55 protein-coding genes and 3 tRNA genes (1 of these 58 cut by a window edge) are annotated in these 56,065 nt (G+C 70.7%); 20 read left to right on the forward strand and 38 right to left on the reverse strand.

Going from position 1 to position 56,065, the window contains the following annotated elements; all coding sequences use genetic code 11:
- Positions 1-474: 474 nt before the first annotated feature.
- The gene (locus ACZ6TB_RS46435; protein ID WP_465567509.1) at positions 475-1,503 is read left to right on the forward strand and encodes a serine hydrolase domain-containing protein; all 1,029 of its coding nucleotides are present in this window, start codon (positions 475-477) and stop codon (positions 1,501-1,503) included.
- Between the two features lie 658 nt (positions 1,504-2,161).
- On the opposite strand, the gene ACZ6TB_RS46440 is transcribed toward ACZ6TB_RS46435, so the two are convergent.
- The 7 genes from ACZ6TB_RS46440 to ACZ6TB_RS46470 form a co-directional block, all read right to left on the reverse strand.
- Positions 2,162-2,238: transfer RNA gene (locus tag ACZ6TB_RS46440), tRNA-Phe, on the reverse strand.
- Between the two features lie 14 nt (positions 2,239-2,252).
- Positions 2,253-2,326 (reverse strand) — tRNA-Asp (locus tag ACZ6TB_RS46445).
- A 53-nt stretch (positions 2,327-2,379) separates the two neighbouring features.
- Positions 2,380-2,452 (reverse strand) — tRNA-Glu (locus tag ACZ6TB_RS46450).
- 138 nt (positions 2,453-2,590) lie between these two features.
- Positions 2,591-3,601, reverse strand: coding sequence for a MerR family transcriptional regulator (locus ACZ6TB_RS46455; RefSeq protein ID WP_465567512.1), 1,011 nt, complete (start codon positions 3,599-3,601; stop codon positions 2,591-2,593).
- Positions 3,591-4,196 carry an isopentenyl-diphosphate Delta-isomerase gene (idi, locus tag ACZ6TB_RS46460; RefSeq protein WP_465567515.1) on the reverse strand — a complete coding sequence of 202 codons (606 nt, stop codon included), beginning with the start codon at positions 4,194-4,196 and terminating at the stop codon, positions 3,591-3,593. The genes ACZ6TB_RS46455 and idi overlap by 11 nt, the downstream gene beginning before the upstream one ends.
- Positions 4,193-5,671 carry a phytoene desaturase family protein gene (gene crtI, locus ACZ6TB_RS46465; protein WP_465567517.1) on the reverse strand — a complete coding sequence of 493 codons (1,479 nt, stop codon included), beginning with the start codon at positions 5,669-5,671 and terminating at the stop codon, positions 4,193-4,195. Before crtI ends, idi begins: the two co-directional genes overlap by 4 nt.
- Positions 5,672-5,679: 8 nt before the next feature.
- A complete protein-coding gene (locus ACZ6TB_RS46470) occupies positions 5,680-6,795 on the reverse strand; it encodes a polyprenyl synthetase family protein (protein WP_465567520.1) in 1,116 nt (371 codons plus the stop codon).
- A gap of 64 nt (positions 6,796-6,859) precedes the next feature.
- Between ACZ6TB_RS46470 and ACZ6TB_RS46475 the strand changes: the two genes are divergently transcribed.
- On the forward strand, positions 6,860-7,738 hold the full coding sequence (locus ACZ6TB_RS46475) for a phytoene/squalene synthase family protein (RefSeq protein ID WP_465567522.1): 879 nt from the start codon (positions 6,860-6,862) through the stop codon (positions 7,736-7,738).
- The gene (locus ACZ6TB_RS46480; protein WP_465567525.1) at positions 7,735-9,057 is read left to right on the forward strand and encodes a cryptochrome/photolyase family protein; all 1,323 of its coding nucleotides are present in this window, start codon (positions 7,735-7,737) and stop codon (positions 9,055-9,057) included. The genes ACZ6TB_RS46475 and ACZ6TB_RS46480 overlap by 4 nt, the downstream gene beginning before the upstream one ends.
- A 94-nt stretch (positions 9,058-9,151) precedes the next feature.
- Here the strand turns inward: ACZ6TB_RS46480 and ACZ6TB_RS46485 are convergent, their stop codons facing one another.
- On the reverse strand, positions 9,152-9,586 hold the full coding sequence (locus tag ACZ6TB_RS46485) for a hypothetical protein (protein ID WP_465567528.1): 435 nt from the start codon (positions 9,584-9,586) through the stop codon (positions 9,152-9,154).
- 145 nt (positions 9,587-9,731) lie between these two features.
- Positions 9,732-10,382, reverse strand: a complete 651-nt coding sequence (locus ACZ6TB_RS46490; protein ID WP_465567531.1) for an HAD family hydrolase — start codon at positions 10,380-10,382, stop codon at positions 9,732-9,734.
- A gap of 64 nt (positions 10,383-10,446) precedes the next feature.
- Between ACZ6TB_RS46490 and ACZ6TB_RS46495 the strand changes: the two genes are divergently transcribed.
- Positions 10,447-10,755, forward strand: coding sequence for a hypothetical protein (locus ACZ6TB_RS46495; protein WP_465567534.1), 309 nt, complete (start codon positions 10,447-10,449; stop codon positions 10,753-10,755).
- A 329-nt stretch (positions 10,756-11,084) separates the two neighbouring features.
- Positions 11,085-12,251 carry a vanadium-dependent haloperoxidase gene (locus ACZ6TB_RS46500; RefSeq protein WP_465567537.1) on the forward strand — a complete coding sequence of 389 codons (1,167 nt, stop codon included), beginning with the start codon at positions 11,085-11,087 and terminating at the stop codon, positions 12,249-12,251.
- A gap of 123 nt (positions 12,252-12,374) precedes the next feature.
- On the opposite strand, the gene ACZ6TB_RS46505 is transcribed toward ACZ6TB_RS46500, so the two are convergent.
- Both ACZ6TB_RS46505 and ACZ6TB_RS46510 read right to left on the reverse strand, forming a co-directional pair.
- Positions 12,375-12,764 (reverse strand): hypothetical protein, encoded by a 390-nt coding sequence (locus tag ACZ6TB_RS46505; RefSeq protein ID WP_465567540.1) that lies wholly within the window; start codon positions 12,762-12,764, stop codon positions 12,375-12,377.
- Between the two features lie 62 nt (positions 12,765-12,826).
- A complete protein-coding gene (locus ACZ6TB_RS46510) occupies positions 12,827-13,246 on the reverse strand; it encodes a PaaI family thioesterase (protein ID WP_465567543.1) in 420 nt (139 codons plus the stop codon).
- A gap of 122 nt (positions 13,247-13,368) precedes the next feature.
- Between ACZ6TB_RS46510 and ACZ6TB_RS46515 the strand changes: the two genes are divergently transcribed.
- Positions 13,369-13,617 carry a hypothetical protein gene (locus ACZ6TB_RS46515; RefSeq protein ID WP_465567546.1) on the forward strand — a complete coding sequence of 83 codons (249 nt, stop codon included), beginning with the start codon at positions 13,369-13,371 and terminating at the stop codon, positions 13,615-13,617.
- Positions 13,618-13,620: 3 nt separating this feature from the next.
- Here ACZ6TB_RS46515 and ACZ6TB_RS46520 read toward each other — a convergent pair whose 3' ends face one another.
- From ACZ6TB_RS46520 to ACZ6TB_RS46545, 6 genes are all read right to left on the reverse strand, one after another.
- Positions 13,621-14,913, reverse strand: a complete 1,293-nt coding sequence (locus tag ACZ6TB_RS46520; protein WP_465567549.1) for a PrsW family intramembrane metalloprotease — start codon at positions 14,911-14,913, stop codon at positions 13,621-13,623.
- On the reverse strand, positions 14,910-15,476 hold the full coding sequence (locus ACZ6TB_RS46525) for a hypothetical protein (RefSeq protein ID WP_465567552.1): 567 nt from the start codon (positions 15,474-15,476) through the stop codon (positions 14,910-14,912). Before ACZ6TB_RS46525 ends, ACZ6TB_RS46520 begins: the two co-directional genes overlap by 4 nt.
- A 74-nt stretch (positions 15,477-15,550) precedes the next feature.
- On the reverse strand, positions 15,551-16,117 hold the full coding sequence (locus tag ACZ6TB_RS46530) for an RNA 2'-phosphotransferase (protein WP_465567555.1): 567 nt from the start codon (positions 16,115-16,117) through the stop codon (positions 15,551-15,553).
- Positions 16,114-16,893 (reverse strand): class I SAM-dependent methyltransferase, encoded by a 780-nt coding sequence (locus tag ACZ6TB_RS46535; protein WP_465567558.1) that lies wholly within the window; start codon positions 16,891-16,893, stop codon positions 16,114-16,116. The genes ACZ6TB_RS46530 and ACZ6TB_RS46535 overlap by 4 nt, the downstream gene beginning before the upstream one ends.
- A 93-nt stretch (positions 16,894-16,986) precedes the next feature.
- Entirely contained in the window at positions 16,987-17,196 is a 210-nt protein-coding gene (locus ACZ6TB_RS46540; protein WP_014687221.1) for a BldC family transcriptional regulator, read from the reverse strand.
- A 281-nt stretch (positions 17,197-17,477) separates the two neighbouring features.
- Positions 17,478-18,317, reverse strand: coding sequence for a DUF8083 family protein (locus ACZ6TB_RS46545; RefSeq protein ID WP_465567561.1), 840 nt, complete (start codon positions 18,315-18,317; stop codon positions 17,478-17,480).
- Positions 18,318-18,468: 151 nt separating this feature from the next.
- Here ACZ6TB_RS46545 and ACZ6TB_RS46550 point away from each other — a divergent pair, with 151 nt between their 5' ends.
- Positions 18,469-19,548, forward strand: coding sequence for a Glu/Leu/Phe/Val family dehydrogenase (locus ACZ6TB_RS46550; RefSeq protein WP_465567564.1), 1,080 nt, complete (start codon positions 18,469-18,471; stop codon positions 19,546-19,548).
- A gap of 228 nt (positions 19,549-19,776) precedes the next feature.
- Positions 19,777-19,992 carry a DUF3073 domain-containing protein gene (locus tag ACZ6TB_RS46555; protein ID WP_465567567.1) on the forward strand — a complete coding sequence of 72 codons (216 nt, stop codon included), beginning with the start codon at positions 19,777-19,779 and terminating at the stop codon, positions 19,990-19,992.
- Positions 19,993-20,352: 360 nt separating this feature from the next.
- On the opposite strand, the gene amcA is transcribed toward ACZ6TB_RS46555, so the two are convergent.
- From amcA to ACZ6TB_RS46580, 5 genes are all read right to left on the reverse strand, one after another.
- Positions 20,353-20,595: a multiple cyclophane-containing RiPP AmcA gene (amcA, locus tag ACZ6TB_RS46560; RefSeq protein WP_465567569.1), complete on the reverse strand. Its 243-nt coding sequence runs from the start codon at positions 20,593-20,595 to the stop codon at positions 20,353-20,355.
- Positions 20,564-21,667, reverse strand: a complete 1,104-nt coding sequence (gene amcB / locus ACZ6TB_RS46565; RefSeq protein WP_465567676.1) for a cyclophane-forming radical SAM peptide maturase AmcB — start codon at positions 21,665-21,667, stop codon at positions 20,564-20,566. The genes amcA and amcB overlap by 32 nt, the downstream gene beginning before the upstream one ends.
- Positions 21,668-21,798: 131 nt before the next feature.
- Positions 21,799-22,941 carry a phosphoribosylformylglycinamidine cyclo-ligase gene (gene purM / locus ACZ6TB_RS46570; protein ID WP_465567571.1) on the reverse strand — a complete coding sequence of 381 codons (1,143 nt, stop codon included), beginning with the start codon at positions 22,939-22,941 and terminating at the stop codon, positions 21,799-21,801.
- A 28-nt stretch (positions 22,942-22,969) separates the two neighbouring features.
- Positions 22,970-24,571 (reverse strand): amidophosphoribosyltransferase, encoded by a 1,602-nt coding sequence (gene purF, locus ACZ6TB_RS46575; RefSeq protein WP_465567574.1) that lies wholly within the window; start codon positions 24,569-24,571, stop codon positions 22,970-22,972.
- 90 nt (positions 24,572-24,661) lie between these two features.
- Positions 24,662-25,036 carry a sterol carrier family protein gene (locus tag ACZ6TB_RS46580; RefSeq protein WP_465567577.1) on the reverse strand — a complete coding sequence of 125 codons (375 nt, stop codon included), beginning with the start codon at positions 25,034-25,036 and terminating at the stop codon, positions 24,662-24,664.
- Positions 25,037-25,248: 212 nt separating this feature from the next.
- On the opposite strand from ACZ6TB_RS46580, the gene ACZ6TB_RS46585 reads away from it, so the two are divergent.
- Positions 25,249-27,081, forward strand: a complete 1,833-nt coding sequence (locus ACZ6TB_RS46585; protein WP_465567580.1) for a carboxypeptidase regulatory-like domain-containing protein — start codon at positions 25,249-25,251, stop codon at positions 27,079-27,081.
- Between the two features lie 61 nt (positions 27,082-27,142).
- Here ACZ6TB_RS46585 and purL read toward each other — a convergent pair whose 3' ends face one another.
- The 6 genes from purL to ACZ6TB_RS46615 form a co-directional block, all read right to left on the reverse strand.
- Positions 27,143-29,791, reverse strand: coding sequence for a phosphoribosylformylglycinamidine synthase subunit PurL (gene purL / locus ACZ6TB_RS46590; RefSeq protein WP_465567583.1), 2,649 nt, complete (start codon positions 29,789-29,791; stop codon positions 27,143-27,145).
- On the reverse strand, positions 29,792-30,499 hold the full coding sequence (gene purQ / locus ACZ6TB_RS46595) for a phosphoribosylformylglycinamidine synthase subunit PurQ (RefSeq protein WP_465567679.1): 708 nt from the start codon (positions 30,497-30,499) through the stop codon (positions 29,792-29,794).
- Positions 30,496-30,750, reverse strand: coding sequence for a phosphoribosylformylglycinamidine synthase subunit PurS (gene purS / locus ACZ6TB_RS46600; protein WP_465567682.1), 255 nt, complete (start codon positions 30,748-30,750; stop codon positions 30,496-30,498). The genes purQ and purS overlap by 4 nt, the downstream gene beginning before the upstream one ends.
- A 325-nt stretch (positions 30,751-31,075) precedes the next feature.
- Positions 31,076-32,497: an adenylosuccinate lyase gene (gene purB, locus ACZ6TB_RS46605; protein ID WP_465567586.1), complete on the reverse strand. Its 1,422-nt coding sequence runs from the start codon at positions 32,495-32,497 to the stop codon at positions 31,076-31,078.
- Positions 32,494-33,810 (reverse strand): MFS transporter, encoded by a 1,317-nt coding sequence (locus ACZ6TB_RS46610; RefSeq protein ID WP_465567588.1) that lies wholly within the window; start codon positions 33,808-33,810, stop codon positions 32,494-32,496. Before ACZ6TB_RS46610 ends, purB begins: the two co-directional genes overlap by 4 nt.
- Positions 33,807-34,376 (reverse strand): ArsR/SmtB family transcription factor, encoded by a 570-nt coding sequence (locus tag ACZ6TB_RS46615; RefSeq protein WP_465567591.1) that lies wholly within the window; start codon positions 34,374-34,376, stop codon positions 33,807-33,809. Before ACZ6TB_RS46615 ends, ACZ6TB_RS46610 begins: the two co-directional genes overlap by 4 nt.
- A gap of 131 nt (positions 34,377-34,507) precedes the next feature.
- Between ACZ6TB_RS46615 and ACZ6TB_RS46620 the strand changes: the two genes are divergently transcribed.
- Positions 34,508-34,960, forward strand: coding sequence for an SCP2 sterol-binding domain-containing protein (locus tag ACZ6TB_RS46620; RefSeq protein ID WP_465567594.1), 453 nt, complete (start codon positions 34,508-34,510; stop codon positions 34,958-34,960).
- Between the two features lie 60 nt (positions 34,961-35,020).
- Here ACZ6TB_RS46620 and purD read toward each other — a convergent pair whose 3' ends face one another.
- Positions 35,021-36,262, reverse strand: coding sequence for a phosphoribosylamine--glycine ligase (gene purD / locus ACZ6TB_RS46625; RefSeq protein WP_465567597.1), 1,242 nt, complete (start codon positions 36,260-36,262; stop codon positions 35,021-35,023).
- 117 nt (positions 36,263-36,379) lie between these two features.
- Here purD and ACZ6TB_RS46630 point away from each other — a divergent pair, with 117 nt between their 5' ends.
- From ACZ6TB_RS46630 to ACZ6TB_RS46645, 4 genes are all read left to right on the forward strand, one after another.
- Positions 36,380-37,672, forward strand: coding sequence for an adenylosuccinate synthase (locus ACZ6TB_RS46630; RefSeq protein WP_465567599.1), 1,293 nt, complete (start codon positions 36,380-36,382; stop codon positions 37,670-37,672).
- On the forward strand, positions 37,672-38,646 hold the full coding sequence (locus tag ACZ6TB_RS46635) for a diacylglycerol kinase family protein (RefSeq protein WP_465567602.1): 975 nt from the start codon (positions 37,672-37,674) through the stop codon (positions 38,644-38,646). The genes ACZ6TB_RS46630 and ACZ6TB_RS46635 overlap by 1 nt, the downstream gene beginning before the upstream one ends.
- A 60-nt stretch (positions 38,647-38,706) precedes the next feature.
- Positions 38,707-40,668, forward strand: a complete 1,962-nt coding sequence (locus ACZ6TB_RS46640) for a MinD/ParA family ATP-binding protein (protein WP_465567604.1) — start codon at positions 38,707-38,709, stop codon at positions 40,666-40,668.
- A 136-nt stretch (positions 40,669-40,804) separates the two neighbouring features.
- Positions 40,805-41,182 carry a helix-turn-helix domain-containing protein gene (locus tag ACZ6TB_RS46645; protein WP_465567607.1) on the forward strand — a complete coding sequence of 126 codons (378 nt, stop codon included), beginning with the start codon at positions 40,805-40,807 and terminating at the stop codon, positions 41,180-41,182.
- 461 nt (positions 41,183-41,643) lie between these two features.
- Here the strand turns inward: ACZ6TB_RS46645 and ACZ6TB_RS46650 are convergent, their stop codons facing one another.
- Together ACZ6TB_RS46650 and ACZ6TB_RS46655 are read right to left on the reverse strand one after the other, a co-directional pair.
- The gene (locus tag ACZ6TB_RS46650; RefSeq protein WP_465567610.1) at positions 41,644-42,066 is read right to left on the reverse strand and encodes a DUF3151 domain-containing protein; all 423 of its coding nucleotides are present in this window, start codon (positions 42,064-42,066) and stop codon (positions 41,644-41,646) included.
- A gap of 45 nt (positions 42,067-42,111) precedes the next feature.
- Positions 42,112-43,104, reverse strand: a complete 993-nt coding sequence (locus ACZ6TB_RS46655) for an ADP-ribosylglycohydrolase family protein (RefSeq protein ID WP_465567613.1) — start codon at positions 43,102-43,104, stop codon at positions 42,112-42,114.
- 18 nt (positions 43,105-43,122) lie between these two features.
- On the opposite strand from ACZ6TB_RS46655, the gene ACZ6TB_RS46660 reads away from it, so the two are divergent.
- Entirely contained in the window at positions 43,123-44,322 is a 1,200-nt protein-coding gene (locus tag ACZ6TB_RS46660; protein ID WP_465567616.1) for an LOG family protein, read from the forward strand.
- A gap of 67 nt (positions 44,323-44,389) precedes the next feature.
- On the opposite strand, the gene ACZ6TB_RS46665 is transcribed toward ACZ6TB_RS46660, so the two are convergent.
- From ACZ6TB_RS46665 to fbaA, 4 genes are all read right to left on the reverse strand, one after another.
- Entirely contained in the window at positions 44,390-44,869 is a 480-nt protein-coding gene (locus ACZ6TB_RS46665) for an IS3 family transposase (protein WP_465567619.1), read from the reverse strand.
- Positions 44,870-44,924: 55 nt separating this feature from the next.
- Positions 44,925-45,098 carry a transposase gene (locus ACZ6TB_RS46670; protein ID WP_465567622.1) on the reverse strand — a complete coding sequence of 58 codons (174 nt, stop codon included), beginning with the start codon at positions 45,096-45,098 and terminating at the stop codon, positions 44,925-44,927.
- Positions 45,099-45,467: 369 nt separating this feature from the next.
- A complete protein-coding gene (locus ACZ6TB_RS46675) occupies positions 45,468-45,989 on the reverse strand; it encodes a methyltransferase domain-containing protein (protein WP_465567625.1) in 522 nt (173 codons plus the stop codon).
- A 103-nt stretch (positions 45,990-46,092) separates the two neighbouring features.
- The gene (gene fbaA, locus ACZ6TB_RS46680; protein ID WP_465567627.1) at positions 46,093-47,118 is read right to left on the reverse strand and encodes a class II fructose-bisphosphate aldolase; all 1,026 of its coding nucleotides are present in this window, start codon (positions 47,116-47,118) and stop codon (positions 46,093-46,095) included.
- A 173-nt stretch (positions 47,119-47,291) separates the two neighbouring features.
- Between fbaA and ACZ6TB_RS46685 the strand changes: the two genes are divergently transcribed.
- From ACZ6TB_RS46685 to ACZ6TB_RS46705, 5 genes are all read left to right on the forward strand, one after another.
- Complete coding sequence (locus ACZ6TB_RS46685) at positions 47,292-48,923, forward strand: hypothetical protein (RefSeq protein WP_465567629.1); 1,632 nt, start codon at positions 47,292-47,294, stop codon at positions 48,921-48,923.
- Positions 48,920-49,102 (forward strand): hypothetical protein, encoded by a 183-nt coding sequence (locus ACZ6TB_RS46690; protein WP_465567632.1) that lies wholly within the window; start codon positions 48,920-48,922, stop codon positions 49,100-49,102. The genes ACZ6TB_RS46685 and ACZ6TB_RS46690 overlap by 4 nt, the downstream gene beginning before the upstream one ends.
- A 44-nt stretch (positions 49,103-49,146) precedes the next feature.
- Positions 49,147-50,508, forward strand: coding sequence for a 3' terminal RNA ribose 2'-O-methyltransferase Hen1 (locus ACZ6TB_RS46695; RefSeq protein WP_465567635.1), 1,362 nt, complete (start codon positions 49,147-49,149; stop codon positions 50,506-50,508).
- The gene (locus ACZ6TB_RS46700; protein ID WP_465567638.1) at positions 50,505-53,036 is read left to right on the forward strand and encodes a polynucleotide kinase-phosphatase; all 2,532 of its coding nucleotides are present in this window, start codon (positions 50,505-50,507) and stop codon (positions 53,034-53,036) included. The genes ACZ6TB_RS46695 and ACZ6TB_RS46700 overlap by 4 nt, the downstream gene beginning before the upstream one ends.
- A 61-nt stretch (positions 53,037-53,097) precedes the next feature.
- Positions 53,098-53,916, forward strand: coding sequence for a DedA family protein (locus ACZ6TB_RS46705; RefSeq protein WP_465567641.1), 819 nt, complete (start codon positions 53,098-53,100; stop codon positions 53,914-53,916).
- Positions 53,917-54,017: 101 nt separating this feature from the next.
- Here ACZ6TB_RS46705 and ACZ6TB_RS46710 read toward each other — a convergent pair whose 3' ends face one another.
- From ACZ6TB_RS46710 to ACZ6TB_RS46720, 3 genes are all read right to left on the reverse strand, one after another.
- Entirely contained in the window at positions 54,018-54,692 is a 675-nt protein-coding gene (locus ACZ6TB_RS46710) for a class II aldolase/adducin family protein (RefSeq protein ID WP_465567644.1), read from the reverse strand.
- Between the two features lie 117 nt (positions 54,693-54,809).
- Positions 54,810-55,187, reverse strand: a complete 378-nt coding sequence (locus ACZ6TB_RS46715; protein ID WP_014440216.1) for an ArsR/SmtB family transcription factor — start codon at positions 55,185-55,187, stop codon at positions 54,810-54,812.
- 841 nt (positions 55,188-56,028) lie between these two features.
- Positions 56,029-56,065, reverse strand: partial view of a hypothetical protein gene (locus ACZ6TB_RS46720; protein ID WP_465567647.1) — the 3' end only. It continues 2,204 nt past the right edge of the window; only the last 37 of its 2,241 coding nucleotides appear in the window; its start codon lies off the right edge, out of view; the stop codon is at positions 56,029-56,031.

Consider the following 56,065-nt stretch of genomic DNA (forward strand, 5'->3'; position numbering starts at 1 on the left):
GGATCAAACTCTCCAACAAAATCTGTGGAAAAAATGTCCCGACAACAAAAAGTTGCCAAAGGAATCCAAGCCGGATCAAACCGGCCAGGGAAAAACATAATTGGCACTGGCTTTACAAGCACCCTGTTGAGTTCTCAAAGAACAACCACACCCGAAGCAAACCCGCCCTCGGGGCACTCGTTCAACCTTACTCGGCCTTCCGGAGTTCGTCAACCGGTTTCTCCCGGTTCAAACCCATCTGCCCTAGTAAGTCCCCCGCACCAGGCGCGCAGCATCACTGCGATCCGTAGTTCGAAGGATTTGGCAGGACGGCCGCTGCGGATCTCTCCGCTTGCTCGTCCGCATCCCTGCCGGCCCGGAAAACATTACAGCGTCGTTCCCCGGGCTCCAAATCGGGTCCCAGTGTTCCGCATCTGCCCAGGTCAGCGCAGGGTAATCGGCGAACTCGGGCCGCCGGCGACTACCGTGCGCCACATGGACGGCGTGATCGCACCAGGTTTCGAGGCGGTGGGCGAGGCGTTCGCGGCGGATCCGCGCGGCGGTTCGGCACTCACCGTATTGCGTAATGGCCAGACCGTGGTGGACGTTCGCGAGGGCTGGCGTGACGCAGGTCACACCGTTCCCTGGGACGCGGACACTCTGGTCAACATCTACTCGGTCGGCAAACCGATCATGGCGGCCGCGGTGCTGATCCTCGAGCAACGCGGCCTGATCGCACTGCCGGCGACGACGGCGACCTACTGGCCGTCTTTCACGGCGCAGGCCTCCGTACGGGATCTGCTTGCTCATCTTGCGGGTCTGCCGGCCTTTCCCCGAGCCCGTACGGTCGAGGCGTGGTCCGATTGGGACCTTCTCTGTGGTGATCTGGCCGAGGCCGAGCCGGAATGGGCGCCCGGAACAGTGGCGGCCGAGCATGCGCTGACCTACGGACACCTGCTGGGCGAGCTCGTCCGTCGCGTGGATGGCCGGGAGCCCGCCCGCTTCGTGGCCGAGGAGATTGCCGGCCCGCTCGGTCTGGACCTCGGCTTCGCACTGTCCGATGCGGACGTCGCGCGCTGCGCCGAGCTCGAGTTCGACGCACCCGACTGGCCGGAACGCATGATCGGCGAGCCCGGCTCGGTGCACGCCCGGGCCGTCACGAACCCACCCGGCACCCGTGACCTGGCCGTGGTCAACAGCCCGCTCTGGCGCAAGGCCGCCGTCCCCGCCGTCAACGTGCACGCCACGTCGATGGCCATCGCCCGCTTCTACGCCGCCGTTCTCGACGGCCGCCTGCCCGCTCTCGCGATACCGCAGTTCACCGGGACCGACCTGTTCATCGAGCAGGAGGTGACCTGGGGTCTCGGCGTCCAGATCGAGCCCGACGGCACGTGGGGACAGGGCGGGCTGGGCGGCAACGCCGGCTGGGCCGATCCGGCGCGGGGGCTTTCCATCGCGTACGTGACCAGGCGTCTCGGAGATTTCGCCGCCGTCGACCGCATCGAGGCCGCCCTGCCGGTGTGATCGCCTTGAAGGTCCGTCGCGAAAACCTCATGTGCTCGGCCCGGCCGCCGATTCTCACCGTCGCGGAAGAGGGATCAAAGAGGCGTTCGTGAGGGGGCGATGGCGGACCCGGGCTGGTGTCCGCCATCCTCACGATCGCCACGACGGCGCCGCCCACGGTCAAGGCCGCGGGCGGCGCCGGTCTTTGTGGCGGTCCACTTCGGAGCCGGGATCAAGCGCCGTGCGGACCGGCCGCGCGAGGACCCACCGCGCGAGATCGAGCGCCATGCGGAGCAAGTCACCCCACCGCGCGGGACCAACCGCATGCCAGCCGACTGCGGGGCGTAGCGACGCAAGCGTTGCGCGCGGTGAGCGACCTGCCGGCTGGCCGCCGGGGTGTAGCGAGGCCGGCGTTGCGCGGGGTGAGCGACCTGCGCAGCCGGCCGCGGAAAAGGCCAGGCGAAGGAAGCGCGCCGGCCCAGAAAGGCGGAGCGGCGGCCCGGAAAGGCGGAGCGGCTCGGGAGTGCAGAGCGGCCCGGGGAGTGCAGAGCAGCCCTGGAGTGCAGAGCGGCCCCGGAAACGCGACCCGGCCCGAAAGGCGCGCCGGCCCGGAAGGGCGAAGCGGCCCGGGAAAGCGAAAGCGCCGACCAGCATTAAGCCGTCGGCGCTTGCTTCGCTTTGGTGGCCAGGGGCGGGGTCGAACCGCCGACCTTCCGATTTTCAGTCGGACGCTCGTACCAACTGAGCTACCTGGCCAGGGGTGTTACTTGCGGTCCTGACGGGACTTGAACCCGCGACCTCCGCCTTGACAGGGCGGCGAGCACTCCGACTGCTCCACAGGACCTTGCTCTGTACTTCTGACTGGCTCATCAGCAGCTTACGCTGCCAACCTACCAGTGCCCCCAACGGGATTCGAACCCGTGCTACCGCCTTGAAAGGGCGGCGTCCTGGGCCACTAGACGATGAGGGCAACTCCGCCAGTATTGCATGTCTGCAACCCTGTGCGGCGTAGACCCCAACCGGGCCCCGCTTGAGGCTTGGAAAGCATACGTGATCGACCGCCCCGCCTCCAAACCGGTATCCCCAACGGCTCTGACCAGGGGAAACGTCATGCCAGCGCGGCTTTGACGACGTCTACGGCGGAAAACAGCGAGGTGAGCTGGGCCACGCCGGGAGGTAGATCGTGGGGCCAACCGGGGCCGGCGGCGGCGATCACGGGGACGCCGGCGATGCGGGTCAGCTGGTCGGGATCGCCGGTGGTGGACATCTGGGACCAGAGCACCAGCACGTCGGGGCCGGTGCGGGCGATGGCGTCGGCCAGCGCGAACGGGGGAACGCGCCCGCCCAGTAAGCGGGACGGGATGCCGGCGTCGGCCAGCGCGGCGTCGAGGGCCTCGAGCGGGAGGGTGTGCTGCTCCTCGTCGGCGGCGGCGAGCAGCACCCGCGGGGCCGTGCGGGTGCGGGGGCGGGGCACCGCGCCGAGGACCTCGCTGACGCAGCGCGAGATCAGGTGCTCGACCTCGACGAACTTCTTGGTGGCCGCGTAGCGCTCACCGATGCCGACCAGCACCGGCAGGGCCACCTCCTCCCAGGCGCCGATCACCCCGCGGTCGGCCACGGCCTCCTGGATGATCTCGCGCATGGCGGGGGCGTCGAGGCGCATGGCGGCGCGGGCCAGGCCGCGGGCGGCCGGGACGACCGAGCCGAGCGGGATGGCCTGCCCACCACCATCACGGCCGTGAGAGGAGCCGTCACGGCCGGGAAAGTCGCGGCCGAGAGAATCGCCGCCGAGAGAATCGCCGCCGGGAGCGTCGGGGATGGAAGCGTCGCCAGCGGAAGCCGAGCCCTCGCGGGCGCGAAAAGAAAAATCCGGGCGCAAAGGCGAAGCAGCGGGCGTACGCCGAGCCCAGGCCGCCGCCTCGGCCGGCGCCACGCCCTGGGTCGTCAGCCGCAGCATCACCTCGAGCCGGCTCAGGTCCTGCGCCGTGTAGCGCCGGTGCTGGCCGGGGACGTGCCGGCTCGGTCCGAGCCCGTATCTCTGATGCCAGGTGCGCAGCGTGGTGACCGCCACCCCGAGGCGGCGGGCAACGGCACCGGCGCTCAGCGCCTCATCGGCCACCCGACCGCTCCGGTGCATCGTCGAGGAGAGCGGCAGGCCGGGGAGTCGGCGGCCGAACGAGGTGGTCGGCGAGACAGGTGGTGACGCCGGACAGCCATGGCGCGTACGGCGAGGGATCCGCCGTGAGATCGTCCAGCAGCTCGGACACGGAGACCCACCGCAGATCGGCGACCTCCGACGGATCCGGCGACGGGCGCGCGCCCACCGGCAGATCGCCGAGCAGGACATGGTCGTACTCGTGCTCGACCCGCCCGGTCTCCGGATCGGCCGCCCGATAGGTGTAGACGCCGACCGGGGTCAGCGACACCCCGTCGATGCCCAGCTCCTCGCCGAGTCGCCGGGCCGCGCCGGCCTCGACGTCCTCGCCCGGCGACGGGTGCCCGCAGCACGTGTTCGCCCAGCGCAGCGGGAACCTGGTCTTGATCGCCGCCCGCTGCTGCAACAACACTCGCCCGTCGGCGGGATCGCGCAGGAACACCGAGAACGCCCGGTGCAGCGTGCCGGGCGCCCGGTGGGCCTCCTCGACCGTCGCCACGCCGATCGACCGGCCGGATGCGTCGACGAGGTCGACGTCGTGCGCCTCGCGCAGGGTCATGAGAGCGCACCCGTGATCCGGCCGGCCGCGAGCTTTCCGGAGATCAGGACCATCGGCACGCCGACGCCGGGTTGCGTCCCGGAGCCGGTGAACACCACGTTCGGGAAGACGGGATGCAGGTTGGACGGGCGGAACGGCCCGGTCTGGCCGAACGTGTGCGCGGCCGCGAACGGTGTCCCCGCCGCCATGCCCTGCTCCTCCCAGTCGGCCGGCGTCACGACCCGCATGACCTCGATGCCGTCGCCGAACCCGACGTATCCCCGCCGCTCCAGCGTCCGGACGAGCGAGTCCGCATAACGGTCGCCCATCGCTCGCCAGTTCATCGGCCCCACCGAAAGGTTCGGGGTCGGGGCGAGCACGTAATACGTCTGCCGTCCCTCGGGCGCGGCCGACGGATCGGTGCCGGTCGGGTTCGTCACCAGCAACGACGGGTCACTCATGAGCAGCCCGTCGCGGATCACCTCGTCGAACGTGCGCTTCCAATGCGTACCGAAATGAATGTTGTGATGGGCAATTTTCCCGTACGTCTGCGTGGAGCCCACATGCAGGACCACGCACGAGGGTGAGAAGCGCAGCGCGCGCTGCCGCCGGGGAGGCAGGAGATCGCGATCGGCGATCGGAAGATCGGGGTTGAGCACCACGACGTCGGCCGGGATCCGGTCGCCCTCGGCCGTGATCACCCCGGTCGCGCGCCCGCCGGACGTCTCCACCCGGGTGACCGTCGTGTCGTAGCGGAAGACCACCCCGTGCTTCTCGGCCGCCGCGGCCAGCGCGCGCGGCACCGCATGCATGCCGCCCTTGGGGTAGTAGACGCCCGCCACCGAGTCCAGGTACGCGATCACCGCGTAGATCGCCAGCGCGTCGTGCGGGGCGAGACCCGCGTACATCGCCTGGAACGAGAAGATCCGCTGAGTGCGCGGATCGTGGAGGAACGACGCCACCTTGCCGTGCAACCGCCGGAAGCCGCCCATCCCGAGCAGCTTCAGCAGGTTGAGGTTGACCAGGTCGAGCGGGGTGTCGAGGTTGCGGCCGATGAAGTGGTCGCGCTCGAGCAGCCACAGCTTGCGGGCGAAGTCGACGAAGCGCAGGTAGCCGTCGGCCTCGCGGGGACCGCACACCCGGGAGATCTCGGCCGCCATCCGCACCGTGTCGGTGCGCACGTCGAGCGTGGAACCGTCCGGGTAGTAGGCCCGATAGGCCGGGTCGAGCGGCTCCAGCTCGAGCCAGTCGGAGAGCCGCTCCCCGACGGCGGCGAGGGGCTCCTCGATCAGCGACGGCATGGTCAGCACGGTCGGGCCGGTGTCGAACTCGTACCCCTGGAGGCTGAGCCGCCCGGCCCGGCCGCCCGGCACCGGCTCGCGCTCGACCACGGTGACCTGCCGGCCGGCCGCGGCCAGGTGCAGCGCGCAGGCCAGGCCGCCCAGGCCGGCGCCGACCACGACGACCCGATCGGTGGGGCCGGTTACGACTCGCATGCGTGCCATCATGCCGGGCGCTGCGTCGCGCGGACGGCCAGCTCGGTCAGCGCGGCGCGGGCGTCGGCCCCGATCGGGGCGTCGGCCAGCACGGCGACCGCCGAGGCGACGCGCTCGGAGATCATCGTCTCGACCCGGGCGGGTGCGCCGGAATCGGCGATGAGCCGGGTGAGCCGCTCGATCTGGGCGGGGTTGAACCCGCCGGAGCCGTCGGCGGGGTTGATGGCTCCGGCGGGCGTAACGAGCGCGCCCAACTGGCGCGCCAGCAAAACAAGGGTGGTCGGCTTTCCCGTACGCAGGTCGTCGCCCGCGGGCTTGCCGGTGACGGCCGGGTCGCCGAACACCCCGAGCAGGTCGTCGCGCAGCTGGAACGCCTCGCCGACCAGCTCGCCGTACCGCGCGTAGGCGTCGTCGAGCGCCGGGTCGGCCGGGCCGGCCAGCGCCAGCCCGAACTGCAACGGCCGCTGCACGGTGTAGCTCGCGGTCTTGAGCCGGGCGACGAGCAGCGCCCGGTCGACGTCGAAGGACGCCGGGTCGGTCTCGCCGAGGACGTCGAGGTACTGCCCGGCGACGGCCTCGACCCGCATCCGGTCGTACCGCGCCCGCGCCGCGAAGAGCGTGGCGGTCGGCAGCGGCGTGCGGGCGAGCAGCTGGTCGGCCCAGACCAGGCACAGGTCACCGACCAGGATCGCGGCGCTGGCGCCGAAGCGCTCCGGGTCGTCGGCCCGGGCATGCTGACCGGCGAAGATGCGCTGGGCGGTGGGCCGGCCGCGACGGGTGGCCGAGTCGTCCATCACATCGTCGTGCACCAGCGCGAAGGTGTGCATGAGCTCGAGCGCGGCGAGCGCCGGCAGCAGCGGCTCGACCGGCTCGCCGGCGACGGCGGCCCCACGCCAGCCCCAGTAGGCGAACGTGGGGCGCAGCCGCTTCCCGCCGGCCAGCACCAGGTCCCGCGTGGTGCGGGCGAGACCGCCGAGCGCCGGATCGACCGTATCGAGCGCGGCGATCTGAGCGGCGAGGAAGTCGGCAAGGGTGCCCTCGACCGCGTCGAGCAGGGTGGTGGAACGGCCGGCCTGGCGGGGTATCCCGCGGTGCCGGTTTCCCTCGAGCGTGTCATTGGCCACGAGATGCACCGTACCCTAGGTTGGTGGTTGCGTCGATTCGTGCGTCGATTCTAAGGACGGAAATGTGGAAGCGGATCTAGCGAGCGCCTACGAGCGCTGCAAAACCCTGCACAAGCAGCACGGCCGCACCTACTACCTGGCGACCCGCCTGCTGCCCGCCTGGAAGCGTCGCCATGTGCACGCGCTCTACGGATTCACCCGGTACGCCGATGAGATCGTCGATCAAACCGAGGCGCTGCCCCCTCGGGAGCGGGCGGCTCGGCTCGGCGAGTGGTCGGATCGGTTCGTGGCGGGTCTGCGGGGCGAGCCCGTCGACGATCCGTTGCTGCCGGCGGTGCTGCACACGATCGCCGTCTTCGACCTCGACGTGGAGGACTTCGCGACGTTCCTGCGCTGCATGGCGATGGACCTGACGATCACGACCTATCGCACGTACGACGATCTGCTCGACTACATGGAGGGCTCGGCCGCGGTGATCGGCACGATGATGCTGCCGATCCTCGGGTCGAGTGATCCGGTCGCGGCGCGCGAGCCCGCCCGTCAGCTCGGCCTCGCGTTCCAGCTCACCAACTTCATCCGGGACGTCGCCGAGGACCTCGAGCGCGGCCGCGTCTACCTCCCCCTCGACGATCTCGCCCGCTTCGAGCTCACGCCGGAGGACCTGCGCCCCGGCAACCCCAAGGTCAAGGGCCTGATCGCGTACGAGGTGAGCCGCGCCCGCCGCCACTACGGTTTCGCGGCGCCGGGCATCCCCCTTCTCGAGCCCGCGTCCCAGGCCTGCATGCGCACCGCGTTCCAGCTCTACGGCGGCATCCTCGACGAGGTGGAGGCGGCCGACTACGACGTCTTCGCCCGGCGGGCCACGGTGCCCAACTCGCGACGCGCCTCGGTTGCGGTGCGCAGCCTGCTGACCCGGCCCGGCACCCCGATGGAGGCCCGGTGAGGACGGCCGTCGTCCTGCTCACCCGGGACCTGCGTCTGCACGACAACCCGGCGCTCGCGGCGGCCTGCGCCAACGCCGACCGGGTCGTGCCGCTGTTCGTGCTCGACCCGAAACTCGGCGACATCTCGCCCAACCGGTCGCGCTTCCTGCACCAGGCGCTCGCCGACCTGCGCTCGTCCCTGCGCGACCGCGGCGGCGACCTCGTGCTGCGCAGCGGTGACCCGGTCGCCGAGACGATCAAGCTGGCCGGCGAGACCGGGGCCACCATGCTCGGGATGGCGGCGGACGTCAGCGCGTACGCCCGCCGGAGGGAACGCCGCCTGCGGGCGGAATGCGACCGGCACCGGATCTCGCTGCGGCTGTTCCCGGGCGTGACGATCGTGGATCCGGGAACGCTGCGACCGAGCGGCGGCGGCGACTCCTACCGGGTCTTCACGCCCTACTTCCGCACCTGGTCGTCGGCCAAATGGCGGGACGAGGTGGCCACTCCTCGGAAGATCACGCTGCCCGAGGTCGCGGCCGGGCGGCTCCCGGCGTTGCCGGCCGGCGAGTCGCCCGATGCGGCCGAGGGCGGGGAGAGCGAGGGACGGCGGCGGCTCACCGCGTGGCTGAAGCAGATCGACGCGTACGACGACATGCACGACGACATGCCCGGTGATGGCACGAGCCGGCTCAGCCCGTACCTCCGCTTCGGTTGTCTCTCGCCGCTCGCCGTCGCCGAGGCCGCCCGGCAGCGGAAGGCCGACGCCTTCGTCCGTCAGCTCTGCTGGCGCGACTTCTACTACCAGGTGACCAACGACTTCCCGCGGATCTCCACCGCCGCCTACCGCAAGAACGCCGACGACGGCTGGCGGGACGACCCGGAGGCCCTGAAGCACTGGCAGGACGGGCTCACCGGGGTGCCGGTGGTCGACGCGGGGATGCGGCAGCTGCGCGCCGAGGGCTGGATGCACAACCGGGCCCGGCTCATCACCGCGGCGTTCCTGACCAAGCATCTCGGCATCGACTGGCGGCTCGGCGTGCAGTGGTTCTTCCGCTGGCTGCTCGACGGGGACGTTCCCAACAATTCCGGCAATTGGCAGTGGGTGGCCGGCACCGGCAACGACAGCCGGCCTTACCGCCGGTTCAATCCGATCCGCCAGGCCGGCCGTTTCGACCCCGAAGGCGTGTACGTTCGGCGCTACATACCCGAACTCGAGGCGATCGACGGTCCGGCCGTCCATCAGCCGTGGCGCCTCCCCGAGGAGACGCGCCGCCGGCTGGATTACCCGGGCCCGCTGGAGTCACACCGGGACGAGGCGGTGTGGCTGCGGCCATGACCCCCCGCCCGGTACGCCTGGGCGGGTCCCAGTGGGGTCCGCCGGGCAGTTGCGTCCGTCTACACGCGAAACCCGGCGGGCCCCGCGCCCGTGGTCAGACCGGCTGCCAGCGGTTCTCGTCGTTGTCCGGGGTCGCCTCGCAGATCATCAGCTTGCCGTTGGTGGTGCGGCCCTTCGAGCCGGTCGGCGCGCACGCCGCGTTCTGCTTGACGTCGCGCACGACCGGGGCGACCGGCTTGCGCGGCAGCGCCGACATCGCCCGATCGCGGTCGGCCGAGCTCGCCGGGCTGGGCACGGGCGGCTCGTGGCTGATCGAGTCGGCCTCGTCCAGCACCGGCGAGGGCGGGGTCGGCACCCGCGAGGCGATCGGGTGGACCGGTGCGGTCGTCGCGGCGTTCTTCGCGCGGCTCGGCTTGGGCGAGTCGGCGACGGCGGCCGTGTTGGACAGGACATCCTGCTGGGACATGCCGGACATGGCGAGGACGCCGAAGAAGGTCGCACCGCCGAGCAGGGCCAGCATTGCCATCATTGGAGCGAGGTACGCGCTCCGGCGGGATGTCCGCGATGAGGTCACGACTACACCCTGTCGCGCCGTTCGTGCGCCGTCGATGGTCCCTTTGTCCATGGCGGCGCGGAATTCAGGCCGCGCTTTTGCCCTTCCAGTCCCCCGGTGATCAACCACCTTGGTTCGCGGTGATCACCATGCGGAGGGCGGCCGCTCCGGTGGCGCCCGTGACGTCCGGCCGAAATGCCAGGTCCGCGGGCCAGTCGCGGTTCAGGGCGACCCATGCCGTACGCAGCCCGGCCGCCGCGCCGCCGCCCACGTCGGCCTGCGCGTTGTCCCCCACCATCCAGCCCGCCGCCGAGCCCGCCGCGCCCAGCGGAACGCCGGCCGCGGCCGCCGCGATCTCGAAGATCCGCCGATCCGGCTTGCGCACGCCGGCGCCCTCGGAGATCGTCCAGCCCGCGACCAGGCGATCCAGGCCGGTACGCCGGAGTTTGGCCTCCTGCTGCGCGACCGTCCCATTTGTCACGACAAAGGGGACGAGCCCCGCGGCGGCCGCCGCGACCAGCGCCGCGTCGATCTCGGGGTCGGGCGCCAGCTGCGCGACCATGCCGGCGCGTAGCTCGACGAGCACCTCGCGCTCGTCGCCGCCGTACCGGGCCGCGATCCGGGCCGCGAGCACCTCGCGCTTCTCGTAGCCGTCTTTGTCCGCCTCGACGAGCCACGGCGTCTCGGATTCACCGAACCGGGACTTCGCCCAGCTCTTGTAGGCCGCGCGGCGGTCGATGAGAGTGTTATCCAGATCAATGAGCAACAGCACCGAACGATTCTGTCCGACAGGCGCTTTCGAGTCTGTCCGACAGGCGCTTTCGAGGAGGAGCGGCGTGCTGACATTCACGAACGCGGCGGAACAGGCGGCGTGGACCTTGGCGGAGGCGCTGAGCGACAAGGCCTTCGCCGCGATGAAACAGGCCGAGGAGGCCGCCGAGGCGTTCCAGGCCGGCAAGATGGCGATGCGTCGCCAGTTCAAGGCTCGGGGCATGTCCCAGGTGGACGCCGACATCCGCTGGTCGGGCACGAGCCAGTCACGGAAGGCGCTCTCCGACAACGGGTGGTACATGGCGCAGGCGTCGATGTACAACGAGGCCGCGGCCACGCAGTACGCGAAGGCCCTCTACCTCAAGAAGTCTTGAACCCCTCGAAAAGACAGACCATGTACGTGCCTTGACCCCGCCGAAAGCCCCGGCGTATCAAGGGATTTTGCGGCGACCGCGCTCACCGTGAATACGATCTCTCGGCGGGGCGGCGCCCGGAGGGGACATTCATGTATTCCACGTTCCGAAGATGGACGGTGACCTTATCCACGACCCTTCTCGTCGTTACCGCCGGCGGCGCGGCCGGGGCTCATCCGCCCACGCAATCCTCAGACGGATCGGCCGTTATCGCGTGGAACGAGACGGCCGCGACGGCCGCGCTCGGCTCCTGCCTGGCTCCGACGAATAATCCACTTCACGAATCCCGCATGTACGCGATGACCCATCTCGCGATTCACGACGCATTGAATGCGATCGACCGACGGTCCCGCCCCTACGCCTATCACGGCAGCGCGCACGGTGCGTCGCCCCGGGCCGCGGTCGCCGCGGCGGCGCGGAACGTGCTCGTGCCCCTGCTGCGTGAGCTGCCACCGCCGTTCGCGGACTGCGTAGTCGGCGCGAAGGTCGTCGAGGGCGTCGACGCGAGCTACGCGGCGGCCCTCGGTGGCATTCCCGACGGTTCGGCCAAGACGCGGGGAATCGCGACGGGTCGCGCCGCCGCGGCCGCGATCCTGGCCGCCCGTACCGGTGACGGGTCGGACACGCCGCTGTTCGACACGGCGTACCCGCAGGGCACGCGGCCGGGTGAGTACCGGTTCACCCCCGGCTCCGACTTCGCGTTCGCTCCCGGCTGGGGCGGCGTGACACCGTTCGCGCTGCGGAGCGCCGTCCAGTTCCGGCCGGGTCCGCCGTACGCGGTGACCTCGCAGCGCTACGCCCGGGATCTGGCCGAGGTCAAGCGGCTAGGCGGGGACGGTGTCACCACCCCGAGCGCACGCACCGCCGACCAGACCGAGTTCGCCCAATTCTGGGTGGAGAGCTCGCCGCTGCTGTGGAACCGGGTGGCCCGGTCCGTCGCGGCGGGCAGGCACCTGGATCTGTGGGAGAGCGCGCGTCTGTTCGGCCTTCTGGACGTGGCACTCGCCGACGGCTACATAGCCACCTTCGACACCAAATACCGGGCGTACAACTTCTGGCGCCCGGTGACCGCGATCCGCAACGCGGCCGGCGATGGCAATCCCGGAACCATTGCCGACCCGACCTGGACGCCATTGGTGCAGACACCGCCGATTCCCGATTACGACTCCGGACACAGTGTGGAGGGCGGCGCGGCGGCGGAAGTGCTGAAACGCTTCTTCGGCACCGACCGGATCAGTTTTGCGACGTGCAGCTACACGCTGCCGGCCGGGCAGACCTGCGCCGACCCGGCACCCGTGATGCGGCACTACCGCTCGTTCAGTCAGGCGTCGGCCGAGAATGGCCTGTCGCGCATCATGGTCGGATTCCATTTCCGGAAAGCCGTCGACGAGGGCATCGCGCACGGCGTCCGGGTCGGCGACTGGACCGTTAACAACACCCTGCGGCGCGTGCGCTGAGTCCGGCACACCGACCGCTCACCGGCGCCCGTGGTGGGATCACGCCACCGCGGGCGCGCGGGGGTCCAGGTCTAGGCGGCGCGGTGGCCGAGCGTGTCTAGGCGGCGCGGTGGCGGAGCGTGTCTAGGCGGCGCGGTGGCGGAGCGTGGCCACGGTCGAGCCGGCCAGCGCGAGCAGGCAGTCGGGCAGCTGGCCGTCGGCGATCGCGGCGCCGAAGAGGGCCTCGCCGGTCGGGATGTCGCCGTTCATGTAGGCGCTGACGAACCGGGCCACCCAGCGCTTGTCGTATCGCGCGTCATCGATGCCCGGGAAGTCGAGGGTCCACGCGCCGCCGGACGGCACCTGGCCGACCATCGTGGCGGCGAGGCACCAGGCGACGTCATACGCCCCGACGACGCCCGAGCGGTCGACGACCGCGTCGAAGGTGCCGACCACGGCGTCGCTGTCGCCGCTGAGCGCACTCTGCAAGACCTGCGCCGCGTCGTCGAAAGCGTGCTGTGGTACCTCCGTCACGTGAAGAAAGGTACGTGGATCGGTCAAGGAACGCTCGCGTACAACTCAACAAGCACCGGAATTCACGCTCCGCGCAGAAGACAGGTGATCCGCGCCGTGCACACCCGCTCCCCGGCGTCGTCGGTGATGACCACCTCGTAAGTGGTCACCGTCCGCCCCCGGTGCACCGGCGTCGCCACCCCGGTGACCAGGCCGGATCGGGCGCCCTTGTGGTGCGTGGCATTGATGTCGACGCCCACCGCGAACGGCCGGTCGACGGTCTGGCCGTGCATCACGGCGCCGACCGAGCCGAGCGTCTCGGCCAGCACGCACGACGCGCCACCGTGCAGAAGCCCGTACGGCTGGGTATTGCCCTCGACGGGCATGGTGCCGACGACCCGCTCGGGCGAGGCCTCGGTGAGCCGGATGCCCATGCGCTTCCCGAGCTCGCCACCGCCCCCGGAGGCGAGCAGCTGCTGAATAGCGTCGTCGGCGATGTCCATGAGGCGGAACGTTACCCGTCGTTCAGTTCCTTTCCAGCGACATCGATCACAGAGCCCGGGTCGCACGTATAGCTCGGTGGCCCTACTGTTCCCATGACCCGAAGCGCCGAAGGAGATCTCATATGAGCGAGCCGCAGGAGACCGTGGAGACGCGCGGCGACGACCGCGTCGACCTGATCGCCAACGACACGACCGGCGACGGCAAGCCGGACGTCTGGGTGTCCGACACCGACGGGGACGGCAAGCCCGACCTGTTCCAGTTCGACACCGACGGTGACGGCAAGGTCGACATCACCATGGTCGACCTCGACCAGGACGGCAATCCGGACATGATCGTGGACGGCGACGGCGGCCTGCCGCCCTCGGTTTAACCGTCAGGCTCCGCCCAGTGCGGAGAGCGCGACCCAGAGAACGGCGATCGCCACCACCGTCGTGACGATCGTGGAGGCCGTGTGCCGCCACGACCGGGGACCGGCGATCGCCTCCGGGTGGCCCAGGCCGCGCAGCACCTTCCGCTGCACCCGGACCTCCTCGGCCGTGCCGTCGACCTCCTCGGCCGCGCCGTCGACGTCCTCGGCCGCGACCCGGCTCAGATCCACGGCGAGCCGGGCCTGGGCGCGCTGCAAACGGCGTACGGCCTGATGGGCCGCGCGCCCGGCGGTCGCGCCCGCGTGCCGCCGGGCCGCCGCCCGCGCCGAGCTGGAGCCCAGCGCCGCCAGCTCGCCCTCGGTGATCAGCTCGGGATCGCGCAGCGTCGCGAGATGCCCCACGTAGTAGTCCGCCTCCCGGTCGTGGGCGCGGCGGACCAGCCACAGGATCAGCAGCAGCGGCGGCAGCCCCTTGAGCACCAGCACGGCGAGCAGCGCCAGCGGCCCGTTGCCGAGACCGTCGCCGAGCAGCGGCGAGTTCCACAGCACGTGCGAGGCCCAGGCGCCGAGGCAGGCGAGCGCGGCCACGCCGATCCGCATCGCCGGCGGGCGATCCCGGCGCACCACGAGGTAGCCGATGCCGGCGCCGGCCAGCGCGCCGAAGAGCGTGTGACTCCACACCCCGGAGAGAAAGCCGCGCAGCAGGAACGTGGCGATCACCGGCTGCACGTGGTCGCCCCGCCCGGCCAGCGCCACCGCCCCGACCGCGAAGACCACGTCCTCGGCGATCTGGAAGCCGAGGCCGACCATCGCGCCGTAGACGACACCGTCCAGCACGCTGTTGATCTGCGAGCGGGCGATCAGCACGATCGCGGCCACCCCGAGCGTCTTGGCCGTCTCCTCGACCGTGGGCGCGGCCAGCACGGCGCCGTAGTCGGCGGCCAGGTGCGGCGAGCCGAGCTTGGCCACCAGATCCTCCAGCGCCACGCTCGCCGGGATCGACGCGCTGGTCGCCACCAGCCCACCCCAGGCGAACGCGAGAGCCAGCAGCTCGGTCGGCTCCCGCTCGAGGAAGTCGAGCTCGGAGACGAAGAGCCAGAACGGCACGGCGAGCAGGGCGAACAGCACGACGGCGGTCACGGTGGCGAGCGGGTACGCGGAGAAGAGCCGTCCCGCGATCTGCGACATCCGCACGGCGCCGGCCACCACCAGGGCCGCCACCACCCAGAACGCGGGCACCCGGGCCAGCGCCGAGGCCCGGCCACCGCCCCGAGCGGGGCGAACGGGGGTTCCGGTCACCGGGCGCTCCCGTCGTGCCGCAGCGTGCGCGTGCTCGCCTCGATCTGCGGCAGGGTGCGGCCCAGGTCAAGGTCGACACCACCGATCGTGACCTCGATGGTGAGACCGTCCGTGACGAAGACCGCGTACCGGCCGCCCCGCCCGGGCGCCGTGTAGCCGCCCTGGAGACCGCTCAGGCCGCCTGCCGTGTCGACCTCGAGCTGCGCGCCGGTGACCTGGTAGCCGGGGTTGCCGGTGATCCGCTGCCGGAGCCCGGAGGCGGCCGCCTCGAGAGTGCCCGTGAAGGGCCGCGCCGTGATCTTGTATTGCACCGCCCCGAGCCGGAACAGGACGGTGCCGGACGCGCCGCCGGGGCGGGTGCCGGTGACGTCGAGGGTGGCGCCGGCGGGCGGGACGACGGTGACGCCGGCGCCCACCGCATAGGGCTCGTCGGCGCTGACCGGCCGCTCGGCCGGGAGCGCCCGGTCGATCGCGGGAAGCCCGAAGGCCAGCCCGGCGAGCGTGGCGACGACACCGAACGCACCGAGGAGATTCATCAGCTCACGCCGGGTGATCCTCGCCATGCGCCCACGCTAATCGAGCGCGAGCCGTGACCGAGGGCTTCGGCCACTGTGGAGACCAGATCAACCAGGAGATACTAGTGATTTGTCGGTTTTAGCGAGAGGTACGCGGGCGCCACCTCCGAGGTCAGCCAGACCCCGTTCTCGCTGCGGTGGAAGACGTGCCCGGCGGCGGCCATGGCGGCGGCATCCACCTCGAACACGACCACGTCGCCCGAGCGGCGCCGGCCCACGATCAGCGCGGTCGGCACGTCCTTGGACAGGTGCACGTGGTGCCGGCTGCGCGGCCGCAGCCCGTCTCGCATGATCGAGTCGAGGTTCTCGCGCGGGGTGCCGTGGTAGAGCACGGCGGGCGGCTCGGCCGGCGGCAGGTCGAGGTCGATCTCGACCCGGCTGGAGTGGCCCTGGCTGGCCCGGATCCAGTCGGCACCGTCGTCGCGACGGGCGATGGCGAACCGGGACTTGTCGTTGTTCTCGACGATCACGTCGAGTTCGGCGCGGGTGAGACCCAGCGCGGTCAGCAGATCGGCGACCGGCACCCAGCCGTTCGCGTCGAGCGTGAGGCCGGCCGACTCCGGCCGGTGCCGCAGGACCATCGAGATCCGCCGGCTGACCCGCACCTGGTCGCGGGTTAGTTCCATCATTCAGTCAACTCCATGACGGCAAGGTAGTAAGGCCGGTCCGCGTCGTCGACCGATTTCAGCCGCCACCCGGTCCCGGCCAGCAGCTTCTCCAGCTCCTCGGCCGAGCAGTTCAGGTAGTCGAACCACTCGGTCGCCAGCAGCCGGTAGCGCAGCCGCAGCCGCAGCTGGCCCCCGATCCGGCCGCGCTCACGGTTGCGCCGGTGATAGGCCACGTGCACGGGATCGGTCGTGTTGTAGGGATCGGTGCCCTGGGCCACGATCCGGGCGCCGGGCTTGGCCAGCCGGGCCAGCGCGGCGAGGAAGACCGGCGCGCGCTCGGGGCTCTCGAGCAGCCCGAGGTTGTTGCCGAGCAGCAGGAATGTGTCGTACCGGGTGGCGGCGCGGGACGCGTACTCGTCGATGGTCGTCGCCACCGTGTCGCGCAGGCCGCGTTTCCGCGCGATCGCGATCGCTCCCGGCGAGGTGTCGAGGCCGGTCACCGCCATGCCGCGCCGCTGGAGCTCGAGGGCCGTCCGCCCGGCGCCGGCGCCGACGTCGAGCACCTGACCGCGGCAGAGGCGCAGCGCCCGGTGGTCGTGCGGCTGCCAGTCCGCCGGCTCGTCCAGGTAGTGATCGGCCGGCGCGCCGTTGATCAGGCCGTCGTCCCGCTCGATCACCTCGATGACCGGTCGCGGCACCCGGCCGCCGGCGAGCGGGCGAGGCCCCTTGCCGGTGCGGACGGCGTACGCGTCCGTGATCATCTCGCCCCAGACGTCGCCGATCGGTGGCTCATCCATGGCTGAAGAAATTACCCGGACACGAAGAAGGGGCGGTCGCCTTCCCCAGCGCTCGCCCCTTGCATCGATGCTTCGACTAAACGACTCCGTCGGTCAGTCGCCCTGACGCTGCGTGGGAATCTGCCCCTGCAGCAGGGCGCGAACCTCCGACTCCCGGTAGCGGCGGTGGCCGCCCAGCGTGCGGATTGCACTGAGCTTGCCGGCTTTCGCCCACCGGGTGACGGTCTTCGGGTCGACGCGGAACATCGAAGCCACCTCGGCCGGCGTCAGTAGCGGCTCAGGATCATGCGTACGCGATGCCATCGGTCACTCCTCCACAGGTACCTATAGACATCGGCCGGGGTCCCGCCGGCCGGTGCGTCTCTCATGGTCCGGCTAGTCCCCGATGTCCGACATGGGCCGAACGGACGAACGTCCCCAGATAGACGGATGAAGCATGCCCGATTTTTCCGCGTTTTCTACGCCAGATAGTGCCGCGTTTAGTCCGATTATCACGCTTCGACGAGCCATGATTACGAAGAGTGTTCGCTTCGGGAGCGTTCCCACGGCCCGCGAATTCCGCCCGTCTGTCCCGTTTTCGCAGGTCAGTTGCAGCGCTCGAGAAGCTGCACGCTGCGCCACCGCTCGACGAGCTTCTCGTACGCCTCGGAGGCCGCGTCCGCGTCGCCGCGGGACAGCGCGGAAAGGCCGGCCGCCACCAGTCCGGGTGAATCGTCCTCGCTGAGGACGTCATCCGGGAGGAGGTTGACGAGACCGCCGTAGTCGAGCTCGACGATCGACCGCGGGTGGAACTCCTCCAGCCACCGGGTGCCCTCCTCGACCGCCTCGGTGATCGGCGCGTCGCCGAGCGACTTGCGCAGCACCGAGACGCCCCGGTGCGCGCGGCGCCGGGCCTTGGAGATCTCCGTGCGGTAGCGCAGCGTGCGCCGCCCGGGCACGAGCTCGAACTCCCGCTCGTCGAGGTCGATGAAGACGAACCAGCGCAGCGGCACGCCCCAGGTCGCGATCTGCTCGTGCACCCGCGGCACGCCGTGCTCGAGCACCTTGGCCCCGCTGCGCCAGTCCTCGACGATCGCGCGGGCCTGGCCGGCCAGCACCGGCGGGACGAACGCGTCGGCCAGCACGCTGGGCACGCCGTCGCGGGCGTTCAGCGCGGCCTCGGCGACCCGCAGGCGCAGGTTCCACGGGCAGACCAGCAGCGTGTCGCCCCACTCCAGCACGTACGCCTCGTCGGGCAGATCGGGCAGCCTGGTCCAGCCGGCGCCCAGCGCCTCGAGCACGGCGGAGCGCTGCTTGACCGGTCCGTCGACGGGGCCGAGAGCCCGGCCCTCGCGGGCGTACTTCCGCCAGAAAACCTGGCGGTCGCGGTCGAAGGCGGTCAGCGGCTCGTAAACCCGAAGGTACGACGCGAACAGTGACGGCACGACGCGATCCTTCCATGAATTCGGCCGCATGGAACTTCCCGCGCGGACGTAATCAGTCCCGGGTCCGCCCGACTAGGCTCGCTATGTCCGGCACACCCCGCCGGGACAGCGGCCTCACAAGGGCCTCGACAATCAGATCAGGAGAGCAGCGATGGGCGTGTTCGACACCGACGGCACCGACGCCAGCGGGCACGAACAGGTCGTTTTCTGCCAGGACCGGCAGACCGGCCTCAGGGCGATCATCGGCATCTATTCCACGGCCCTCGGGCCCGCGCTCGGCGGCACCCGCTTCTATCCGTACGAGAGCGAGGCGGACGCGCTCGCCGACGTGCTCAAGCTGTCCCGCGGCATGGCCTACAAGAACGCGCTGGCCGGCCTCGACCTCGGTGGCGGCAAGGCGGTCATCTGGGGCGACCCGGCGCGCGCCAAGTCCGAGGGGCTGCTTCGCGCGTACGGCCGCTTCGTCGAGTCCCTGCACGGCCGCTACTACACCGCGTGCGACGTCGGCACCTACGTGCCGGACATGGACGTCATCGCCCGTGAGACCCGCTACGTGACCGGCCGCAGCCTCGAGCACGGCGGCGCCGGCGACTCCTCCATCCTCACCGCCTGGGGCGTCTTCCAGGGCATGCGGGCCGCGGCCGAGCACACCTGGGGCGCGCCCACGCTGGCCGGCCGCACGGTCGGCATCGCCGGGCTCGGGAAGGTCGGCAAGTACCTGGCCGGCCACCTCCTCGAGGACGGCGCCACGGTGGTCGCCACCGACGTGAACGAGGCGGCCCGGGCCTGGGCCCGCACCACCCACCCGCAGATCGAGCTGGTGGCCGACACGCACGCGCTGATCACCTCCGACATCGACGTGTACGCGCCCTGCGCCCTCGGCGGCGCCCTGGACGACGACGTCGTGCCGGTGCTGCGGGCCAAGGTCGTCACCGGCGGCGCCAACAACCAGCTCGCCCACCCCGGAATCGAGAAGACGCTCGCCGAGCGCGGCATCCTCTACACGCCCGACTATCTGGTGAACGCCGGCGGCGTGATCCAGGTGGCCGACGAGATCGAGGGCTTCAACTTCGAGCGGGCCAAGCTGCGCGCCACCGGGATCTTCGAGACCACCCGGAAGATCCTGGCGCTGGCCGACGAGGAAAGCGTCGCGCCGGCCGTGGCGGCCGACCGGCTGGCCGAGCAGCGGATGGCCGAGGTCGGCCGGCTGCGCTCCATCTACCTGGGCTGAGCGAGCCCCCTCGCTCCTCGTTTCGCCGCTCGTTTTGCCGCGGCCGTGGCCGGTTTGCGACCTGCCGTGCGTTCCGGGATGTAAAACCCGCGACGCGCGGCAGTGTCACACGCAACCCGAGGTGCCGAAGGCGGCATCGTCCATGTACCGTAAGACCCACGAGAGATGCCTGACGTCATCGGGGCCCGCCTTCGGGCTGCCCCGAATTCTGTGCGAGGGGGTCGAGCCATGGGGCGCGGCCGTGCTAAGGCCAAGCAGACGAAGGTGGCCCGGGAGCTGAAGTACCACTCCCCGAACACCGACCTCACCGCCTTGCAGCGCGAACTGGCGGGTGCCAGTGGTAAGTCCGACCGTCATTTCAACGACGACAACGATGAGTTCGTCGACGACGACGAGGACGACGCGGACGACGACCAGGACTCCTGGTCGCCAACAAGGCGCTGACCCGTATTGCACAGAGCACGCGGCTGACCGCGTGCTTCCGTGTGTCGCGGTCACACTTCCCACGGTTCAGCAACGACATTGAAGCCCACGCGGGCGCAATCCCGCGTGGGCTTCGAGCCTGACCGCTGAGCCGCCTCGCCCGGTAGACGGACGCCTTCTTCATTCGGATGCGCTCCGCCGAGCCCGCTCGCGCTCACCGCTGCGCCGGCCGCGGTCGTTGCTGAGTCCGGTCGCTCTTGCCGCTGAGCCGATTCGCTTGCCGTCTCCGACCCGCCGATTTTCCGGGGACTTCAACTCACGCAACGGCCCGCGATCGCCTCGCTGTTGAGGCGATCGCCCGCGGCGCCGCAGGCGACGCCATTAAGCTCTGGGCCGGTTGTTCCAGTTGTAGAACGTCGGGATGTTCTCGAAGTGGTTCCAGGCGCACACCGCCGAACCATCCTCCGACGTGCTCTCCGCACGCCGTTCGCGGGCGGCCTCGGCCTCCGCGATGAGCGCGGCCAGCCCGGCGCGGGTGTCGCGCACCCGTGCCGTCACCGGATCGACTCCCACGATTTCTGGCTGCACAGCCTCAGACTGCCGTGGGTTGGTGATCTCGGGCATGGTCCAGCACTCCCTCCAGTAGGCGAATCTTGCTGTTGCGGCAGTGGTCGGTCTCGGTCGTGTCGAACCGGCCACGCTCGAAGTAGCGGTTGGCCGCATGGGCGCCGCCGCAGAAACCGAAGTACGGGCACGTCGCCCGGCACGCCTCCACCCCGCGCAGGAACTCGGCGACCCACGGAGTCTCCGCGGCCGCCGCGAGAATCGAACCGAGCGGGGTGGTCAGCACGTTGCCGCTGGTGAAGTCGCCGTACCGGGGGTCGTGGAAGCCGGCCAGCTCGGGCGAGAGCAGCACCACCGAGCCGTCGTATGCCACGGTGGGTATCGGGTCGAGCCGGCGCGGCAGCAGGTCGTCGGCGGAGCCGTCGAGCACCGCGGCCACGTAGCGCAGCGACCACTCGATCTCGCGCAGGTGGATCCGCGGGTCACGACGCCAGGCGCCGACCAGCTCGGCCCAGAAGGCGGTCACGTCGGCCGGGTCGTGGCGGTTGGCCCGCTTGTTGACGCCTTCGAGCTCCTCGACGTTGATGCCGAGCACCTCGCAGCCCAGCTCGAGGAAGTAGGCGTACAGCGAGGCGGCGACTCCGGGGCGGGGATCGCCCACCACGCAGAGCGCCGAGAAGGGGATGTCGTGGCGGCGCAGCGCGTCGATGCCGCGCATGATGCGGTCGTACGCCGGTTTGCCGCCCCGGGTTACTCGGTCCCCGTTCCGGTCCGCCGGGCCGTCCACGCTCACGCTGACCCGCATGTCGTGCTCGGCGAAGAACTCGCACCAGGCGTCGTCGATCAGGGTCGCGTTGGTCTGCACGTGGTGCTCGACGCCGGCGCCGAACGGGGCGAGCAGCGCGGCCAGGTGGTCACGCCCGGTAGCCAGCGGCTCGCCGCCGTGCCAGACCACCGAGAACCGGCCGGCCCGGGCGAAGACCTCCACCGACGAAGCCACGGCGGCGGCCACCTCGACCGGCATGCGCTTGTCGGCGGCGCGGAACGGAAGGTAACAGTAAGAGCAGTCGAGGTTGCAGAGAGTGGTGGGCTGCATCACGACGTAGGTCGGGACGGCCGCGATCCCGCGCATGCCGCTCCACTGTTCGCTCATGTGCACCCCCGTCCGGCGTACGCCTCAAGGTAGGCCGCGCGAGCCACCCCGTACATGAAAGATCCGCATGTGCCATAGATCGACACACGCGGATTCTTCCACCGAATTCTTCAGCCGCGGGTGTACTGGCCCATCATCTGCACCTCGCCGGTGCCGTCGATGACCTCACCGACCTGCCACGCCTCGACGCCGCGGCCGGTCAGGTAGGCCATCGCCCGGTCGGCGTCGTCGGAGGAGACGATCGCGAACATGCCCACGCCCATGTTGAACGTGGCTTCCATCTCGTTGTCCTCGATCCGGCCCTTGGCCTGGATCAGATCAAAGATCGGCTGCGGCCGCCAGGTGGAGCGGTCGACCACCGCGTCCACGTGGTCGGGCAGGATGCGCACCAGGTTGCCGGGGATGCCGCCGCCGGTCACGTGCGAGAACGCGCGGACCTCGGTCTCCTCGATCAGGCCGAGGCAGTCCTTGGCGTAAATCTTGGTGGGGGTCAGCAGCTCCTCGCCGAGCGTGCGCTGGGTGCCGAAGTCGTCGACCACCGAGTCGAGCCGCATCCGGCCGGCGCCGAGCAGCACGTGCCGGACCAGGGAGTAGCCGTTCGAGTGCAGGCCGGACGAGCGCATCGCGATTACCGCGTCGCCCACCTCGACCCGGTCGCGCCCGAGGATCTCGCTCTCCTCGACCACGCCGACGCCGGTCGCCGACACGTCGTACTCGTCGGGGCGCAGGACGCCGGGGTGCTCCGCGGTCTCGCCGCCCAGCAGCGCGCAGCCCGCGTAGCGGCAGCCGTCCGCGATACCGGCGCCGATCTCGGCCACCTTGTCCGGCACGACCTCGCCGCAGGCGATGTAGTCGAGCAGGAAGAGCGGCTCGGCGCCGCAGGCCACCAGGTCGTCGACGACCATCGCGACCAGATCGATGCCGATCGTGTCGTGGATGTCGAGCTGCTGCGCGATCACCAGCTTGGTGCCGACGCCGTCGGTCGACGAGGCCAGGATCGGGCTCTTGTACTTCTGCGTGTTCAGCCGGAACAGGCCGGAGAAGCCGCCCAGGTCGCCCATGACCTCGGGCCGGGTGGTCTTCTTGACCTTCGACTTGAGCAGCTCCACGGCGCGGTCACCGGCCTCGATCGAGACCCCCGCCTCCGCGTAGGTGACCGAGCGCTTCCGCGCGGCGCGGCCCGACCCGGCCGTCCAAGGCCTGCGGTCGCCCTCGGCGCCGTTGGCACTGTTGCGCTCGGACACGTGGGTCACGGTATTCCCCTTAGAAGTCTCTCGAAGATCACGGGTGCTGCAGGGCGTTGCCGCCGCCGGGACTGGCGACCAGCCGGGTCTCGCCCCGGTCGTCGTACTCCGTCTCGAGCTCGGCGACCGCCGCCGTGGCGGCCTCGTCGCTGGCGGCCGGCATCGAGGCGCGTTTGCCGACCCCCTCCAGCAGGTGCTTGCCGATCAGGTTGCCGGCGGGCAACTCGATCGGGTACTGCCCGTCGAAGCAGGCCATGCAGAGCCGTGACTTGGGCTGCTCGGTCGCCTGGACCAGGCCGTCGAGGGAAACATAACCCAGGCTGTCGGCGCCGATCGAGCGCCGGATCCCGTCGATCTCCAAACCGTTCGCGATCAGCTCGGCGCGGGTCGCGAAGTCGATGCCGTAGAAACACGGCCACTGCACCGGCGGCGACGAGATGCGCACGTGCACCTCGAGCGCGCCGGCCTCGCGCAGCATGCGCACGAGGGCGCGCTGCGTGTTGCCGCGGACGATCGAGTCGTCGACCACGACCAGGCGCTTGCCCCGCACGACCTCGCGCAGGGGGTTGAGCTTGAGCCGGATGCCCAGCTGACGGATCGTCTGCGAGGGCTGGATGAAGGTGCGGCCGACGTACGCGTTCTTGGTCAGGCCCGCGCTGTACGGGATGCCGGACGCCTCCGCGTACCCGATGGCGGCCGGGGTGCCGGACTCGGGCACCGGGATGACCAGGTCGGCCTCGACCGGGTGCTCCTTGGCGAGCCGGCGGCCGATCTCGACGCGGGCCGAGTACATGTTGCGGCCGGCGATCGTCGTGTCGGGGCGGGCCAGGTAGACGTACTCGAAAAGGCAGCCCTTGGGCTCGGGCGCGGCGAACCGGGTCGACCGCAGCCCGTGCTCGTCGACCGCGAGCATCTCGCCCGGCTCGACCTCGCGCACGAAGCTGGCGCCGACGATGTCCAGCGCCGCGGTCTCGCTGGCGATGACCCAGCCCCGCTCCATCCGGCCGAGCACCAGCGGCCGTACACCCTGGGCGTCGCGCGCCGCATAGAGCGTGTTCTCGTCCATGAACACGAAGCTGAACGCGCCCCGCAGACGCGGAAGCACCTCGAGCGCCGCGGCCTCGACGGACAGGTCGGGGCGGCTGGCCAGCAGCGTCGTCACCAAGGCGGTGTCGGAGGTCGCGGCGATGTCCGATGATCCGGGGGCCTCGAGACCGCGCTCGGCGACCTCGCGGGCCAGCTCGGCCGTGTTGACCAAGTTGCCGTTGTGGGCCAGGGCGATCGTCGTGCCGGCCGTGGTGGCGCGGATCGTGGGCTGCGCGTTCTCCCAGTTCGACCCGCCGGTCGTGGAGTAGCGCGTGTGCCCGATCGCGAGGTGGCCGCGCAGGCTGGCCAGGGTCGGCTCGTCGAAGACCTGGGAGACCAGGCCGAGGTCCTTGTAGACCACCACGCCCGAGCCGTCGCTCACGGCGATGCCGGCGGCTTCCTGGCCGCGGTGCTGAAGAGCGAAGAGCCCGAAATACGTGAGTTTCGCGACCTCTTCCTCCGGGGCCCAGACACCGAAGACGCCGCAGGCATCCTGGGGGCCGCGCTCCTGGGGGTCGAGATCGTCGGTCAACCGGCCGTCGCCTCGGGGCACCTGTCGCTCCCTGATCTGGTCGTTTTGCTGGACGCTCCGACGGCCCAGTGTACGCGAGGCGGAGGGGGTCGGCTCGGGCTCGCGCGGCGCTTACTCACCGCTTTCGGGCCCGTACAGCGGCAGATACTCGCTGAGGTCGGTACGGATGCCGCTGGCCCGGAGACGTCCGTCACTCAGCGCATCTGCCCAGGTCACACGCTCCGTGGCGACGAGGACCCAGGTGATCGGATCCGTTTCGACCACATTGGGCGGTGTGCCACGTGTGTGCCTGGGACCTGCGACACACTGAATCGCACCGAAAGGCGGAATTCGCACCTCCACCGAACGGCCAGGTGCGCGTCGCGCCAACTCGGTCAACAGTGCTCGCACAGCGTCACGCAGGACCGCACGCTCGGGTTCTTCGCCCCGATCCAGCGCGTCCAGCGCGTGTTTGACGGACTCGGATTTATTGTGCGCAGGGGACACGCCGGGACGATACGACCCGCTCTGCCGAGATTGGTACGCGCCCCTGGGTCGCGGAACGGACCCGTGACAAGGCATAGTGGCCGACGGTGTTTTTAGTCGCGGGATGTAACCGGCACTCTAGAGGAGCCCGGAGAGACCGTGCGACCCGGAAGGCGGTGTACGTGACAACGCACCTACGAGCCCGAGCGGCCCAAGCCGGTGCGTTACTGGCGGTGGTCGTCGGCGGAATCGCCGTCGCGCCCGCGGTGGCGCTGGCGTCTCCCCCGGACGTGCAGATCACGAGCGTCCCGACCGATGTGCTGTCGGGGAACACCGTGCAGATGCAGTACCAGGTGCGCAACACCAACCAGGACGGGCAGGCGGTCCGCGCCACCATCCAGGTGACCAGCGGCATGTCCAAGTGCTCCGGTAACTGCGGCCAGGTCGACCAGGTCGACGGCCAGGGCAAGACGTACCAGGCGACCTTCACGGCGCCCAACGTCGACGCCGGCCAGTCCAAGTCGATCCCGATCAAGGTCACCGTCTCCATCCAGGGCGAGCAGCCGGCCTCCGACACGGTGAACGTCAACGTGCAGGGTCCGGACAAGCCGCAGACGGTCACGTCGATCTCCGGCAAGGTCAAGGACCAGAACGGCAAGGCCATCTCCGGCGCCGACGTCGCCATGAAGGACAGCGGCGGCCACCCGTACCAGGCGAAGACCAACGGCTCGGGCGGCTACTCGTTCAACTCGTCCGACTCGCAGCCGATCACGCCGGGCAACATCACGGTGGGCGCGCTCAAGGACGGCTACGAGACGGCCACCGTGACGATCCAGGCCTCGGCCGGTAAGAGCGCGATCGCCAACCTCACCCTCAAGCTGCTGGAGTCGACCGCGTCGGCCTCCCCGTCCGCTTCCGCGTCGGCCTCGGCCAGCGCCGAGGCGACCGACGAGGCCACCGAGGAGCCGACCCAGGACGACTCGGCGGCGGCGGCCGACCCGAATGCTCAGAAGACGTCCTCGGACCAGGGCGGCGGCTCCGGCTCGCTGCTGTTCATCGTGCTCGGCGGCCTGCTCGTGGCGGCCGGCGTCGGCGCGATCGTGCTGGTGCTGATGCGGCGCAAGAACAACCCCGAGGGCGGCGGCGGTCCCGAGGTCGACCCGACCGTCATGGGCGGCGGGCCGTCGGGCATGGTCCCGCCGAGCCAGGGCCGGTTCAACGACGCGACCCGGGTGGCTTCGCCGATGGGCGCCGGCCGGGACGCGACCATGGTGGCGCCGCGCTCGGGCTCCCCGATGGCGGACGCACCGACCATGCTGCAGCGCCCGGTCGAGGACGAGTTCCCCGACCCGTACGGCGCCCCGGTCCCGCACCAGGGCGGCCAGTACGGCGGCGGCGGCTGGGACAACCAGGCCGGCGGCAACGGCGCCCAGCAGTACGGCGGCGGCCAGTACGGCGAGCAGGCACAGTACGGCGAGCAGGCCCCATACGGCGGAGGCACGAGCACGTACGGCGCCGCGGCCGCGCCCGCACCGGGTGCCGGCACCTACGGCGGCCAGCAGTACGGCGGCGGCCAGTACGGCGCCGGTCAAGGCGCCCCGGCCGGGCAGCAGCGCTACGACGAGCCCACGGGCATGTACCGCCCCGAGGCCGGCCAGAGCGACGGTTACGACGACGGCGGGTACGACCAGCGCGGCGGCTACGGCGGCCAGCAGTACGGCGGCGGCTACCAGGCCGGCGGCGGCGGGTACGACCAGGGCGGCTACGACCAGGCCGGCTACGGCGACCAGGGCGGCCAGCAGTACGGCGGCGGGCAGTACGGCGGCGGCGGGTACGACCAGGGCGGCTACGACCAGGCCGGCTACGGCGACCAGGGCGGCCAGCAGTACGGCGGCGGCCAGTACGGCGCCGGTCAAGCCGGTCAAGGCGGTCAAGCCGGTCAAGGCGCCCCGGCCGGCCAGTACGGCGCCCGCAACGACGGCTACGACGAGAGCGGCTACGACCAGCGCGGCAACCGTCAGCCCTCGCACCCGGGTCAGCGCCGCCCGGCGGAGTGGGACAACTAGAACGGGCAAGTAAAAGCCCGGCCGGCGTGATCGCCGGCCGGGCTTTTCTGTCGGTTGTGGATCAGTCCTCGGCGGGCTCGATCGGTCCACCGGGAACGGGCTCGCTGGGCTCGGCGATCTCGAGCTCGACCGACGCCGCCGGGATGGCGTCGGCCTCGACCGACGCCGCCGGGATGCCGTCGGCCTCGACCGACGCCGCCGGAACGCCATCGGCCTCGATCGGCGCTGCCGACTCCATCGCCGCGCCGGCCGCGGCCGCCGCCAGCATCTCGTCGCCCCGGTCGCCGGGCGGAGCGGCCGGGTCGGCCGCGTGCTCCGGGTCGCCGTGCCGGCCGGCCAGCTCCGCGACGCCGCCGAACAGCCGGGGCAGCGTCGCCGACCAGGCCTCGCGCAGCTCGGGCAGCGGGATCGTGAACTGCTCACGAACCTCGAGCTCGGGCTCCCGCGTGGTGACGCCGATCGGGGTGCACGGCACGCCGTAGTCGGCGGCCAGCGCCACGAACGCCTTGTCGTGCCCACGCGGCACCGCGATCAGGGCACGCCCGGCCGACTCGCTGAACAGGTGGACGAACGGCGAGTTCTCGTCGTCGGGGAACGCGACCCGCGCGCCCACCTCGTACCGCAGGCAGCTCTCGACCAGCGCCTGGGCGAGACCGCCGTCGGAGAGGTCGTGCGCGGCGCTGACGTGACCGGCCTGCGAGGCCCGCGACATCAGCGCGCCGAGCCGCTGCTCGCGCACCAGGTCGACCTTGGGCGGCCGGCCGCCGAGGTGTCCGTGGGTGACCCACGCCCACTCCGAGCCGGACAGCTCGCAGGACGTCTCGCCGAGCAGGAAGAGCTGGTCGCCCTCGCCGGTCACCTGCGGGAAGCCCATCGGGATGCGGCGGGCCACGTCGTCGAAGACGCCGAGCACGCCGACCACCGGGGTCGGGTGGATCGCAGCGGCGCCGGTCTGGTTGTAGAAGCTGACGTTGCCGCCGGTCACCGGGGTGCCCAGCTGCTGGCAGCCGTCGGCGAGACCGCGGACGGCCTCGGCGAACTGCCACATCACGGCCGGGTCCTCGGGCGAGCCGAAGTTGAGGCAGTCGGTGACCGCCACCGGCTCGGCGCCGGTGACCGCGACGTTGCGGAACGCCTCGGCCAGGGCCAGCTTGGCGCCCTCGTACGGGTCGAGGCGCGCGAACCGCCCGTTGCCGTCGACCGACAGCGCCACCCCGAGTCCGGTGCGCTCGTCGATGCGCAGCACACCCGAGTCTTCCGGCTGGGCCAGCACGGTGTTGCCGAGCACGTACCGGTCGTACTGCTCGGTGACCCAGGTCTTGTCGCACAGGTTCGGCGAGGCGGCCATCCGCAGCACCGTCTCGCGCAGCTCGTCGCCGGTCGAGGGCCGCGGCAGGGTCTCGGCCTTGTCCGCCTGGAGCAGGATCAGGTCGGCCGGCTCGCGGATCGGCCGGGCGTAGACCGGACCGTCGTCGGCGAGCGAGCCGGGCGGCACGTCGACGACCACGAAGTCCTTCCAGCTGATCACCAGCCGGCCCGGGGAGCCGTCCGCCTCGGCCGGGGTGACCTCGCCGATCGCGGTGGCCCAGACGCCCCACTTCTCGGCGACGGCCAGCACCTGCGCGAGGTTCTCCGGCGTGACGATCAGAAGCATGCGCTCCTGCGACTCGCTGGCCAGGATCTCGGTGGGCGACATCGAGGCCTCGCGCAGCGGCACCCGCTCCAGCCAGACCCGCATGCCGGTGCCGGCCGCGGCCGCCGTCTCGGTGAGCGCGCAGGTCAGGCCCGCGCCGCCGAGGTCCTGGATGCCGGCGACGAGGCCGGCGTCGTACAGCTCGAGGCAGCTCTCGATGAGCAGCTTCTCCATGAACGGGTCGCCGACCTGCACCGACGGGCGGCGCTGCTCGGCCCCCTCGTCGAAGGTTGCCGACGCGAGCACGGAAACGCCGCCGATGCCGTCCCGGCCGGTACGCGCGCCGAGCAGCACCACGACGTTGCCGACGCCGGCCGCCTCCTTGTGCTGGAGGCGCTGCACCGGAAGCACGCCGATGCTCAGGGCGTTGACCAGCGGGTTGCCCTGGTACGTCGGGTCGAAGACGATCTCGCCGCCGATGTTGGGCAGGCCCAGGCAGTTGCCGTAGCCGCCGATTCCGGCCACCACGCCGGGCAGCACCCGGGCGGTGTCGGGGTGGTCGGCCGCGCCGAAGCGCAGCGGGTCCATCACGGCGATCGGGCGGGCGCCCATGGCGAGGATGTCGCGCACGATGCCGCCGACGCCGGTCGCGGCGCCCTGGTACGGCTCGACGAAGCTCGGGTGGTTGTGCGACTCGACCTTGAACGTGACCGCGAGGTCGTCCGAGATCTGCACGACGCCCGCGTTCTCCCCGATGCCCGCCAGCATCCGGGTGTTCTGCGGGGCCTTGTCGCCGAACTGGCGCAGGTGCACCTTGCTCGACTTGTACGAGCAGTGCTCGCTCCACATGATCGAGTACATGGCGAGCTCGGAGGCGGTCGGCCGCCGTCCGAGGATCTGCCGGATCCGCTCGTACTCGTCGTCCTTGAGGCCGAGCTCGGTGTGGGGCTGAAGCTCGTCCGGCGTGTCGAGTGCGCGGTGCACCGTGTCCGGCTCGCCGCCGAACTCGTTGACCAGCACATCGGTCGCGGCGAACCCGGTCGGTTTGGCGCCCGCCGTCTCCGGCTGCGTCGTCATTTACTGTCCCCCTGCGTGCTGTCCGCCCGCGGACGCCCCGGCCAGGGCACGCAGGACGGAGGTGAAGAAGCCGAGGCCGTCCAGCGACGGGCCGGTCAGCGCCTCCACCGCGTGTTCCGGGTGCGGCATGATGCCGACGACGTTGCCGGCCTCATTGGTGATCGCGGCGATGTCGCGCTGCGAACCGTTCGGGTTTCCGCGGATGTAGCGCGCGACGATGCGGCCCTCGGCCTCGAGCGCGTCGAGCGTCCGGTCGTCCGCGACGTAGCAGCCCTCGCCGTTCTTCACCGGGATGAGGATCTCCTGGCCCGGCGTGTAGCCGTTGGTCCAGGCGGTGTCGGTGGACTCGACGCGCAGGAACTGGTCGCGGTTGCGGAAGTGCAGGTGCTGGTTGCGGGTGAGCGCGCCGGGAAGAAGGTGCGCCTCGCAGAGAATCTGGAAGCCGTTGCAGATGCCCAGCACCGGCAGGCCGCCACGGGCCGCGTCGATGATCGTCTCCATCACCGGGGCGAACCGGGCGATGGCGCCGCAGCGCAGGGCGTCGCCGTACGAGAAGCCGCCGGGCAGCACCACGGCGTCGACGCCGTGCAGGTCGGGATCGCCGTGCCAGAGGCGGACCGCCTCGCCGCCGGCGATGTGCGCGGCGCGGGCCGCGTCCCCGTCGTCGAGCGAGCCCGGGAAGGTGACCACACCGATGCGCATGGTCAGGCGACCTCCGCCGTCGCGCCATCCAGGTGGATGGTGAAGTCCTCGATCACGGGGTTGGCGAGCAGCTTGTCCGCGATCTCGCGGGCGCGCTCGACATCGGCCTCGCCGGCGAACTCGATCTCGATCCGGCGACCGATGCGGACGGAGGAGACGTCGTTGACGCCGAGCCGGGGCAGCGCGTTCGCAACCGCCTGGCCCTGCGGGTCGAGGATCTCCGGCTTGAGCATGACGTCGACCACGACGCGAGCCACGGGCACTCCTGACTGATAGGTGTGAGCATCGCGAGCCTACCTTGCGATGCTCGCGAGAAAGCCATCGGCCGGTGTCGGCCGCGCGACGCAAGCGCCCCTGAGCAGGGGATGTCGGCCCACTCTTGTGATCTTGCAGGCGGGCCATCACACGGTGATATGGCCGAGCTGGGTTGTTGGCGGCGAGGTCCGGCCCGCATACGGTCGGGTCATCGATCTCCGGAAGAACCGGCGGCGGCGCCCCCACCGCCGCCGGTCGGGGCAATCGAGCGGATTCCGCCGAGGTGCGGCGCGAGGGTCGAGCTCCGCCGCGCCTCGACGGCGTGTCTCAGAGGATGGGCGCCGGGGCGTAGTGCGCGGCCGCCGGATGCCCCGCCACGATCGTCGCCACCCGGTCGGCGATCGCGCGCACCTGCGAGGGGGCGGCCCCCACGAAGGCGGCCCGGTCCGCGACCAGGATGTCGATCTCGCTCCGGGTCAGCCGGAGCCGCTCGTCGCCGGCGAACCGGTCGAAGAGATCGTTCACGACCGCGCCCTTCTCGCGCATGGCCAGCGCCACCGCGACGGCGTGCTCCTTGATCACCTCGTGCGCGACCTCCCGGCCGACGCCCTTGCGCACGGCCGCTACCAGGATCTTGGTGGTGGCCAGGAACGGCAGGAACCGGTCGAGCTCGCGGGCGATCACCGCGGGGTACGCCCCGAACTCGTCGAGCACGGTCAGGAACGTCTGGAACAGCCCGTCGGTGGCGAAGAACGCGTCCGGCAGGGCGACCCGGCGGACCACCGAGCAGGAGACGTCGCCCTCGTTCCACTGGTCGCCGGCCAGCTCGCCGACCATCGACAGGTAGCCCCGGACGATCACGGCGAGGCCGTTGACCCGCTCGGACGAGCGCGTGTTCATCTTGTGCGGCATCGCCGACGAGCCGACCTGGCCCGGCTTGAAGCCCTCGGTGACCAGTTCCTGGCCGACCATCAGGCGGATCGTGGTGGCCAGCGAGGACGGGCCGGCGATGACCTGGGCCAGGGCCGAGACCACGTCGAAGTCGAGCGACCGCGGGTAGACCTGGCCGACGCTCGTGAGCACCCGGTTGAAGCCGAGGTGCCCGGCGACCCGCTGCTCGAGCGTGGCGAGCGCCTCGAAGTCCCCGTCGAGCAGGTCGAGCTGGTCGGCCGCGGTGCCGACCGGACCCTTGATGCCACGCAGGGGATAGCGCCCGATCAGGTCGTCCAGTCGCTCGTACGCGATGAGCAGCTCTTCCGCGGCCGAGGCGAAACGCTTGCCGAGGGTGGTCGCCTGCGCCGCCACGTTGTGCGAGCGGCCGGTGATGACCAGGTCGGAGTATTCGACGGCGCGCTCGGTGAGCCGGGCCAGGGTGCTCACGACGCGCTCGCGTACGAGCTCGAGGGAAGCCCGGATCTGCAGCTGCTCGACGTTCTCGGTGAGATCGCGCGAGGTCATGCCCTTGTGGATCTGCTCGAAGCCGGCGAGCGCGCTGAACTCCTCGATCCGCGCCTTCACGTCGTGCCGGGTGACCCGCTCGCGCGCGGCGATCGACGCCAGGTCGACCCGGTCGAGCACCGCCTCGTAGGCCTCGACCGCGCCCTCGGGCACCGACACCCCGAGATCACGCTGGGCGCGCAGCACGGCGAGCCAGAGCCGGCGCTCCATCCGGATCTTCTCCTCCGGGGACCAGAGGGCCGTGAGGTCGGCGGAGGCGTATCGGGCGGCCAGCACGTTCGGGATCGTCACGCGATCGATTCTTTCACGGGCTCCCCGGCCGGCTCGGGCAGCTTGTGCGCCAAGGTGCGTACGTCACGGCTGCTCAGCATGAAGGCGACGGCGGCGACCATGAGCAGGCCCGCGCCGATCAGGGTGGCCTGGCGGCCGGCGACCTGCGAGATCGGGCCGACGGTCATCTCACCGATGGGGATCGCGACGAAGGAGCCGACCATGTCGTACGAGTAGACGCGCGCCAGTTTGTCGGCCGGCACATGTTCCTGCATCGACGTCTCCCAGGCCACGCCGAACTGCTCGAGCGTCAGCCCGCCGAGCAGGGCGCCGGCGATCAGCGCCCACAGCTGCGGATAGGTGCCGAGCAGGAAGACCGGGATGGCGAGCGGCAGGCAGCAGGCCACGCCGAGGAAGAGCAGTCGCCGCACCCGCAGCCGCATCGCGATCAGCCCACCGATGATCATGCCGGCGGTCTGCGCGGCCAGCACGAAGCCCCAGGCTCGGCGCCCGATGGTGTCGTCGGCGACGACCGGCCCGAGCACGAAGAGCCCGCCGCCCCAGGCCATGTTGAACACGCTGAACCCGGCCACGACGATCCAGAGCCAGGTGCGGGTACGGAACTCGGACCACCCGGTCCGCAGATCGGCGAAGATGTTGGGTCTCTTCACCCCGGCCTCTTCCGGTACGCCGAGAGCAGCCTCGTCCCCGGCCAGGATCGACGGCTCCTTCTCCGCCCCCTTCGCCACCGCCGCCGTCGGGTTGCCGAGCGCCGCGAACAGGACCGCCGAGACCGCGAAGCTCACCGCGTCGACCGCGATGCCCCAGCCCGGGCCGACCGCCGCGATCACGATGCCGGCCGCCGGCGCCCCGAAGATGGCCGCGCCGTTGAGGAAAACCCGGCTGATCGCGTTCGCCTGCTGGCGGATCCCCTCCGGCACCGTCTGCGGCAGGATCGAGGCGCTCGCCGGCAGCGCCAGCGCCCCGACCATGCCGTTGATCGCGGCCAGCCCGATGAGCAGCGGGATCGTCGCCGAGTGGGTCAGCACCAGCGCCGCCACCACGCCCTGGGTCGCCGCCGCGGCCAGGCTCGAGCCGACCATCAGCAGGTTCTTCGGCAGGCGGTCGGCGAGGACGCCGCCGAAGAGCAGGAACGCGACGTTGACCACGGTGCGCGCGCCGACCACGAAGCCGAGGTCGGTGGCCGAGCCGCTGATGTCGAGGACGGCGAAGGCCAGCGCGATCGGGGCGAACGCGTTGCCGAACGCGTTGATCGTGCGCCCGGCGAGCAGGACGCGGAAGGGCCGGTGCCGCAGCGGCGCGGGGACTCTCATTCCTCTTCTCCCATCTGGAACATCGCGGCCGTCGTGCTCGTGCGGATGGTGCCGGGGGTGCGCGGCGGCCGGGCCGCCGCGTGCAGCTCGCGCAGGGCGTCGCCGACCCGCTCGCGGATCTCGGCCCACTTCTCCGGCTCGACCCAGAGGTCGGCGTCGGCCAGCAGCTTGGGCCCGGGCGGGAAGTGCGCCGCGCGCGTACGCCTGATCAGCTCGTGGGCGAAGGCCGAGAACTCGAGCCGGAGCTGCTCGTCCGACTTCGGCCCCCGCTGCTGCTCCTGCTCGCGGTCGTGGGCCACGTCGTAGCGATAACGCTTGGCAACGCCCCCGCGAATCTTCTCCTCGCCCTCCACCCGGATCAGGCCGCCGGAGAGCAGGTTGCGCAGGTGATAGCTGGCGTTGGCGTGGGTGAGGCCGAGCTCCCGCGCGACCTCGGCCGCCGTCATCGGCGCGGCCGTGAGCAGCGACATCATCCGCAGGCGGATCGGATGGGCCATGGCACGTAGCGCGGCCTTCTCGCCACCGGCCGGCGGACCGCCCGCGCTTCCCGCATCTCCCAAAGACATGTTTGGGAGTTTAGGGCCCCGCGTGCCGACTGTCCAACACTTATTTGGGAGTGGCACACTGCACGGAGAAGCGGCATTGTCGCTAGGGTTACTGACGAGTAGGTACAGCGTAGATACCGAAAGGTCCACCGATGACTGATTTCAACGCCGAGTCGCTCGCCTCGATCGGCCCGAAGGAGTTCGCTCAGCTCGTCAAGACGACGCCGGATTCGCAGATCGCCGAGGTCATGGCCGGCGACGCGCGCACGAAGATCCTCGACGAGGTCTTCAACCGCATGCCGACGCTGTTCCGCGCCGAGAAGGCCGGCAATACCTCGGCCGTCATCCACTGGATCATCACCGGCGGCGCCGCCGGCGCGAGCGACACCTACGAGACCGTGATCGAGAACGGCGCCTGCACCGTCACCAACCAGCCGGCCCGCGAGCCCAAGCTCGCCATGACCATGGACCCGGTGACGTTCCTGAAGGTCGTCTCGGGCGACGGCAACCCGATGATGATGTTCATGACCGGCAAGATCAAGGCCAAGGGCGACCTCGGCCTCGCCGCCAACGTGGCCAAGCTCTTCGACATCCCCAAGGCCTGATTCTTCTCGACAAAGGCCGGCCCGCTCGGGCCGGCCTTTCGTCGTCTCAGACGCGTCGTCTCAGAGGCGGATGCGGCCCTCGACCGCGCCCAGGGCGATGTCCGTCCGGTACTGGGCGCCGTCCAGGCGGACGCCGTCGACCAGGGCATATGCGGCCTCGCGGGCCGCGGCCAGGTCGGGGCCCTGGGCGGTCACGCTCAGCACGCGGCCGCCGGCCGAGATCAGGGCGCCGTCGTCGCGGCGGGCCGTGCCGGCGTGGATCACGCCGGGGACCTCGGCGCCGGTGATGACGTCGCCGGTGCGCGGGGTGGCGGGGTAGTTCTGGCTCGCGACCACGACCGTGACGGCCGCGCCCTCGTACCAGCGCAGCGGCGGGTGCGCGGCCAGCTTGCCGGTCGCGGCCGCCTCCAGCAGGCCACCCAGCGGCGTCTCCAGGAGCGCCAGCACCACCTGGGTCTCGGGGTCGCCGAAGCGGGCGTTGAACTCGATGACCTTGGGGCCGTCGGGGGTGAGCGCGAGTCCGACGTAGAGCAACCCGGCGAACGGGATCCCCCGCGCGCGCATCTCGGCCAGCGTCGGCTCCACGACCTCGCGCATGACCTGGGGCACCAGGTCGTCCGGCGTCCAGTCGAGCGGCGCGTACGCACCCATGCCGCCCGTGTTCGGACCGGCGTCGCCGTCGGCCAGTCGCTTGAAGTCCTGGGCCGGCATCAGCGGCACCGCCGCCGTGCCGTCGGTGACCACGAAGAGCGACACCTCCGGACCCGACAAATACTGTTCAATCACGACTTTTCCGCAGTCAGCGGCGTGCTGCTCGGCGTCGGGAAGAGAGTCGGTAACCACGACACCTTTACCAGCGGCGAGACCGTCGTTCTTGACCACATAAGGCGCGCCGAGGTCGGCCAGCGCACGATCGACCTGCTCGGCCGAGGTGCAGGCGTAGGACAGCCCGGTCGGGACGCCGGCCGCCGCCATCACGTCCTTCGCGAACGCCTTCGACCCCTCGAGCTGGGCGGCCGCGGCGCTCGGTCCGAAGCAGGCGATGCCCTTGGCGCGTACGGCATCGGCCACCCCCGCCACCAGCGGCGCCTCCGGCCCGACGACGACCAGGTCGGCCGCGAGCTCGACGGCCAGCGCGGCGACCGCGGCCGGGTCGGTGGCGGTCACCGGATAGAGGTTCGCGACCTGGGCGATGCCGGGATTGCCCGGAGCGGCGGCGAGGAAGTCGACGGACGGGTCGGCGGCGAGGCCCACGGCGAGGGCGTGTTCCCGCCCGCCGGACCCGATCAGAAGTACGCGCACGACCGCCGATCCTACCGGCGGCGTCCTTCCGCACGTCGCACCGCTGGTCGGTCGCGTAAACTTCGCAGGTACCCGGGCTTTCCCGCGTACACGGGAGCGACGGAAGGCGTCGAAGAAGTGCCGGTGATCGTGTTGGTCGGCGCCCAATGGGGCGACGAGGGCAAGGGCAAGGCCACTGACCTGCTGGGCGACCGGCTGGACTACGTGGTCAAGTTCAACGGGGGCAACAACGCCGGCCACACCGTGGTGATCAACGGCGAAAAGTACGCGCTGCACCTGCTCCCGAGCGGGATCCTGACCCCGGGCGTGGTCCCGGTGATCGGCAACGGGGTGGTGGTCGACCTCGCCGTCCTGTTCCAGGAGATCGACGGTCTCGAGGCCCGCGGCATCGACACGTCCCGGCTCCGGGTCAGCGCGAACGCGCACGTCATCGCCTCGTACAACCGCACGCTCGACAAGGTCAGCGAGCGCTACCTGGGCGCGCGCCGGATCGGGACGACCGGTCGCGGCATCGGCCCGACCTACGCCGACAAGATGAACCGGATGGGCGTCCGCATCCAGGACCTCTTCGACGAGTCGATCCTGCGCCAGAAGGTCGAGGCGGCGCTCTCCTTCAAGAACCAGGTGCTGTCGAAGATCTACAACCGGCAGGCGGTCAAGCCGGAAGAGGTTGTTCGGGAGCTTCTCTCGTACGTCGATCGCCTCCGCCCCTATGTCGGCGACACCGCGCTGGAGCTGTCGAATGCCATCGACGCCGGCAAGGTCGTTCTGTGCGAGGCCGGCCAGGCCACCCTGCTCGATGTGGACCACGGCACCTACCCGTTCGTGACCAGCTCGAACGCGACGTCCGGCGGCGCCTGCACCGGCTCCGGCATCCCGCCCACCCGGATCGACCGGGTGGTGGCCGTGCTCAAGGCGTTCACCAGCCGGGTCGGCGAGGGCCCGTTCCCGACCGAGCTGCACGACAAGTTCGGCGACTACCTGCGCGAGGTCGGCCACGAGTACGGCACCACCACCGGGCGCCCGCGCCGCATCGGCTGGCTCGACCTGGTCATCGGCCGGTACGCGCAACGGATCAACGGGGTCACCGACTTCGCACTGACCAAGTTGGACAACTACGACGATCTGGACGAGATCCCGGTCTGCGTGGCCTACGACGTGAACGGCGTGCGCCACGACGAGATGCCGATCAACCAGACCGACTTCCACCACGCGATCCCGATCTACGAGACGCTGCCCGGCTGGAAACAGGACATCTCCGGCTGCCGTACGTTCGAGGACCTCCCGAAGGACGCCCAGCGCTTCGTCGAGTTCGTCGAGCAGCGCCTCGGCGCCCGCGTGTCGATCGTCGGCGTGGGCCCGGGCCGCGAGGCCGTCATCGAGCGGCACTCGGTGCTGGGCGGGGCCTGATGTACGACGTCGTCATCCTCAGCCTGGCCGAGGGTCAAGGGTCCGCCGACGCGTGCGGCGGCGCTTGTGGTTCGGCGTGCGGTTCCGCTTCGACGGATCTTGAGGCCTGCGCCGCGCCGCGCGTGCCCGTTCTTCAGCTGGCCGAGGCGCTCACCAAGGCCGGCGCCCGGGTCGGGACGGTCACGGCCGAGAGCGACGAGGAGATCGACGCGGTCCTCGAGCGCTTCGACGGCGATCCCCGGCCCGACGGCCTGACCTGGCCCGATCCGGAGAGCAAGGCCCGGCTGGTGGTGGCGACGGCGGTCGACGGCCAGTTGCGCGCCGTCTTGCGCCGGCTGGTTCGGCGGTACGCGCCGGCGCCGAGCAAACGGCCGGCCGACCTGCCCACCGACCGGACCGTCCCGGATCTGCCGCCCGTGGCGCTGCTGCCGCTCGATGTGACGAACACGACTGATCTCGCCGCCCAGCTCGGCCTGCCGCGTACCCCGGCCGGGGTCGCCGAGGTCCTGCTCGCCGGCCAGGTCCGCCGCCTCGACCTGCTGCGCAACGACGGCGGCTCGGTGACCGTGGACGGCGCCCTGGTCGGCGGCGCGGACGACGACGGCCGCGCGGTCCCCTGGCGGGGCCGGGTCGAGGTGGACGACGCGGTGCTCTCCGACGGCGAAGATCCGATCCTGGCCTGCGCGATCGGCAACGGCGCCGGGTACGCGGAGTTCGACGGGTTCCGCCTGTTGGCAGACGGTGATCCGACGGACGGCCGGGTCGAGGTGGCGGTCGCGGTCCCTAAGATCGTCAAGCAGCGGTTCCGGGGCACCAAGGTGCAGGTCGAGGTGCGCCGGGCTCGTGGCCGCGCGGTCTCGGTGCTGCCCCGCGACGGTGAGCTGCACTTTCTCGACGACGGTGTCGGCGGCTCGATGACCCGGAAGCGCTCCTGGTGGACCGAGCCCGGTGCCTGGGCGGTGTACGCGAGCTGACGGACCGTGAGACTCTGAAGTAGTACTGAAGTACGACAATTTTTCGGGGAGGACGCTTCCGTGGAGGACGAGCACGCCGACCGCGTCTACGTCCCGGGGACGAATCCCACGCCCCCCGACCGGGACGTGGAACCGTTTTGGGACGACGACGAGGCGCCTGTGCATGGGCGCCCGGTGCCGCACAAGGCGCCGCCGCCGGTCCCGGTGCCCGGCCCTGTTCCGGTTCCGCCGGGTGCGTCCGGCCCGCAGCCGGTCTACCGCCCGGATCGTCCGGTGCCCGTGCCGCCCCCGCCGGGCGTGCCGGTGCCGCCCCCCACCACGCATATCCCGCCCGCGACGCAGATCCCGGTGCCGCGCCCGCCGATGGCGACCCCGCCGCCCGCGACCCGCCCGCCCGTGACCCCGCCGCCCGCGACCCCGCCGCCCGTGACCCCGCCGGTTCACCCGCAGTCGGCAGCCCCGTCGCAGGCGTGGCCCAATCTCGAACCGCCGGCGAACGGCGCCGCTCCCGCACCCGAGTCCCCGGCCTCCCCCGCGCCCACCTCGGGCTCGGGCGTGCACACCAGCCCCGACTCGCCCTGGTCGCAGCCGCCGCAGCGCCCCGCCGAGCCCACTCCGCCGCCGGCCCGCGCCAGCGCCTCGGTCCCCGGCGCGGTCCGCCCCGAGCAGGCCCCGGTGCAGCAGCAGCCGCCGCCCGGCCCCGCCCCGCAGTCCCCGGCCGCCGAGCCCTCGAACGGCGCGATCTACCGCCCGGGGCCGTCGCCGCAGAGCGCGCCGCCCCAGACCCAGGTCCCGCCTCCGCAGCACCCGGCGCCCCCGCACCACCCGGCGCCCCCGCAGCACCCGGCGCCCCCGCAGCATCAGGTGCCGCCGCACCCCGCGCCCCCGCAGGCGACCCCGCCGCAGCCGCAACACCAGCCCCAGCACGCGACCCCGCCTCCTCCCGGCCCCTACCCGCCGACCATGGACCCACGCGCCTTCCCGCCGCAGGCCCACGCTCCGGCCCAGCCGCCACCGCCGTCGACGTCGCCGCCGCCGGCCGGCCAGCCCTCGGCCGACCCGTTCGAAGATCTCCCGTGGGTCTCCGACGGCACGCCCACGGCCGAGGAGTTCGCCCGCCGCCGCCTGGCCAGGCCGGCCGAGCCCACCGCGACCATGGGCGCCCGCGCGATGCTCAACAAGACCGCGATGGGCCTGGTCCGGCTCTCCCCGGGCAAGCGCGAGCAGGAGTTCAAGCAGGACGTCGAGATGGTCCGCCGCAACTTCGGCGGGCTGCGCCAGGTGACCGTGGTCAACCCCAAGGGCGGCGCGGGCAAGACCGTCGCGGTCCTGCTGCTGGCCATGACGTTCGGCCAGAAGCGCGGCGGCTACGTGCTGGCCTGGGACAACAACGAGACCCAGGGCACCCTCGGCATGCGGGCCCAGCAGGACTTCCACGCCCGCACCGTGCGCGACATGATGCGCGACCTGCACCTCTTCCGCGGCTCGCACGGCCGGGTCGGCGACCTGTCGCAGTACGTGCGAGCGCAGGGCGAGGGCATGTTCGACGTGCTGGCGTCGGACGAGTCGGCAACGGCCGGCGAGATGCTGACCGCGGCCGCGTTCGCCGAGATCCGCGAGATCGTCAGCCGGTTCTACAAGCTGATCTTCGTCGACACCGGCAACAACGTCCGGGCCCAGAACTGGCAGGCCGCGATCGACGCCACCGACCAGCTGGTGATCAGCATGTCGGCCCGTAACGACTCGGCCGAGACCGCCGCCCGCATGCTCGACCACCTGGAGCAGAGCGGCCGCCAGCGACTGGTCCGCCAGGCGGTCACCGTCGTCTCGCTGCCGCCCACCCGCAAGGACATCGACCTGCCGGCAATCCAGCGGCATTTCGCGGCCCGCACCCGCTCGGTCCTGATGGCGCCGTACGAGAAGCTGATCGACTCCGGCGAGCCGCTGCGCTACGGCCAGCTCTCCGCCAACACGAAGGACGCCTGGCTCAAAATCGCCGCCGCCGTAGCCGAAGGGCTGTAAAGCCCTCCGGCACCGTCCGCATTTACGCCCCGCCTGTGGACAACGCCCCGATCTTGTCGGTGGCGGCTGGTTCAGTCGCCCCCCAGAACCTTGGATTCCATGGGTCGTTGCGACACCCGATCGAAGGGTGTTGACGATGGAGTTCGAGATCCGGGACCGTTCGATCCCGCAGCGTGGCCGGCCGTTGCCGCGGGAACGGGCGGCTTATCTTGCCCTGGCGGAGCAGGGGATGAACTTTTCGCAGGCGGCCCGGGTGGTCGGGATCAACCCGCGGACCGGTAAACGGCGGCGGCACGGCCCGAACCCGATCACCACCACCCCTCGACGCAGGTATGTGAATGAGGACGAGCGGGTCCACATCGCCGACCGCAGGCGGGAGCAGGCCACGATCCGGCAGATCGCCGCCGAACTCGGCCGGGACCCGTCCACGATCAGCCGCGAGTTGCGCCGCAACGCGCATCCGAGCAACGGCTACCGGCCGCATGCGCCCGAAGCCTCGCAAGCTCACCACTGACCCGGTCCTGCGGGCACTGGTCCAAGCCGGTTTGGACCTGCGGTGGAGGCCGGAACAGATCGGGGCACGCGTACGCCGCGAGCATCCCGACCGGTCGGAGCTTCCCGTGACACCCGAAACCATCTACCACGCCCTCTACCTGCAAGGGCCGCGGCAAACTGCGCCGCGAGATCGCGGCCGCGCTGCGCACCGGCCGGGCGATGCGCCGCCCCCTCGCCCGGATGGCCCAGCCGCGCAGCCCGCGGATGGCGACGCCGATGGTGATGATCAGCGAACGACCCGCCGAGGTCGACGACCGGGCAGTGCCGGGGCATTGGAAGGGCGATCTGATCATCGGCAAGGACAATCGGTCGGCGATCGGGATAGGTGCGATCAATGCCGATGGTGGGCGGAGTCGTGCGCATCAAAAGATGAAGGCCTCCTGCCGCCGGAGCGACGGGAGGCCTTCACGGGCCGAAATCTCAGGTCAGGGCGTCGGCCGCGACCGGGTCGCTGTCGCGGAGGAACTGGGCGCAGCGGGCCGCCTCGTCGGCCTCGCCGATCTCGGCGGCGGCCTGCGACAGGCTGTGCAGGCAGCGCAGGAAGCCCTGGTTGGGCGCGTGCGTCCAGGGCACCGGGCCGTGGCCCTTCCACCCGTTGCGGCGTAGGGCGTCGAGCCCGCGGTGGTAGCCGGTGCGGGCGTAGGCGTAGGCGGTGACGGGCTCGTCGGCGGCAAGCGCGTCGGCGGCCAGGGCGGCCCAGCCACCACTGAAGGCGGGGTAGGCGGCCGCGACCGACTTGTACGCGGCCACGGTGCCCGTCTCGGCGGCCTTGGCCAGCGCGTTTTCGGCCTCGACGTCGACCGGCAACAAGGTGGCCGGCGGCTCGGGAAGCAGATTCTGCATGACTTCATTCAACCGGCCGCACCGGGATGAATTCCCGGCGGGGGATCAATCCCACGCCTGCGCGAGGCGGGCCAGACGATCTCCGTACTCAATCCGCTCCTGCCAGGCCGCAGGCCATGCTTCGAGGCCGAGTGACGCACCGGCGAAAGCACCCGCCAGACACGCGATCGAGTCGGAGTCGCCCGACGAGGCCGCCCCGCGTCCGAGCACCGCCACCGGGTCGCTCGGCGAGATCAGGTAGCAGTAGAGCGCGGTCGCCAGCGCCTCCTCGGCGATCCATCCGGCGCCGGTCGCCAGGCACGGATCTCCGGCGAATTCACCCGCCGCGAGCGCGCCGTCCACCCGGTCGATGGCGGCGAGGCACTCGTCCCAGCCGGTCGCGATGAACTCCTCGGGCGACGTCGGCTCGTCCGCCTGCCGCCAGAGATCCCCCAGCCAGTCGGCGCGGTAGACCTTCCGCTGCCCACGGCAGCGATCCCGGAGGGCATCGAGCAACTCTTCCGGCCGGAGATCATTACGAAGCCACCAGCACGCGTACGCCGTGAGCTCGCTCGCCGCCAGACCGGTCGGATGTCCATGCGTCAGGCCCGCCTGGAGTTGCGCCGCGCCCGCCCGTTCGTCGTCGCTCAGCCCCGGCATCAGCCCGACCGGCGTCACCCGCATGTTCGCACCGCAGCCCTTCGAGCCGGCCACGGTCGCCCGCTGCCAGGGCCGCCCGTCCTCGAGCAGCTCGCACGCCCGCAGGCACGTCATCCCCGGCGCCCGGTTGTTGTCCGGGCTCTTCGCCCAGTCGAGGAAGGCCCGGCGCAGCAGCGGCTCGAGCACCTCCGGCGTGACCCGCTCCGCCGCCACGAGCGACTCGCCGACCGCGAGCGCCATCTGGGTGTCGTCCGTGACCAGCGCCGGCGACCCGGTCAGATCGCGCGGCCCGCCCGGTCCGTAGGTGGCCACGATCGTCGCGTACTCCTGGAACTCGGTCGGTTTCCCGAGCGCGTCCCCGTACGCCAGCCCGTAGAGCGATCCCGCCGCGTTTCGCACGATCGCTACCCTACGGGGATGCCCGGCGATCCCCTTCACCCCGTGCTCGGCGGGGAAATCCCGTTCGACGACACCGCCTACGAGGTCGAGTCCCGGGCCGAGTTCGACTCCCACCTGGCGAAGCGTTCGCTGGCCGGCCTGGTCATGCTCGGCCTGCGCCTGGACGAGAACCCACCCGACTTCACCGGCATCGACGTGACCGGCGCCCTCTTCGTGGGCTGCCGCCTGGCCAGTCCCGAGGCCGAGATCGACCTGATCCGCCGGGGCGCGCACCTGGTGCCACCGTTCGACGCGAGGCCGTACCCCACCCACCCCGCCACCCTCTACACCCCCGAGGACCTGTCGTTCGGCTTCGCCCAGGAGGGCTTCGCCGGCATGTACGACACGGTCGTCTACCGCCACTTCGTCGAACACGGCGGCGCCGGCCCCGACATCCGCGAGGCGCTGGCCCAGCGCCTGCACGACGCCGGCATCGACAACGCCCTGGGCAAGGCCCTGTCCGCGTGGGCGCACCGGCACCAGGCCAAGGCCGCCGTCGGCATCATGGGCGGCCACGCCGCTCCCCGGGGCTCCGCCGCCTACCGCATGGCCGCAACCTTGGCCTGGCGCCTGGCGTCGGTAGGCAGACTGATCGTCACCGGCGGCGGCCCCGGCGTGATGGAGGCCGCCAACCTGGGCGCCTACTTCTCGACCCGCCCCGCCACCCAGCTGGCCCAGGCCATCGATCGGCTGTCCGCCGCCCCCCATTTCGCCGACCACGACCCCTATACGGCCGCCGCTCTCGCCGTGCGCGCCGCGTTCCCGGCCCCGCCAACGGCCGTTGCGGACGTGGAAGGCCGCCTACGCCACGGTGGCCTGGCCCTGCCAACTTGGTTGTACGGCCACGAGCCCGCCAACTTGTTCGCCGGCCAGATCGGAAAGTACTTTTCGAACGCCGTACGCGAAGATTCGATCCTGCGTCTCTCCCGGGGCGGAATAGTCTTCGCCCCCGGGTGGGCCGGCACCGTCCAGGAGATCTTCCAGGCCGCCACGAAGACCTTCTACCAGACGGACGGCCCTTCCGGAGCGTTCGTCTTCCTAGGCGCAGACCACTGGCGTGAGCTTCCGGTCGAGGCCTTGTTGAGGCCGTTGTTGGCCAAGTCCCCACATGGAGACCAGTCCAACTTGATCGTCGTGACGGATTCGCTCGATGTCGCCATGGCAGCTCTGTCGCAGTAGGCGCCGTCCCGCGCGCTTGCCCTCGGCCCAGTCCGCCTGATCTTCCACCCGGGGTGTGGATACCGGGTTATGCCGCGATCGGCTGGTTCACGGTAGTTGTTTGAAGCTGTTGTTCGTAGTCGGCGGGGCTGTGGTGGTCGAGAGCGGAGTGTCGGCGGCGGTGGTTGTAGAAGGCGATCCAGCGGAACACGTCGCGGCGGGCGTCGGCTTCGGTGGTCCAGCGCTGGTCGTTGACGTGTAGTTCGCGTTTGAGGGTGGCGAAGAACGCTTCGGCCAAGGCGTTGTCGTAGCTGGTGCCGACGCGGCCCATGGAGCGGCGGATCCGGTGCTGCTGGCAGGCGTGGGCGAACTCGGCGCTGGTGTATTGGGTGCCGCGGTCGGAGTGGAACACCACACCGGCGACCTGGCCGCCGCGTGTGTTGACGGCGGCGTTGAGGGCGTCGGTGATCAGGCTGGTGCGCAGGTGGGTGTTGATCGACCAGCCGATCAGCCGGCGGGAGGCAATGCCGATGACGGTGGCCAGATAGAGCCAGCCAGGATCTGGCACAACCGCTTCACGCCGTGTTCGGCTCGATGGGTGGAGATGAACCGGAAGCGGCTGGTCACCGATCCATCTCCTTGGCGAAATACGCGGCCGCCTTCCGCAAAATCTGCTTCTCCTGCTGCAGTTCAGCGACCTGCGCCCGCAACCGGGCGATCTCCGCATCCTTGTCCGCCGGCGACCCCGGGACCTGCCCGTCCGCGTCGGCCTCGGGCTGCCGGCGGCGTTTGTTCACCCAGTTCCGCAGAGTCTGTGAACTTCGGTGGACGCCCCAACAGGACACCCCTTCCTCTGGACATCAACGCCCAGTCTCAAGGTGTCCACACCTCCGGGGGAAGCCCAGCCCAGCCCAGGCCGCCCGGCCCGCCCGCCCCAGCCCAGCCCCGCCCCAGCCCACCCCCGTTTCGGGTGGGGCCGAGTAGAGCAGCCAGGTCCGACAGTTTCGCGCGACTATCCACAACCGCCCGCAGCACCAGCCCGTAGCACCAGCCCACCCCGTCTGGGTGGGGCCCGATTCAAGCAGCCGGGTACGACATTTCCACGCGACTGTCCACAACGGCCGAGGCTCCGCCGACCGCATCACCGATGCTGGGCGGCACCCGTCTCAGGCAATATGCACGCGACGCCAGCTGGTAGCCGGCAAATCGGCCTCGGGGACGTCCGTCAACCCGTTCTCGTCCATCGCGTTGTAGACCGCCAACCGCGCGCCCTCGAACAGGAACTCGATCGCGTGCAAGATGCGCGGCCTCCACTGTGCCACCGTGACCAGCTCGATCACGTTCACCGCCCGCAAGATCCGGCCCCGCGCCCGCCTCAAGGCCGCGTGCGGGTCCGGCCTCCAGTCGAAGTGCTCGTACCAGTCGACCGGCTGGTTGAGGTCGATCTGGTCCCACGTGATCGCGCACTCGTCGAACTTACGGTGAGTGATCTCCACGTGCGTGAAGCCGAAGTCGAGGACCACCGGCCCGTCCGCGAACCAGCCCCGCTCGGCCATGTCCCACATCAGCCAGCCCGAGCGCAACGTTCGCCCGATGAGCCGCACAAACCGGGGGCGATGAACGGCCGCGAGGGCTTCCGCGTCGTGGTGCCACGCGGGCTCATAGCCCTCGATACCGAGCACGATCATGATCCTCCGGGGTCGGGGGGACGATCGTACACATACCTGTGAGTAACCCCGCAATACGAGAACGGCCGGTCCCCGCTAACGGGGACCGGCCGTCGACGAACTATTACTTCGAGAGAGTGGTCCCGGTCGAGCGGAGGTTCTCGCACGCCTCGGCGACGCGCTTGGCCAGGCCGTTCTCGGCGAGCTTGCCCCAGGCGCGCGGGTCGTACGCCTTCTTGTTGCCGACCTCGCCGTCGATCTTCAGCACGCCGTCGTAGTTCTTCAGCATGTGGTCGGCCACCGGGCGGGTGAACGCGTACTGCGTGTCGGTGTCGATGTTCATCTTGACCACGCCGAAGTCCAGAGCGCCGTGGATCTCGGAGAGCAGCGAGCCCGAGCCGCCGTGGAAGACCAGGTCGAACGGCTTCTCCTTGCCGTACTTCGCGCCGACCGCGTCCTGGATCTCCTTGAGGATCTCGGGGCGCAGCTTGACGTTGCCGGGCTTGTAGACGCCGTGCACGTTGCCGAAGGTCAGGGCCGTCATGTAGCGGCCCTTCTCGCCCAGGCCGAGCGCGGCGGCGGTGGCCAGGCCGTCCTCGACGGTCGAGTAGAGCTTGTCGTCGATCGCGGCCGAGACGCCGTCCTCCTCGCCGCCGACCACGCCGACCTCGATCTCGAGGATGATGTGCGCCGCCGCGGCGTCGCGCAGCAGCTCCTCGGCGATCTGCAGGTTCTCGTCGACCGGCACGGCCGAGCCGTCCCACATGTGCGACTGGAACAGCGGCGCCCGGCCGTTCGCGACGCGCTCCTTGGAGATCGCGAGCAGCGGACGGACGTACTTGTCCAGCTTGTCCTTGGGGCAGTGGTCGGTGTGCAGGGCCACGTTGATCGGGTAGTTCTTGGCCACCTCGTACGCGAACTCGGCGAGCGCCACGGCGCCGGTGACCATGTTCTTCACCGTCGGGCCGGACACGTACTCGGCGCCGCCGGTGGAGATCTGGATGATGCCGTCGCTGCCAGCCTCGGTGAAGCCCTGCAGGGCGGCGTTGAGGGTCTGCGAGGACGTCACGTTGATCGCCGGGTAGGCGAACGCGCCGGCCTTGGCGCGGTCGAGCATCTCGGCGTAGACCTCGGGAGAAGCGATGGGCATCGGTGCGCTCCTTGCTCATGACGAAGCTCATGATGAAAACGAAGACAGAGGGCAGGACCGCGCTGTCCTCCACCAGGCAGTATTCCGCAGCCCCGAAGGCGAGGAGGAACCGCCCCGAAACCCAGGTTCCAGAAGCTGGCACATGCCGCATTTCCCGCATTTAGGGTCGAGGCATGCGCGCCTTCGCCGCCGTTCTTCTCGCGACCTTTTCCCTGGTTCTCCCGGCCGCCCCAGCAGCCGCTGCGACCACGACACTCACGCCCCACCTCGGCCGGGTCACACTGGCCCCGGGCGGCGCGGAGAAGGAGACCCTGCTCTGGTTGCGCATCGCCACCACGACCGAGGCCGACCGGCACTTCTCGGTGAGCGTCGACTACACCGACGCCGCCAAGTTCGCCAAGGTCGACATGGCACTCGGGTTCAGCGCGAGCGCCGCCGCGTCCCGGGCGAGCCAGGCGATCGTGGCCGGGGCGACGGACTCCACCGGGGGGACCGGCAGCGGGAGCGACTGCAGCAACACGGGCACCGTAGTCACCTGCCAATGGGACTGGTACTTCCCGGCCGCCGAGGTCGCGCTGCCGGTGGCAATCATGACGGCGAACCCGCTGTCGACCGCCACCGACCAGGACTCGGCCGCGGTCACGGTGACCGCGAAGGTCGACGACACCACGGCCACCGACGACTCGGAGATCGCGGTCGGCACGGCCGTCGACCTCGCGGCCGACGACGGCGACGAGATCCCCACCGCCCCGGGCAAGACCACCGACCTCAAGCCCACCGTCCACAACGCCGGTTCGGTCGCGGTGGAGGCGCCGACGCTGGCCCTCTCCGGCCCGTCCGCGCTGCTCGCGACGACGTCGTACAGCAACTGCCGGTACGGCGAGGACCTGGTCGTGTGCAGCTTCGACAGCGCCGCGGTCGCGGCCGGCGCCACCTACGCCCCGGCCCAGCCGTTCACTTTGAAACCACCGTCCGACTCGATTCCCGGCAGTGTCGGCGAATACGAGGCCCAGTGGATGACCAGCAGCGACTACGAGGATTTCCTGGACATCTTCCCGGGCGGCGCGGGCGACAGCGAAGGTCTGGACAAATACATCGGCCCGTACGGCACCGGCAGCGAGCTTCAGCTGACCGAGTCGACGACCGCGCAGGATCAGCCGCAGTCGGACGTCAACAACAAGAACGACTCGACGACGTACACGATGACCGTCTCCGGCACCGCGGCGCCGGACATGGCCGCGATCGGCGCCAAGCACAGCGCCAAGCTGGGCAGCACGCTCGACTTCGAGGTCGGGATGCTCAACCGCGGCCCGGGCACGCTGCACCCCGAGCTCTATGCGAACAACCAGATCAGCGCCCAGATCCGGCTGCCCGAGAACGTGACCGCCGACGAGCTCGACCCGCGCTGCGAGACGGCTAGCGACGACGGGCTCGCGTTCATCTGCACGCTCAGTCGCGCTCTCACCCCCGGCCAGCGGGACGTGTTCACCTTCTCGGTGCAGCTCGACTCGCGAAAGGGCGAGGCCGGCTCGATCGATGTGGCCGACTCGTTGGCGACCGGGACGAGCGCGACGAGCACGGTGGGCGCCCGGGCCGTGAACACCGCGAACAACACGGCCGCGATCGTCATCACCGCGACCGGCACCGAGGCGACGCTTCCGATCACGGGACAGCGGGTGGCGGGAACGGCCCTCACCGGCCTCACACTCATCGCGTTCGGGCTACTACTGACCGTACGACGTAGCCGCCGGCCGGTTGGAGCGCATGCTAGAGGGAATTGGGGTCGCGGAAGGAGAGTGCGATGACCTACCCGGAGAACCTCGATCTCGAAATCCCCGAGGCCGACGCCGCGGAGCAGGCGACCACGGCCCGCCTCGAGGAGAACGACGCCGACGACCGCGAGCCCGCCCTCGACGACGAGACACCCGAGTGGGACGCGCACGAGCAGCGCCGGGTCGTCGAGTTGGACGACGACTACCGATGACAAACCGGTCGCGGTGACAAAGATGTCGACCGATCATCAAGGGCGTGCTGCTCACCCTGACGACCACTCACGCGCCCGCGACCGACCTCGGCTACCTGCTGGTCAAGCATCCCGGCAAGGTGCATGCGTTCGACGTGCCCACCGGCACGGCGTACGTGATGTATCCGGAAGCGACCGAGCAGCGGTGCACGGCGGCGTTGCTGCTGGACGTCGACCCGCGGCGGCTGCGCGCCCAGCGTGACTCGTTCGATCTGGGCCAGTACGTCAACGATCGCCCGTACGCGGCCTCCAGCCTGCTCGCCGCCGCCCTCGCCAAGGTCTTCCGCAGCGCCCTGCGCGGCGTCTCGAAGGACCGTCCCGAGCTCGCGGCCCGCGGCATCCCGCTGGAGATCCGCGTGCCCGTGCTGCGCGGCACCACCGAGCTGGCCACCCGCCTGTTCGCGCCGCTCGGCTGGCAGGTGACGGCCGAGCCGATCCCGTTCGAGCCGGAGATCGGCGGCGACAGCCGCTACCTCGACCTGCGCCTGTCCGGCACGCTGCGGCTCGCCGAGGCGCTCAATCACCTGTACGTGCTCCTGCCCGTCCTCGACGACAACAAGCACTACTGGGTCGCGCCCGACGAGATCGAGAAGCTGCTGCGCTCGGGCGAGGGTTGGCTGGCCGAGCACCCGGACAAGGTGTTGATCGCCCGCCGCTATCTGGCCCACAAGCGCGCCTTCGCCGACTCCGCGCTGCGGCGCCTGGAGATCGACGAGGAGATCAAGGACGAAGATCAGGACCTTCCGGTCGTACGCCGGGCCTCGCTCGCCGAGCAGCGCCGGGATGCCGTCCTCGACGCTCTCCGGGACGTCGGCGCGGCTCGCGTGCTCGACCTCGGCTGCGGCCCCGGCGCGCTGCTCGCCGCCCTGATCAAGGACCGGAGCTTCACCGAGATCGTCGGCTGCGACGTCTCCTCGGCGGCGCTCGATCAGGCGGCCCGGCGGCTCCGGCTCGACCGGCTGCCCGAGCGGCAGCGCGACCGCATCCGGCTGTGGCAGTCCGCGCTCACCTACCGCGACGACCGGCTGCGCGGCTACGACGCGGCCGTGCTCATGGAGGTGATCGAGCACGTCGACCCGCCGCGGCTGCCGGCGCTGGCGGCGAGCGTCTTCGGTCACGCCAAGCCGCGCGCGGTCGTCGTGACCACGCCGAACGCCGAGTACAACGTCCACTACGAGGGACTGACCGGGATGCGCCACGCCGACCACCGCTTCGAGTGGACGCGCGCCGAGTTCCAGGACTGGGCTCACCGAGTCGCGACCGATCACGGCTACCGGGTGTCGTTCCGTCCGGTCGGTGAGGAGCACGAGGTGACCGGCGCATCAACGCAGATGGCGATCTTCCAGGAGAAGGAGGAGCAGGCATGATCGACGTACCGGAGCTCGCGCTCGTCGCGCTGGTCGGCATCTCCGGATCCGGCAAGTCGACCTTCGCCCGCGCCCACTTCAAGCCCACCCAGGTGCTGTCCTCCGACTACTTCCGGGGCCTGGTCGCCGACGACGAGAACGACCAGTCCGCGTCGGCCGACGCCTTCGACGTGCTGCACTACGTGACCGGCAAGCGGCTCGCCGCCGGACGGCTCACGGTCGTGGACGCCACCAACCTCCAGCCGCACGCCCGGGCCGGCCTGGTCAAGGTCGCCCGCGAGCACGACGTGCTGCCGGTGGCGATCGTCCTCGACGTGCCCGAGGCGCTGGCCTGGGAGCGCACGCAGTCCCGCCCGGACCGCACGTTCGGCCGTCAGGTGATCACCCGCATGCACCGCGATCTGCGGCGCTCGCTCGGGTCGCTGAGCCGCGAAGGGTTCCGCAAGGTGCACGTCCTGCGCGGCCCCGACGAGATCGCGTCGGCCGAGATCCGCTACGAGAAGCTGTTCAACGACAAGCGGGAGCTCACCGGGCCGTTCGACATCGTCGGCGACGTCCACGGGTGCCTCCCCGAGCTGCTCGCCCTGCTCGGCAAGCTGGGATATGAGGTGCTTCGGGACGCTGCCGGGCGCGCGCTGAACGCCGTACACCCTGCTGGTCGGACTTTGATCTTTGTTGGTGACCTCGTGGACCGGGGACCCGACTCGCCGGGCGTGCTGCGGCTGGTCATGGGCATGGTCGCGGCCGGGACGGCGATCTGCGTGCCGGGCAACCACGAGCAGAAGCTCGCCCGCAAGCTCAACGGCCGCGACGTGCAGCTCACCCACGGCCTGCCGGAGACGCTCGAGCAGCTGTCGCGGGAGAGCGCCGAGTTCGTCGGCGAGGTCAAGTCCTTCATCGAGGGCCTGGTCAGCCATTACGTGCTCGACGGCGGCAAGCTCGTGGTGGCGCATGCCGGCCTCAAGGAGGCCTATCAGGGGCGGGCGTCGGGCCGGGTGCGCAGCTTTGCGCTCTATGGGGAGACGACGGGCGAGACCGACGAGTACGGGCTGCCGGTGCGCTATCCGTGGGCCCGGGACTACCGGGGCGCGGCCGCGGTCGTCTACGGCCACACGCCGACCCCGAAGCCGGAGTGGGTCAACAACACGATCTGCCTCGACACCGGTTGCGTCTTCGGCGGCGAGCTGACCGCCCTGCGCTGGCCGTCGCGCGAGCTGGTCGCGGTGGCGGCCGCCCGGGAGTACTACGCGCCGGTGCGACCCCTGGTTGTGGCGGACAAACCGGACGAGGGCCTCGACATCGCGGACGTGACGGGCCGTCGGCACATCGATTACGGGTACGGGCGGACGACCGTCGCCGCCGAGAACGCGGCGGCCGCCCTCGAGGTGATGAGCCGGTTCGCGCTCGACCCGGCGACGCTCGTCTGGCTGCCGCCGACGATGGCGCCGTGCTCGACTCCCCATCCAACCGCCCCGCCCACCACCCACGACCGGACTGAAGACGACTTGAATGGCTACCTCGAGCACCCGTCCTCGGCGCTGGCGGACCTGCGCGCGGCCGGGGTGGGGAAGGTCGTGTGCGAGGAGAAGCACATGGGCTCCCGGGCCGTGGTCCGGGTGTCGCGGTCCGGCGCGGGCGACGCGATCTGGACCCGCACCGGCCGGCCGTTCTTCGGTCCCGCGCTCGATGAGCCGCTGCTCGCCCGCGTCCGGGCCGCCGCCGCGCCGATCTTCGCCGAGCTGGCGACCGACTGGCTGCTCATCGACGCCGAGCTCCTGCCGTGGTCGGCCAAGGCGGGCGGGCTGATCCGGGAGCAGTACGCCGGGGTGGGCGCGGCCGGCCGGCATGCGCTGCCGGCGGCGCTGGCCGTTCTCGACCAGGTCGCGGCCCGCGGGCTGGACGTGGCCGGCCTACGCGACCGGATCGAGCTGCGGTCCTCGGAGATCGACGGCTACTCGGCGGCCTATCGCGCCTACGTCAAGCCGACCGACGGCCTGAGCGGGGTCACCCTCGCGCCGTTCGCCGTCCTGGCCGGGGCCGGCGTCACGTACACGTCGAAGGATCATGGTTGGCACCTGGCGCTCGCGGACCGCCTGGTCGCGGCCGACCCGGAGATCTTCACGCCCACCCGGCGGCTGGTCGTCGACCTCGGTGACCCGGCGGCGGAGGCGGCGGCGATCGACTGGTGGCTCGCGCTCACGGCGGCCGGCGGGGAGGGGATGGTGGTCAAGCCGTACGCGGGACCGGCCGTCACCGACGCGAAGGGGCGCCTGGTGCAGCCCGGCGTGAAGTGCCGCGGCCGGGAGTACCTGCGGATCATCTACGGTCCCGAGTACACCCGCCCGGAGCAGCTCGCCGGTCTGCGCGGACGCAACCTGGGCCGCAAGCGCAATCTGGCCCTGCGCGAGCACGGGCTGGGACTGGCCGCGCTCGACCGCCTGGCCGAGGGCGCGCCGGCCTGGCGCGTACACGAGCTGGTGTTCGCGATCCTCGCCGCCGAGTCGGAGCCGGTCGACCCGAGACTGTGAAAGGTTTTCCACAGGATCTGTACAGCTTCCGGCAACCCGATGGCCGGTACCCTGGCTCTTCGTGGACATCCGTGCGCTCACCGAGCAGCTCGCCCTCAACCCGTTGAAGCCCGAAGACCTCATTCACACCTTCGGGCTCATCGGTGTTGTCGCCATCATGTTCGCCGAGACGGGCCTGCTCGTCGGGTTCTTCTTCCCCGGCGACTCGCTGCTGTTCCTGGCCGGCGTGGCGTCCTCCGCGGTGGCCGACTCGATCTTCGGACCGGGCACCCAGATCTCGTTCGCCGGCCTGCTCATCGGCGCGCCGATCGCGGCGATCGCGGGCGCCCAGCTGGGGCACTGGCTCGGTGCGCGCTACGGGCGGCGCATGTTCGACAAGCCCGACTCCAAGCTCTTCAAGCGGGAGTACGTGGAGAAGGCCGAGTACTACTTCGAGAAGTTCGGCCCGGCCAAGGCCGTCGTGCTCGCGCGGTTCATCCCGATCGTCCGCACGTTCCTCAACCCGGTGGCGGGCACGCTCGGCATGCCGGCGCGGAAGTTCTTCGTGTGGAACGTGGTGGGCGCGGTCCTGTGGACGGACGGCATCCTGATCCTCGGCCATGCGCTGGCCCAGCAGATCTACGACGCCATCGGCGACCAGATCGACCACTACATCCTGCCGGTCGTCGCCGTGATCATCCTGATCTCGTTGCTGCCGATCCTCATCGAGATCCTCCGCGAGCGGAAGCACAAGAAGAACGGCGGCGCGGCGGGCGGCCCCGAGGCGTCGGCCGCGGTCGGCGTGGTGGCGGCGGCCAGCATCGCGGGCATCGTCGATTCGATCCGCGATGAGAACGATGACGAGCAGCCGCGTACGCCTCGGTCGCATCGCCGGCATTGATCTCTTACGCAAACTGACACGCCGGCGGGTTCGTCCCGCCGGCGTGCTTCGTCTCTGGTGCCGTGCTTCGTCTCTGGCGCCGTGTTTCGTCTCTGGCGCGCCTACACGGATACCGCGGTGGACCCGGACAGGCGGTCCAGGAACTCCTCGGGACAGTCGCGCAGGTTTTCCAGTCGACCGGCCGCGAGGGCGCGGTAGGTCAGCTGGGCGGCCTCTTCGAGGTTGCGAGCCCGCTTGTGGGCGAGCTCGACCGTGTCGCCCATGACCACGCAACCGTGATGACTGAGCACCAGGCAGTCGGTGCCGTCGGCGGCCATGGCCGCGGTGAGAGCCGCGACCTCGGGACCGCCCGGCAGACGGAACGGCACCGTCGACACCCGCCGCAGATAGTAGGCGTGGTCGGTGGTGACGATCCGGATGTGCTCGCCGAGGGCGTCGAGCAGCAGTGCGGTTTGGGGATGAAGGTGTACGACGGCGTTGACGTCCGGGCGAGCCCGGTACAACGCCAGGTGCAGTGCCAACTCGCTGGTCGGCTCGATACGCGGCGGCGGCCAGGCGCCGACCGTCGCGGGCGAGCCGTCGGTGATTCGCACGGGTGCGAAGGTTGTCCGGCTGAGCCGGTCGAGCCAGGAGCCGCTCGCGGTCACCCAGATCGCGTCCTCGTCGGGGATCCGTGCGGACAGATTGCCGCCCGATCCGACGACGAGGCCGGACTGGACCACGTCGTAGCCCACGTGCGCGAGCTGGTCGCGCAGGTCGCCCGGAACGTAGTTCACCCGTTTACTCCTCGGGTCCGGGGGGTGGACTTGAGGGGCATTCGGCCTGGCGCCACGCCCCCATAAGCTATGACGCCAGGCTTTCCGCTCTTTCGGCTGTCGCTTCCCGACCCGGCGTCAGCGCGCCTTCTTGGTAGCCCGCTTCCGCGGCGGCGTCAGCAGGTCGGCGATCGTCGCGATCGCAGTCGGCACCAGGCGGTAGTACGCCCACACACCGCGCTTCTCACGCTCGAGGAGGCCGGCCTCCGTGAGGATCCGCAGGTGGTGGCTCACCGTCGGCTGCGAGAGGCCCAGGGGGGCCGTCAGGTCGCAGACGCACGCCTCGCCGTCCGTTGCGGACTGGATGAGGCTGAGCAGCCGCAGCCGGGCCGGGTCGGCCAGTGCCTTGAGCACTCCGGCCAGCCGTTCGGCGTCGGCACGTTCAATAGGCTCGCCGGCAAGCGGCGAGATCTGAGGCATTGTCATTTCCGCCAACGCAGTTCCCACGATCTCCATCCTTCCACCACGTGCATCGATTCTCCTGCATGTGCGCAGGAACGAACCGGTTAACTTTCGGGCCGTAAGGCCGATATCGATCACCTTGTTGGTCGATCGAGGCCGGGCCGGCTACCCGAACTCCCCAACGACCTTTACCGCGGTACCGACTTCGGTCTCTGCCTCCTGCAACGCCTCAGCCGCCGTCTGGTCGCTGCCGGTGCGCGTCGGGCTCTCGATCCCCGCCCCCAGGGTGAGGAGCCCCACATTGTCAATTCGTCGATCCGTTTCGGGTCCTGATCCGTTTCCAGTGAGGTGCGCACCAACCTCGCCGTCCGGTCTCGCCACACTGCGCGATCTTTGCGATCTCTCGGCCGAGGCGGCTCGGCGCGAGATGTTCACGACCCGATGAAAGCACGGCGCCACTCTCCGCGACGGCAAATTCAGTGATGAATTTACGCAGGTCGTGGCGTGCTTCCATGCATCGAGCGTACTGGCTGGAAGGAAACAGGTACCTTTCGCCCCGCCGGGGCGGAACGAGACTATTGACGCACAGCATTGCGTAGATCTGAAAATAAACCTAACTGTTTCGCCGGTCCCTTTCGCCCGATCCGGCAAGCATCGACGCAGCTCAAAGCACCTATGTCCGGCGTCACATCTCTCCGGGCCGACAAGTCACCCGGTCGTGGCGCTGAGAAGGTCCTGTGAATCGCGCGTTCGGACGTTTACCCATCCAGCAAAAAAGACCCTCCGACCGGCTGGGTAAGAACTACCCGGACAGCCGATAGGGGTACCACCCCCGTGGCCAAAGCTACCCGTTCGAGTGACCCACGGCGGTCGATACGAGACACCCCGTGACCAGTTACTCCGCCGGCCGAGCCCAGAACTGGTCCCCCGAA

The sequence above is a fragment of the Actinoplanes sp. NPDC051537 genome (assembly GCF_055586105.1).

What these genes read in the sequence shown, in the direction of transcription:
- ACZ6TB_RS46435 (WP_465567509.1), top strand. Translation starts at nt 475, where the DNA reads ATGGACGGCGTGATCGCACCAGGTTTCGAGGCGGTGGGCGAGGCGTTC.
- idi (WP_465567515.1), bottom strand. Translation starts at nt 4,196, where the DNA reads ATGACCCTGCGCGAGGCGCACGACGTCGACCTCGTCGACGCATCCGGC.
- crtI (WP_465567517.1), bottom strand. Translation starts at nt 5,671, where the DNA reads ATGCGAGTCGTAACCGGCCCCACCGATCGGGTCGTCGTGGTCGGCGCC.
- ACZ6TB_RS46485 (WP_465567528.1), bottom strand. Translation starts at nt 9,586, where the DNA reads ATGATGGCAATGCTGGCCCTGCTCGGCGGTGCGACCTTCTTCGGCGTC.
- ACZ6TB_RS46500 (WP_465567537.1), top strand. Translation starts at nt 11,085, where the DNA reads ATGTACGCGATGACCCATCTCGCGATTCACGACGCATTGAATGCGATC.
- ACZ6TB_RS46510 (WP_465567543.1), bottom strand. Translation starts at nt 13,246, where the DNA reads ATGGACATCGCCGACGACGCTATTCAGCAGCTGCTCGCCTCCGGGGGC.
- ACZ6TB_RS46515 (WP_465567546.1), top strand. Translation starts at nt 13,369, where the DNA reads ATGAGCGAGCCGCAGGAGACCGTGGAGACGCGCGGCGACGACCGCGTC.
- ACZ6TB_RS46525 (WP_465567552.1), bottom strand. Translation starts at nt 15,476, where the DNA reads ATGGCGAGGATCACCCGGCGTGAGCTGATGAATCTCCTCGGTGCGTTC.
- ACZ6TB_RS46530 (WP_465567555.1), bottom strand. Translation starts at nt 16,117, where the DNA reads ATGATGGAACTAACCCGCGACCAGGTGCGGGTCAGCCGGCGGATCTCG.
- ACZ6TB_RS46535 (WP_465567558.1), bottom strand. Translation starts at nt 16,893, where the DNA reads ATGGATGAGCCACCGATCGGCGACGTCTGGGGCGAGATGATCACGGAC.
- ACZ6TB_RS46540 (WP_014687221.1), bottom strand. Translation starts at nt 17,196, where the DNA reads ATGGCATCGCGTACGCATGATCCTGAGCCGCTACTGACGCCGGCCGAG.
- ACZ6TB_RS46550 (WP_465567564.1), top strand. Translation starts at nt 18,469, where the DNA reads ATGGGCGTGTTCGACACCGACGGCACCGACGCCAGCGGGCACGAACAG.
- ACZ6TB_RS46555 (WP_465567567.1), top strand. Translation starts at nt 19,777, where the DNA reads ATGGGGCGCGGCCGTGCTAAGGCCAAGCAGACGAAGGTGGCCCGGGAG.
- amcA (WP_465567569.1), bottom strand. Translation starts at nt 20,595, where the DNA reads ATGCCCGAGATCACCAACCCACGGCAGTCTGAGGCTGTGCAGCCAGAA.
- amcB (WP_465567676.1), bottom strand. Translation starts at nt 21,667, where the DNA reads ATGCGCGGGATCGCGGCCGTCCCGACCTACGTCGTGATGCAGCCCACC.
- purL (WP_465567583.1), bottom strand. Translation starts at nt 29,791, where the DNA reads ATGACGACGCAGCCGGAGACGGCGGGCGCCAAACCGACCGGGTTCGCC.
- ACZ6TB_RS46610 (WP_465567588.1), bottom strand. Translation starts at nt 33,810, where the DNA reads ATGAGAGTCCCCGCGCCGCTGCGGCACCGGCCCTTCCGCGTCCTGCTC.
- ACZ6TB_RS46615 (WP_465567591.1), bottom strand. Translation starts at nt 34,376, where the DNA reads ATGTCTTTGGGAGATGCGGGAAGCGCGGGCGGTCCGCCGGCCGGTGGC.
- ACZ6TB_RS46620 (WP_465567594.1), top strand. Translation starts at nt 34,508, where the DNA reads ATGACTGATTTCAACGCCGAGTCGCTCGCCTCGATCGGCCCGAAGGAG.
- ACZ6TB_RS46635 (WP_465567602.1), top strand. Translation starts at nt 37,672, where the DNA reads ATGTACGACGTCGTCATCCTCAGCCTGGCCGAGGGTCAAGGGTCCGCC.
- ACZ6TB_RS46645 (WP_465567607.1), top strand. Translation starts at nt 40,805, where the DNA reads ATGGAGTTCGAGATCCGGGACCGTTCGATCCCGCAGCGTGGCCGGCCG.
- ACZ6TB_RS46650 (WP_465567610.1), bottom strand. Translation starts at nt 42,066, where the DNA reads ATGCAGAATCTGCTTCCCGAGCCGCCGGCCACCTTGTTGCCGGTCGAC.
- ACZ6TB_RS46660 (WP_465567616.1), top strand. Translation starts at nt 43,123, where the DNA reads ATGCCCGGCGATCCCCTTCACCCCGTGCTCGGCGGGGAAATCCCGTTC.
- ACZ6TB_RS46675 (WP_465567625.1), bottom strand. Translation starts at nt 45,989, where the DNA reads ATGATCGTGCTCGGTATCGAGGGCTATGAGCCCGCGTGGCACCACGAC.
- fbaA (WP_465567627.1), bottom strand. Translation starts at nt 47,118, where the DNA reads ATGCCCATCGCTTCTCCCGAGGTCTACGCCGAGATGCTCGACCGCGCC.
- ACZ6TB_RS46685 (WP_465567629.1), top strand. Translation starts at nt 47,292, where the DNA reads ATGCGCGCCTTCGCCGCCGTTCTTCTCGCGACCTTTTCCCTGGTTCTC.
- ACZ6TB_RS46690 (WP_465567632.1), top strand. Translation starts at nt 48,920, where the DNA reads ATGACCTACCCGGAGAACCTCGATCTCGAAATCCCCGAGGCCGACGCC.
- ACZ6TB_RS46700 (WP_465567638.1), top strand. Translation starts at nt 50,505, where the DNA reads ATGATCGACGTACCGGAGCTCGCGCTCGTCGCGCTGGTCGGCATCTCC.
- ACZ6TB_RS46715 (WP_014440216.1), bottom strand. Translation starts at nt 55,187, where the DNA reads ATGGAGATCGTGGGAACTGCGTTGGCGGAAATGACAATGCCTCAGATC.